The organism is Flavobacterium hydrocarbonoxydans (assembly GCF_009789235.1).
GTDB lineage: Bacteria > Bacteroidota > Bacteroidia > Flavobacteriales > Flavobacteriaceae > Flavobacterium > Flavobacterium hydrocarbonoxydans.
Genome location: NZ_WSTB01000008.1, coordinates 1 through 57,671, shown reverse-complemented (window position 1 = coordinate 57,671; position 57,671 = coordinate 1). Strand labels below are relative to the sequence as shown.

At 34.2% G+C, this 57,671-nt stretch carries 54 protein-coding genes and 2 tRNA genes (1 of these 56 running past the window's edge); 32 read left to right on the top strand and 24 right to left on the bottom strand.

All coding sequences use genetic code 11. From position 1 onward, the window contains the following. The 3 genes from GON26_RS14630 to tsaB form a co-directional block, all read left to right on the top strand. Nucleotides 1–162 carry the 3' end of a TolC family protein gene (locus GON26_RS14630; protein ID WP_160375526.1) on the top strand. 1,224 nt of this gene lie to the left of the window's left edge, so the window shows 162 of its 1,386 coding nt (coding positions 1,225–1,386); its start codon lies beyond the left edge, outside the window; its stop codon occupies nt 160–162. A gap of 6 nt (nt 163–168) precedes the next feature. Continuing rightward, the gene (locus GON26_RS14625; RefSeq protein WP_160375525.1) at nt 169–1,461 is read left to right on the top strand and encodes an efflux RND transporter periplasmic adaptor subunit; all 1,293 of its coding nucleotides are present in this window, start codon (nt 169–171) and stop codon (nt 1,459–1,461) included. A 168-nt stretch (nt 1,462–1,629) separates the two neighbouring features. Continuing rightward, entirely contained in the window at nt 1,630–2,298 is a 669-nt protein-coding gene (gene tsaB / locus GON26_RS14620; protein WP_160375524.1) for a tRNA (adenosine(37)-N6)-threonylcarbamoyltransferase complex dimerization subunit type 1 TsaB, read from the top strand. A gap of 1 nt (nt 2,299) precedes the next feature. Here tsaB and GON26_RS14615 read toward each other — a convergent pair whose 3' ends face one another. The 3 genes from GON26_RS14615 to GON26_RS14605 all read right to left on the bottom strand — a co-directional run bounded on the left by GON26_RS14615 (nt 2,300) and on the right by GON26_RS14605 (nt 4,746). After that, a complete protein-coding gene (locus GON26_RS14615) occupies nt 2,300–3,124 on the bottom strand; it encodes a mechanosensitive ion channel family protein (RefSeq protein WP_160375523.1) in 825 nt (274 codons plus the stop codon). Between the two features lie 93 nt (nt 3,125–3,217). Next, nucleotides 3,218–3,691, bottom strand: a complete 474-nt coding sequence (locus tag GON26_RS14610) for a YtxH domain-containing protein (RefSeq protein ID WP_230407942.1) — start codon at nt 3,689–3,691, stop codon at nt 3,218–3,220. A gap of 155 nt (nt 3,692–3,846) precedes the next feature. Continuing rightward, entirely contained in the window at nt 3,847–4,746 is a 900-nt protein-coding gene (locus tag GON26_RS14605; RefSeq protein WP_160375522.1) for a NifU family protein, read from the bottom strand. Nucleotides 4,747–4,890: 144 nt separating this feature from the next. Between GON26_RS14605 and GON26_RS14600 the strand changes: the two genes are divergently transcribed. After that, entirely contained in the window at nt 4,891–5,880 is a 990-nt protein-coding gene (locus GON26_RS14600; RefSeq protein ID WP_160375521.1) for a PorP/SprF family type IX secretion system membrane protein, read from the top strand. Nucleotides 5,881–5,896: 16 nt separating this feature from the next. Then, the gene (locus GON26_RS14595) at nt 5,897–6,409 is read left to right on the top strand and encodes a gamma carbonic anhydrase family protein (RefSeq protein ID WP_160375520.1); all 513 of its coding nucleotides are present in this window, start codon (nt 5,897–5,899) and stop codon (nt 6,407–6,409) included. A gap of 94 nt (nt 6,410–6,503) precedes the next feature. Here GON26_RS14595 and GON26_RS14590 read toward each other — a convergent pair whose 3' ends face one another. The 6 genes from GON26_RS14590 to GON26_RS14565 all read right to left on the bottom strand — a co-directional run bounded on the left by GON26_RS14590 (nt 6,504) and on the right by GON26_RS14565 (nt 11,378). Beyond that, nucleotides 6,504–7,220, bottom strand: a complete 717-nt coding sequence (locus tag GON26_RS14590) for a LytR/AlgR family response regulator transcription factor (RefSeq protein WP_160375519.1) — start codon at nt 7,218–7,220, stop codon at nt 6,504–6,506. Nucleotides 7,221–7,341: 121 nt separating this feature from the next. Then, nucleotides 7,342–8,049: a dioxygenase family protein gene (locus tag GON26_RS14585; protein ID WP_160375518.1), complete on the bottom strand. Its 708-nt coding sequence runs from the start codon at nt 8,047–8,049 to the stop codon at nt 7,342–7,344. A gap of 24 nt (nt 8,050–8,073) precedes the next feature. Next, complete coding sequence (locus tag GON26_RS14580; protein ID WP_160375517.1) at nt 8,074–9,189, bottom strand: sensor histidine kinase; 1,116 nt, start codon at nt 9,187–9,189, stop codon at nt 8,074–8,076. Next, the gene (locus GON26_RS14575; protein WP_160375516.1) at nt 9,190–9,522 is read right to left on the bottom strand and encodes a DUF4907 domain-containing protein; all 333 of its coding nucleotides are present in this window, start codon (nt 9,520–9,522) and stop codon (nt 9,190–9,192) included. After that, on the bottom strand, nt 9,512–10,519 hold the full coding sequence (locus GON26_RS14570; protein WP_160375515.1) for a Kelch repeat-containing protein: 1,008 nt from the start codon (nt 10,517–10,519) through the stop codon (nt 9,512–9,514). The genes GON26_RS14575 and GON26_RS14570 overlap by 11 nt, the downstream gene beginning before the upstream one ends. A gap of 16 nt (nt 10,520–10,535) precedes the next feature. Continuing rightward, on the bottom strand, nt 10,536–11,378 hold the full coding sequence (locus GON26_RS14565; RefSeq protein WP_160375514.1) for a DUF6268 family outer membrane beta-barrel protein: 843 nt from the start codon (nt 11,376–11,378) through the stop codon (nt 10,536–10,538). Between the two features lie 230 nt (nt 11,379–11,608). On the opposite strand from GON26_RS14565, the gene GON26_RS14560 reads away from it, so the two are divergent. Together GON26_RS14560 and GON26_RS14555 are read left to right on the top strand one after the other, a co-directional pair. Further along, nucleotides 11,609–12,931, top strand: coding sequence for a DUF4270 family protein (locus tag GON26_RS14560; RefSeq protein WP_160375513.1), 1,323 nt, complete (start codon nt 11,609–11,611; stop codon nt 12,929–12,931). Beyond that, nucleotides 12,932–14,167, top strand: coding sequence for a PorV/PorQ family protein (locus GON26_RS14555; protein ID WP_160375512.1), 1,236 nt, complete (start codon nt 12,932–12,934; stop codon nt 14,165–14,167). 4 nt (nt 14,168–14,171) lie between these two features. Here GON26_RS14555 and murI read toward each other — a convergent pair whose 3' ends face one another. Next, complete coding sequence (gene murI / locus GON26_RS14550) at nt 14,172–14,948, bottom strand: glutamate racemase (RefSeq protein WP_160375511.1); 777 nt, start codon at nt 14,946–14,948, stop codon at nt 14,172–14,174. 135 nt (nt 14,949–15,083) lie between these two features. Here murI and GON26_RS21900 point away from each other — a divergent pair, with 135 nt between their 5' ends. Together GON26_RS21900 and GON26_RS14545 are read left to right on the top strand one after the other, a co-directional pair. Continuing rightward, complete coding sequence (locus tag GON26_RS21900; protein ID WP_394350406.1) at nt 15,084–15,413, top strand: DUF6660 family protein; 330 nt, start codon at nt 15,084–15,086, stop codon at nt 15,411–15,413. Nucleotides 15,414–15,489: 76 nt separating this feature from the next. Further along, on the top strand, nt 15,490–17,670 hold the full coding sequence (locus tag GON26_RS14545) for a TonB-dependent receptor (RefSeq protein ID WP_160375510.1): 2,181 nt from the start codon (nt 15,490–15,492) through the stop codon (nt 17,668–17,670). A 66-nt stretch (nt 17,671–17,736) separates the two neighbouring features. Here the strand turns inward: GON26_RS14545 and GON26_RS14540 are convergent, their stop codons facing one another. The 7 genes from GON26_RS14540 to GON26_RS14510 form a co-directional block, all read right to left on the bottom strand. Continuing rightward, entirely contained in the window at nt 17,737–18,240 is a 504-nt protein-coding gene (locus GON26_RS14540) for an OmpH family outer membrane protein (RefSeq protein WP_202110882.1), read from the bottom strand. Nucleotides 18,241–18,256: 16 nt separating this feature from the next. Then, entirely contained in the window at nt 18,257–19,288 is a 1,032-nt protein-coding gene (locus GON26_RS14535) for an OmpH family outer membrane protein (RefSeq protein ID WP_160375508.1), read from the bottom strand. 42 nt (nt 19,289–19,330) lie between these two features. After that, on the bottom strand, nt 19,331–22,042 hold the full coding sequence (locus GON26_RS14530) for a BamA/OMP85 family outer membrane protein (protein ID WP_160375507.1): 2,712 nt from the start codon (nt 22,040–22,042) through the stop codon (nt 19,331–19,333). Next, nucleotides 21,975–22,715: an isoprenyl transferase gene (locus GON26_RS14525; RefSeq protein WP_160375506.1), complete on the bottom strand. Its 741-nt coding sequence runs from the start codon at nt 22,713–22,715 to the stop codon at nt 21,975–21,977. The genes GON26_RS14530 and GON26_RS14525 overlap by 68 nt, the downstream gene beginning before the upstream one ends. A gap of 4 nt (nt 22,716–22,719) precedes the next feature. After that, nucleotides 22,720–23,403 carry a type IX secretion system protein PorG gene (gene porG, locus GON26_RS14520; protein ID WP_160375505.1) on the bottom strand — a complete coding sequence of 228 codons (684 nt, stop codon included), beginning with the start codon at nt 23,401–23,403 and terminating at the stop codon, nt 22,720–22,722. 174 nt (nt 23,404–23,577) lie between these two features. Beyond that, a complete protein-coding gene (locus GON26_RS14515; RefSeq protein WP_160375504.1) occupies nt 23,578–24,465 on the bottom strand; it encodes an NAD kinase in 888 nt (295 codons plus the stop codon). A 77-nt stretch (nt 24,466–24,542) separates the two neighbouring features. Beyond that, nucleotides 24,543–25,202, bottom strand: a complete 660-nt coding sequence (locus GON26_RS14510; protein WP_160375503.1) for a CBS domain-containing protein — start codon at nt 25,200–25,202, stop codon at nt 24,543–24,545. 116 nt (nt 25,203–25,318) lie between these two features. Here GON26_RS14510 and GON26_RS14505 point away from each other — a divergent pair, with 116 nt between their 5' ends. From GON26_RS14505 to GON26_RS14465, 9 genes are all read left to right on the top strand, one after another. Further along, complete coding sequence (locus tag GON26_RS14505) at nt 25,319–26,032, top strand: pyridoxine 5'-phosphate synthase (protein ID WP_160375502.1); 714 nt, start codon at nt 25,319–25,321, stop codon at nt 26,030–26,032. 112 nt (nt 26,033–26,144) lie between these two features. Next, nucleotides 26,145–26,909, top strand: a complete 765-nt coding sequence (locus GON26_RS14500) for an alpha/beta fold hydrolase (protein WP_160375501.1) — start codon at nt 26,145–26,147, stop codon at nt 26,907–26,909. Between the two features lie 206 nt (nt 26,910–27,115). Further along, on the top strand, nt 27,116–27,457 hold the full coding sequence (locus GON26_RS14495; RefSeq protein WP_160375500.1) for a phage holin family protein: 342 nt from the start codon (nt 27,116–27,118) through the stop codon (nt 27,455–27,457). 120 nt (nt 27,458–27,577) lie between these two features. Further along, on the top strand, nt 27,578–28,903 hold the full coding sequence (locus GON26_RS14490; RefSeq protein ID WP_160375499.1) for a trigger factor: 1,326 nt from the start codon (nt 27,578–27,580) through the stop codon (nt 28,901–28,903). A 321-nt stretch (nt 28,904–29,224) separates the two neighbouring features. Beyond that, nucleotides 29,225–29,899: an ATP-dependent Clp endopeptidase proteolytic subunit ClpP gene (clpP, locus tag GON26_RS14485; RefSeq protein ID WP_160375498.1), complete on the top strand. Its 675-nt coding sequence runs from the start codon at nt 29,225–29,227 to the stop codon at nt 29,897–29,899. Between the two features lie 163 nt (nt 29,900–30,062). Further along, complete coding sequence (gene clpX, locus GON26_RS14480) at nt 30,063–31,295, top strand: ATP-dependent Clp protease ATP-binding subunit ClpX (RefSeq protein WP_160375497.1); 1,233 nt, start codon at nt 30,063–30,065, stop codon at nt 31,293–31,295. A 150-nt stretch (nt 31,296–31,445) separates the two neighbouring features. Then, nucleotides 31,446–32,867, top strand: a complete 1,422-nt coding sequence (locus GON26_RS14475; RefSeq protein WP_160375496.1) for a hypothetical protein — start codon at nt 31,446–31,448, stop codon at nt 32,865–32,867. 2 nt (nt 32,868–32,869) lie between these two features. Next, on the top strand, nt 32,870–33,346 hold the full coding sequence (locus GON26_RS14470) for a hypothetical protein (RefSeq protein WP_160375495.1): 477 nt from the start codon (nt 32,870–32,872) through the stop codon (nt 33,344–33,346). A 44-nt stretch (nt 33,347–33,390) separates the two neighbouring features. After that, the gene (locus GON26_RS14465) at nt 33,391–33,771 is read left to right on the top strand and encodes a hypothetical protein (protein WP_160375494.1); all 381 of its coding nucleotides are present in this window, start codon (nt 33,391–33,393) and stop codon (nt 33,769–33,771) included. Nucleotides 33,772–33,934: 163 nt separating this feature from the next. On the opposite strand, the gene GON26_RS14460 is transcribed toward GON26_RS14465, so the two are convergent. Continuing rightward, entirely contained in the window at nt 33,935–34,900 is a 966-nt protein-coding gene (locus GON26_RS14460; protein ID WP_160375493.1) for a GlxA family transcriptional regulator, read from the bottom strand. Nucleotides 34,901–35,041: 141 nt separating this feature from the next. On the opposite strand from GON26_RS14460, the gene GON26_RS14455 reads away from it, so the two are divergent. From GON26_RS14455 to GON26_RS14420, 8 genes are all read left to right on the top strand, one after another. Beyond that, complete coding sequence (locus GON26_RS14455) at nt 35,042–35,452, top strand: VOC family protein (RefSeq protein WP_160375492.1); 411 nt, start codon at nt 35,042–35,044, stop codon at nt 35,450–35,452. 24 nt (nt 35,453–35,476) lie between these two features. Continuing rightward, the gene (locus GON26_RS14450; RefSeq protein WP_160375491.1) at nt 35,477–35,881 is read left to right on the top strand and encodes an SRPBCC domain-containing protein; all 405 of its coding nucleotides are present in this window, start codon (nt 35,477–35,479) and stop codon (nt 35,879–35,881) included. A gap of 12 nt (nt 35,882–35,893) precedes the next feature. Next, the gene (locus GON26_RS14445; protein WP_160375490.1) at nt 35,894–36,301 is read left to right on the top strand and encodes a DUF1801 domain-containing protein; all 408 of its coding nucleotides are present in this window, start codon (nt 35,894–35,896) and stop codon (nt 36,299–36,301) included. Between the two features lie 43 nt (nt 36,302–36,344). Beyond that, a complete protein-coding gene (locus tag GON26_RS14440) occupies nt 36,345–36,749 on the top strand; it encodes an SRPBCC family protein (RefSeq protein WP_160375489.1) in 405 nt (134 codons plus the stop codon). Between the two features lie 90 nt (nt 36,750–36,839). Then, complete coding sequence (locus GON26_RS14435; protein WP_160375488.1) at nt 36,840–37,280, top strand: SRPBCC domain-containing protein; 441 nt, start codon at nt 36,840–36,842, stop codon at nt 37,278–37,280. A gap of 42 nt (nt 37,281–37,322) precedes the next feature. Beyond that, the gene (locus GON26_RS14430; protein WP_160375487.1) at nt 37,323–37,754 is read left to right on the top strand and encodes a VOC family protein; all 432 of its coding nucleotides are present in this window, start codon (nt 37,323–37,325) and stop codon (nt 37,752–37,754) included. Between the two features lie 285 nt (nt 37,755–38,039). After that, complete coding sequence (serB, locus tag GON26_RS14425) at nt 38,040–39,269, top strand: phosphoserine phosphatase SerB (RefSeq protein WP_160375486.1); 1,230 nt, start codon at nt 38,040–38,042, stop codon at nt 39,267–39,269. Between the two features lie 364 nt (nt 39,270–39,633). Continuing rightward, complete coding sequence (locus GON26_RS14420) at nt 39,634–40,962, top strand: alpha-L-fucosidase (RefSeq protein WP_160375485.1); 1,329 nt, start codon at nt 39,634–39,636, stop codon at nt 40,960–40,962. Nucleotides 40,963–41,195: 233 nt separating this feature from the next. Here the strand turns inward: GON26_RS14420 and GON26_RS14415 are convergent, their stop codons facing one another. After that, a complete protein-coding gene (locus GON26_RS14415; protein ID WP_160375484.1) occupies nt 41,196–42,710 on the bottom strand; it encodes a GH3 auxin-responsive promoter family protein in 1,515 nt (504 codons plus the stop codon). A 227-nt stretch (nt 42,711–42,937) separates the two neighbouring features. Between GON26_RS14415 and GON26_RS14410 the strand changes: the two genes are divergently transcribed. Continuing rightward, nucleotides 42,938–43,732, top strand: a complete 795-nt coding sequence (locus GON26_RS14410) for a DUF2797 domain-containing protein (RefSeq protein ID WP_160375483.1) — start codon at nt 42,938–42,940, stop codon at nt 43,730–43,732. 240 nt (nt 43,733–43,972) lie between these two features. Next, entirely contained in the window at nt 43,973–45,052 is a 1,080-nt protein-coding gene (locus tag GON26_RS14405) for a glycosyltransferase family 9 protein (protein WP_160375482.1), read from the top strand. A gap of 157 nt (nt 45,053–45,209) precedes the next feature. Here the strand turns inward: GON26_RS14405 and GON26_RS14400 are convergent, their stop codons facing one another. Continuing rightward, on the bottom strand, nt 45,210–47,807 hold the full coding sequence (locus GON26_RS14400) for an AsmA-like C-terminal region-containing protein (RefSeq protein WP_160375481.1): 2,598 nt from the start codon (nt 47,805–47,807) through the stop codon (nt 45,210–45,212). Between the two features lie 177 nt (nt 47,808–47,984). Next, nucleotides 47,985–49,742 carry a signal peptide peptidase SppA gene (gene sppA, locus GON26_RS14395; RefSeq protein WP_160375480.1) on the bottom strand — a complete coding sequence of 586 codons (1,758 nt, stop codon included), beginning with the start codon at nt 49,740–49,742 and terminating at the stop codon, nt 47,985–47,987. A gap of 134 nt (nt 49,743–49,876) precedes the next feature. On the opposite strand from sppA, the gene folK reads away from it, so the two are divergent. After that, nucleotides 49,877–51,013, top strand: coding sequence for a 2-amino-4-hydroxy-6-hydroxymethyldihydropteridine diphosphokinase (gene folK, locus GON26_RS14390; protein WP_160375479.1), 1,137 nt, complete (start codon nt 49,877–49,879; stop codon nt 51,011–51,013). Between the two features lie 81 nt (nt 51,014–51,094). On the opposite strand, the gene GON26_RS14385 is transcribed toward folK, so the two are convergent. From GON26_RS14385 to GON26_RS14375, 3 genes are all read right to left on the bottom strand, one after another. After that, nucleotides 51,095–53,152, bottom strand: coding sequence for an Ig-like domain-containing protein (locus GON26_RS14385; protein ID WP_230407941.1), 2,058 nt, complete (start codon nt 53,150–53,152; stop codon nt 51,095–51,097). Nucleotides 53,153–53,287: 135 nt separating this feature from the next. Then, nucleotides 53,288–53,824 (bottom strand): RNA methyltransferase, encoded by a 537-nt coding sequence (locus tag GON26_RS14380; protein ID WP_160375477.1) that lies wholly within the window; start codon nt 53,822–53,824, stop codon nt 53,288–53,290. Nucleotides 53,825–53,897: 73 nt separating this feature from the next. Further along, entirely contained in the window at nt 53,898–54,326 is a 429-nt protein-coding gene (locus GON26_RS14375; RefSeq protein WP_160375476.1) for a DUF1573 domain-containing protein, read from the bottom strand. Nucleotides 54,327–54,483: 157 nt separating this feature from the next. Here GON26_RS14375 and mutS point away from each other — a divergent pair, with 157 nt between their 5' ends. The 3 genes from mutS to GON26_RS14360 all read left to right on the top strand — a co-directional run bounded on the left by mutS (nt 54,484) and on the right by GON26_RS14360 (nt 57,480). Next, nucleotides 54,484–57,090, top strand: coding sequence for a DNA mismatch repair protein MutS (mutS, locus tag GON26_RS14370; protein ID WP_160375475.1), 2,607 nt, complete (start codon nt 54,484–54,486; stop codon nt 57,088–57,090). A gap of 149 nt (nt 57,091–57,239) precedes the next feature. Then, nucleotides 57,240–57,312 (top strand) — tRNA-Gly (locus tag GON26_RS14365). An 82-nt stretch (nt 57,313–57,394) separates the two neighbouring features. Further along, nucleotides 57,395–57,480 (top strand) — tRNA-Leu (locus GON26_RS14360). The last annotated feature ends 191 nt before the right edge of the window (nt 57,481–57,671 follow it).

Sequence of the window (57,671 nt, the reverse complement as noted above, 5' to 3'; positions counted from 1 at the left end):
TATGATGTAGGATTGATGAATTCGTTTGATTTTACCCAGGCACAAACCTTGTTGACAACAGCTCAATCGGATATTATAAGAGCTAAATACGATTATATTTTTAAAATTAAAATACTTGAATTCTACTTCGGAATTCCAATTATACCAACTATTACAAAATAATTTACTATGTCAAAAAAAACAATTTATTTCTTAGTCGGCGGTGCAGTAGTGCTTATTGCAGCTTTAATTGGTTTGTCTAAAGCCGGGGTGATAGGAAATAAGGATGAAGGAAAAGAAGTAGAAATTTCGAAAGTTTTGGCATCCACTATTGTCGAAACGGTTTCGGCAACGGGTAAAATTCAGCCTGAAATTGAAGTGAAAATTTCGCCGGAGGTTTCAGGAGAAATTATTTTATTGAATGTAAAAGAAGGACAGGTTGTAAAAAAAGGAGACTTATTGGTAAAAATAAATCCGGATTTATATACTTCAAGTTACAATCGTTCGATATCAAATTTATCAGGAACTAAAGCAGGTTTAACGCAATCAGAAGCAAGTTTTAAAGAAGCAAAAGCTAATTATGACCGAAATAAAACCTTGTTTGAAAAAGGCGTAATTTCTAAATCAGACTGGGATAAAGCCATCGCCTCTTTTGAAGTGGCAAAAGCAACCAAACAAAACGCTTATTTTACTGTTCAAAGTGCTTCGGCTTCTGTAAATGAAGCAAAAGACAATTTAGGCCGTACTACAATTTACGCTCCTGCAGATGGAACTATTTCGGTGCTGAATGTTGAATTAGGTGAACGTGTTTTAGGAACACAGCAAATGGCCGGAACGGAACTTTTGAGAGTAGCCAACCTAAACAATATGGAAGTTGAAGTTGATGTTAACGAAAATGACATTGTAAAAATAAAAATTGGTGATGAAGCCAATGTTGAAGTAGATGCGTATCTGAAAAAACAATTTAAAGGAATTGTAACCAGTATTTCGAATTCGGCAAGCAGTACACTGACTTCGGATCAGGTGACTAATTTTAAAGTGAAAGTTAGAATCTTAAAAGAATCGTATCAGGATTTATTAGAAGGAAAACCTAGTACGTATTCTCCTTTCAGACCAGGAATGACCGCTACAGTTGATATTATTACAAAAACGAAAGCAAATGTTCTGGCAGTGCCAATTAGTGCCGTGGTAGTAAAATCGGATACTGCAGCAGTGAAGGAATTTAAAGTAGAAGATCCTAACGAAGAACAAAAAGATAAACCAAAGAGCGATAAAAAATTCGAATGTGTTTTTGTAAAAGTGGGTGATAAGGCAAAAATCCGTGTGATTAAAACCGGAATTCAGGACGATACGAATATCGAGGTAATGACAGGTTTAAAAGCAGGCGATGTCGTGATTACAGGGCCTTATAGTACTGTTTCGAAAGACTTAAATTCTGGAGATAAAGTAAAAATTAAAAAAGAGGAAACTCCTAAGAAGTAATTTAATTCTAACTTCAGAGGAAGAAAAAAATAAGTTAAATTAAAAGAAACACAAAGTTCGCAAAGCTTTGTGTTTTTTTGCATAAAAACTTTGCGTTACTTTGCGGTTAAAATGCTAAAGTGATTTTTAACCGAAGTACTTTAATCAATAAATTTAAAAATAAACACATTGTCTTTCATTCTTAATATCGAAACTGCTACTAAAAATTGTTCTGTAGCTATAGCTAAAAACGGCGAAACAATTCTTTGTAAAGAAATTGCAGAAGAAGGCTATTCGCATGCCGAAAAATTACACGTTTTTATAGAAGAAGTCCTCAAGCAAGCAGGCGTTTCTTTTCAGGAATTAGCTGCTGTGGCGGTTAGTCAGGGACCAGGTTCTTATACGGGATTGAGAATTGGAGTTTCGGCAGCAAAAGGTTTGTGTTTTGCATTGAACATTCCGTTGATTGCTGTTGATACTTTGCAGACTTTGGCTTCAAAAGCAAAGATTGCAGAAGGAAAAATTATTCCTATGCTTGATGCCCGCAGAATGGAAGTGTATAGTGCCGTTTTTAATTCAGATCTTGAAAAAGAAAGAGCAATAGAAGCCGAAATCATTACCGAAGATTCCTTTAAAGATTACACAGAAACGCTTTATTTCGTAGGCGATTGCGCTGAAAAATGCAAATCAGTTTTGACAAAAGAGAATTTTGTTTTTCTGGAAGACATCAAATATCCTTCAGCAAATGAGATGAGTGCAATCAGTTATGATAAGTATCAAAAAAGCGACACTGTAGATGTCGCTTATTTTGAACCGTATTATTTAAAAGATTTTTTGATGACTACTTCAAAAAAGTAATTTATAAATTTTTACTTGCTCCAATTGTAAAAGGCTGAACGTCTATTCCTGCCTGGTCTAAAGCAGTTTTACAATTTTCTAATGTTTCAGTAAAAACAGCACCGAAATTTTCGTTTTTGGCCCAGGGTCTAACGGCAAATTCAATAGCACTTGAAGTCAGGTTTTTTACAAAGACTTCCGGAGCCGGATTTTTAAGTACTTTGGGGTTTTTGTTTAAAACATCTAATAAAATATCTTTTGCTTTTTTAATATCAGAATCATAGGAAATGGCAAAAGTCAGATCTGCTCTTCTTTCGCCCTGCATAGAATAATTGATGATATTTCCGTTTGATAAAGCTCCATTGGGTACAAAAACGGTTTGGTTATTAGCTGTAAGTAATTTGGTAACAAAAATCTGAATTTCGCTTACTGTAGCAATAACGCCTTGTGCTTCGATAGTATCCCCAACTTTAAAAGGTTTGAATAAAATAATCAGCATTCCGCCGGCAAAGTTTGACAATGAACCTTGCAATGACAAACCTACAGCAAGTCCCATTGCTCCTAAGATGGCTACGAATGACGAGGTTTCTATTCCGAGTTTCGAGATAAAAGTTACAAACAATAAAATTCGCAACGCCCAAAGCAATATGTCGGCGAGAAATTTAGTCAGAGTAGGGTCTAAATTTCTTTTAATCATTATTTTTCTAATGATTCTGTTGATTAACCGGATGGCATATAATCCAACGAAAAGAATTAATAACGCAGAAATTAGCTTTGGAGAATAATCAATTAAAACATTGATAAATTTATCAGCATAATTGGTAATTTGATCGGGTTGAATGTCCATTTTTTAAGAATAAAAAAACCTTCTCAGGAGAAGGTTTAGGTTTGTTTTTGCAAATATAAAAACAATTCTTTTTACAAAAAAGAGAATATTTTTTTATTCTTTATCCGGAGCGTTATTCGCAACTTCATCTGCAGCTTCTTCTGTTTTTTCGGCGGCATCAACAACTGTTTCTGAAACAACGGTTTTGGCTTCATCTGCAGCTTCTTCGGTTTTTTCGGCAGCGTCAACAACAGTTTCCGTCACAACAGTTTTGGCTTCGCTGGCAGTTTCAGTTGTTTTTTCTTTTACAGAATCTATCACATTACTTATAGAGTCAGAAGCTTTTTCTACATACTCGCTTACGATATCTTTTGCCTGGCTGGCATATTCTGCAGCACTGTCAAGTAATGGTTCCGAAGCTTCTTTGGCTTTAGCAATGGTTTCTTCAGCAAAAGTTTCAGCTTTTTCTATATAAGGTGCAGCTGCTTCTTTGGCTTGTTCAAAAGTGCTTTCAGCCTGATTGGCCACATCTGTAGCAGTTTCTTTGGCTGAGCCAAATAAATTTTTAAAAAAAGATGATAATCCCATGGTTTTAGTATTGATTAGTTTATACTACAATATTAACTATTTTTTTACACAATAACAGGATTATGTTGTCAATAAAATACTGAAAATTAATGAGATATGATTTTATAAAAAAAGCGCCTTAAAAAGACGCTTTTTGATAATATTTAGAATGTTTTTTAAGCATTTAAAGCTTCAACCGTTATCTTTTCGTCGTTAAGCATGCTTTTTAACATATTCTCGATACCGCTTTTCAGAGTAAATGTAGAGGAAGGACAACCGCTGCAGGCTCCTTGCAAAATTACCTTTACCACTTTATTATCTTCATTATAGGAGTCAAAAGCAATATTTCCTCCGTCTGCCGCAACAGCAGGTTTTACGTATTCTTCTAAGATATTGATAATTTGCTGAGATGTTACATCCAGTTTATCAAAAGCTTCGTCTTTGGTAATATCGTTTTTAGTGGATACTTCTATTAAATTTTCATCCAGAACAGTTCCACCATTTTCTATAAATTGTTTGATAAAAGTTCTTAATTCAAGGGTGATTTCTGACCAGTCATTGATGTCATATTTGGTAACCGAAATATAGTTTTCATCAATAAAAACCTCTTTTACATAAGGAAATTTGAATAATTCCTGTGCCAAAGGCGAAGAAGCTGTCTGATCGATGTTTTTATATTCAACAGCATTTCTGGTCAGCATTCTGCTTACTACAAATTTTAACGCTGAAGGGTTTGGAGTAGTTTCGCCATAAACAGTAATAGGCTGTTTTTTGGTTTGGGTTTCCTCTACTTTAATAATAACGCCTCCTTTAGCTACAAAAGCTTCAATTTGTTCTGCAACAGCGTCTTTTACATCATCCCATTCTACAATACTGTATCTTTCTACAGCAATAAAATTGCCTGAAATATAAACGGTTTTTACAAACGGAAGATAAAATAGCTGCTGTGCTAAAGGGGAAGCCTGAGCCTCATCTATGTTTTTGAATTCAAAATTTTGATTTTGAGTAATGAAATCATCAAATTCGAACTTTATTATAGTAGGATTTTGAGTTTCTTTTATGGTGATTTTTGTCATGATTTAGAAATTTTTACAAATTTAGTAAAGTTATTTTCTACTAATGGCTATATTTGGTTTTTTAATAAAATTATTAAGATTCTTTTTGTAGTATGTAAGTGTAAATGGAAGAATCAAAAAAAAAATGTCAAATAAAATCTCTTTATGAAATTTAAAATCAAGTTTTTAATAACTTTTTTAATAGCGTCGTTTTATTCCTATTCTCAAGAAGGAATTCCAGTATATTCTGATTATTTATCTGATAATTATTATTTAATTCATCCTTCGATGGCTGGAGCTGCTAATTGTGCCAAAGTTAGACTAACAGCCAGAAAACAATGGTTCGGTCAGGAAGATGCACCCGCTTTGCAAACATTGAGTGTGAATGGCAGATTAGGAGAAAGATCCGGAGCCGGAATTATTTTTTTTAATGACGAAAATGGCTACCACTCTCAGAAAGGTGTAAAAGTTACTTATGCACATCATATCATGTTTTCAAGAGATGAAGTCGATTTGAATCAGCTTTCGTTTGGAATTAGCGCCGGAATGATTCAGAATCAGTTAGATGAAACCAGTTTTGGCGGTTCTTTTGATCCACTGGTTTATGGATCTATCCAAAAAGACTCTTATTTCAATGTCGATTTTGGAGCTTCGTATAACTATTTGAATTTCTACGCACACGCGACCGTTCAGGGTTTGATAGAAACCAGAAGAGAATTATACAGTGATTATGAAAGCGATAATGTTCGAAAGTATTTACTAAGTGCCGGATACGTTTTTGGAAACAAAGAAAATATTACATGGGAGCCATCTGTGCTTTTTCAATTATTTGATCAAACCAAACAAAAATCAATTGATGCCAACTTAAAAGCCTATAAAAACATGGATTTTGGAAGTCTGTGGGCCGGATTATCCTACAGAAGAAGTTTTGATGGCGCACAATACAGTACAACCAGCGGAGTGGCTTCGCAAAAACTACAATATTTTACACCTTTAGTAGGCGTAAATTACAAAAACTTTATGTTTGCCTACACGTATTCGCATGTAGCCGGAGATGTAAAATTTGATACAGGTGGTTTTCACCAAATTACTTTAGGAATCAATTTGTTCTGTAAAAAAGAGCGTTACGATTGTAATTGCCCGGCTATTAATTAATTTTAAAATCCAAATTATGCTAATTAAAGCGGTAAACGGAAAAGCTCCAGTGATTCCAGAAGATTGTTATGTAGCCGAAAACGCTACAATTGTAGGCGATGTAAGCTTTGGAACCTCTTGCAGCGTTTGGTTTAATGCGGTAATTCGCGGTGATGTCAATTTTATTAAAATTGGCAATAAAGTAAACATTCAGGATGGAGCTGTTATACATTGTACGTATCAAAAACATCCCACAATTATTGGTAATAATGTTTCTATAGGCCATAACGCCATAGTACACGGTTGTACCATTCAGGATAATGTATTAATAGGAATGGGGGCAATTGTGATGGATAATTGCGTAGTGGAAAGTAACTCTATTGTCGCAGCTGGAGCTGTAGTAACTCAAAATACTGTAATTACTTCAGGCAGTATTTATGCAGGTGTACCGGCTAAGAAAGTAAAAGATATCGATCAATCCGATTTTGCCGGAGAAATCGAACGTATTTCTAATAATTATGTGATGTATTCAGGATGGTTTAAGGAATAACACTTAAAAAAAATCCAAAAATGAAATTCCAAATTCCAATACGCATAGAGCCTTTGGAATTTGGAATTTTTATTTTTTTTGGAATTTTAAAAAACTACAAATTGATTCTTTCGAAAAAAGCATTTTTATAACTTTCGCTAATCGGAATTCTTTTATCACTTATTAAAACCTTGTTCTTTTGTATCGATTTAACGTGTTTGATGTTGATGATATACGAACGGTGAATACGCGAAAATCCTTTGCTGGAAAGTAAATTTTCTAATTTTATCAGACTAATTAAAGTCAGCGTGTATTTATGGTCGGTGGTGTAAATTTTTACATAATCCTTGAGCCCTTCTATAAATAAAATATCCGAAAAGTTTAATTTTACATTTTCGTATTCGGCCCTGACAAACATAAAATCCTGATCGATTTCAGGAGTTGCAATGGCAACGTCAGCAGTTGGAGTAACCGCTGCAGGATTGTGAATCTGTTGTGCTCTTACAACCGATTTTAAAAAACGATGAAACGGAATTGGTTTTACCAAATAATCAACGGCTCCTAAATTAAATCCTTCAACAGCATAATCAGAATAGGCAGTTGTAAAAATAATTAAAGGCTTTTTTTCGATGGTATTCAAAAATTCAATACCTGAAAAATGAGGCATCTGAATGTCTAAAAAAATTAAATCTACATTGGTCTGATTGATAAAAGAAACGGCATCAATCGCATTATTAAACGTGTTTACGAGTTCCAGCGAATCGATTTTACTTACAAAATCTTTCAATAGTTCAACAGCTAAAGGTTCATCATCTATAATTACACATTTCATCTGTCTCTAATTAAATTTAACTTTATTTGAATTTGTGGTCAAAAGTAGTTTTAAACCAGTTTATGAGTTTTAATATTATCATAATTAAGGTTTAATATTATCATAAAAATAAAAACTAATTTTAAGCATCAACAATTATTGTTTTGGTAAGCGTATATCCATCGGTGAGATTGCCTGAAAGTGTTGCGATTTCTTTGAATAAACTATCCGAGAAAACGTTATCAGCTGTATTTGCAGTATCTGCCTGGCCATGAGCCGCATAATTGGTACTCGCATAGACTTCACTTGAAATATTTTCTGGAAAAGCAATTTGAGTAACTAATAAGGAGCTGCCACTACTTGTTAAAATTTCAACATGAATATGAGGAGCTCTTCCTTGATACCAACCAGGGTAAATTGATACAAAGGAAGCGACTCCATTAGCATTGGTGGTTTGTCTTCCTCTTAAAAAATGGACTGCTGTATAATCTGTTTGCTGCATTTGAGTGCCGCCGTATTCAGAATAATTGCCATCTTTATCACAATGCCAGACATCCACTAAAGCTCCTGCTAATGGCTGACAATTGTTATTTTTATTTTCGATAGTAAGATTAATCAAAAGTGCAATTCCTACGCGATCTGATTTTATATTTTCTAAAACCAGCTGACTGGGTGTTTTGATAGGAAACGGACCTTTTGTTTCAGATGGAGAAACACTGCAGGTTCCATCTGAAGACTCATCAGTAGTGTCATTAGTATCATTTTTAGAACAAGATTCCAATACTTTGGTAACGGTTGCCAATGATGCGATGCCTAAGATGCTGTTACGGATAAATTTTTTTCTGTCCATCTAATGCTTTTTTAAGAATGTGTTTTAATCGATTCGGGTTTGAATTTTATCCAATTTTAAGTTTAAATGTACACGGTAATAATTATGATCCTGATTGATGGTAAGTTCGTGTGCATTTGGGTACAGCAAATTCAGACGACTTTGTATATTGACTAAGCCAATTCCTGAGTTTTCAGGATCTTTTACATAATTTTCAATGCTGTTTTCTATCCAGAAATCCAAATCATTTTCCTGAATTACAATTTTCATTTTGATGTGTGCCGCTCCTTTATAATCGGTTCCATATTTAAAAGCATTTTCTACAAACGAAATTAGTAATAAGGGCTCGATGAATTTGTTTTTAGTATCACCATGTACATTGATAACAATGTCTTCGATGTTATTAAGACGTAATTTTTGCAGCTCAACATAATTCTGAATATAATTGATTTCTTTTTCTAAATCGACCGTTTTATTATCGGTTTCGTATAACATGTAGCGCATCAATTCAGACAAAGTCACAATAGCGTCAGGTACTAAATCTGATTTTTTATGTGCTAAAGAATAAATACTGTTTAAAGAATTAAATAAAAAATGAGGATTGGTTTGTTTTCTCAAATAAATCAATTCTGTATTAGTTCTGTGTGTTTCGGCTATTAATTTGTTTTGCTGATTGTTGTAAAACTCCGTTAAGGTTCGTATCACAGCACTGATAGTAAGAATCAAAATATAAAAAAGCGACGGGCCAATTTTTAGAAAAAAAGGCTGCCTTGTTGCCATTATAGCATTTATTCTTTCTCCTTTGACGAATATTTTTGCGTCAGGCGGCATCATTCGTGGCGGCAAAATATTACGGGCATTTAAATGTCTGAATTCAGGAATAAAATAATTAATCCTGATTATCATGAAGATAATAATAACAGATAATGCAAAAGCAAGATAGAGCCCATATTTTTTTTGTAGCAGAAGAGCCGGTACCAAATAAAAATAGTTAAGATAAAACAAAACAATTCCCGTTGCCCATTGCACATAAAAATCAGTATTGATTCTGAAGGGACTTTCGTAAAACTGAATCAATGATGTCAGGATAAAGAATGTCCAGATGATACTATGAAATAGAATTTTGTTTGTACTTGTATTTTTAATGGTATCTATATTCATTTAGATTTTTATTTTTAATAAAATTAAATCATTTTTCGATACCCTTGGCGATATGTTTTGATTGAGTTTTGTTGCGACCAATTGCGCTACTTTTAAAGCATCTTCTTCAGAACTAAAACTTTTTACTTCGCTTATGACCGGAATAATAGTTTGTTTGATAATAATTTTATTTCCCGTGCTGATAGTATAACCCCAGCCTGTAGAAGTTTGAAAAGCTGCGGTCTGAAAAGAATCCTTTTTTTGACAGCCAGCAAAAGCTATTAAAAACAGCAATAGAAACAAATTCTTCTGGATAGTACTCCAGAAGAATTTATTTTTAGTATTAATTGTCATCGTCATTTTGTTCTTCTAATGGTTTAAATTCCCAGGCGTCATCAAAATAAGTTGTACCTGCTCTTCCTAACATGACAAATCCTCGGTTGTTTATAGAAAAACCTATAGCATCGGTACGGGCTGCGCCTTCTAATGCCGTTCTTTCTTCCCAAAGATCCGTTGTTGGGGTGTATTCCCAAACTGTTTTCGAAGATTCTCCCGCTATTACATATCCTAAACCATTCATTGCAAAAGCAGCAGCATTAGATCGCACAATCATATAATCATCATTAAAAGAATCATCATCTTCAGTATCCTGATCAATATCGCGTTTTCTGGTCCAGATATCGGTCGAAGGGTCAAATTCCCAAAAATCAGGCTGATAAACTCCGTTATTGATACCCGTTGCCAGATACGCTTTGTCGTTTATAGTAAAGACAACAGCATTACGTCTTTTGTTGCCGCTAAATCCGTTTACCAATGTCCAGGTGTCTGCAACATCATTGTACTGATAAAAATCTTTCAGATAATTTCCGTCATAACCGGTTCCGAAATAAGCTTTTCCACCTACCTGAAAACCTACCGCAGCATAACGAGCCGTTCCCGCAAATTCGGTTTTGGGAGTCCAGCTGTTGGCCGTTGGATCATATTGATAGAAATCTTTCAGTTTATTAGTTCCATCGTAACCAAGGCCTACATATCCTTTTCCGTTTAACTCAAAACTTGAGGCAGAACTTCTTCCAATACCTGTAAAATCTGCTTTTTGTTCCCAGTAATCTCCATTCGAATTGTAGGCCCACAAGTCAGTTAGGTATTCATCTCCGGTATAACCGGTAGCGATGTAGGCATAATCGCCAATAACAAAACTGGTTGCACTAGATCTTGCAGGTCCATCAAAAGCTGATTTTTTTATCCAGTTTCCTATCAAATCATCGTCTGAGTCATCGTTGCTGCAGCCTGTAAAAAACAAAGCAGAGAAGAGTGTTGCGAATAATATTCCTTTTTTTAAATTATTCATAATGTATTCAATTTATTTAATGTTTGTATTTGATGCCAATGCTAAACAGGTAACCATTATCGATATTAAAATCATAAGTTTTATGATTGTTCTGATCTGTAAGGATGTATTTTTTATCAAAATCATATCCGGCTTTAAAAACCATAAACCAGTTTTCATCCATGTTCCGTTGATACTCCAGCGCAGTTGTGATTTGCGAAAGGCTGGCTTTTGTACCTGAGCCGGACAAACTGTTCTGAACATCCAAATAGTAAAAATTACCATTAAAATGATTCGTTAGACTAAACGTGTTCCGGATGTTATTCGAATAAGATATTTTTGAATATGGAAATCCTATCAGTAATGAACTTTCGTTATTTATTTTATGATAAAAAGAAGCAACAGGCAAGAGTTTTGGTAAACCAAAAGCAGTTGTTCGTGCTGCTCCAATTGTAAAATTGGTATTCAAACCCAGTTGTTGTACGACATTCAAACTTCCTAAAACCGATACCACTGAAAAATCAAAATCCTGTTCAAAATTTGCTGTAGGCGTAACTTCTAAATTGAATTGAGTCGTGTTTGAAAATTGATGAGAAAATTCTAATTTATTTTGAAACTGATTAAACCGATTCAAATTTTGTAAGGACTCAAAATTTAGCAAACTGTATTTTACGTTCAGATTGGTATAGTTTAGTGTGTTACTGAATTTATTTTTGGCGTTTATTTTTTTACTAAAAGAAAGACCAATACTGGTTTCGTTTAATGTGATTTTTTCTGTGGGTTGGGTTTTAAAGTTCAAATCCAGCGCAAAGTTATTTTGGGCTTTTACACTATAAACTGAAATCATAAAAAGAAACCATCCTAAAACTGTTATTTTCATTATTTATTTATTGGTTCAAAAGTAGATGCCTAATGATTCAAAAAAAAAGAAGATATATGTATCAGGGTTTTTGATAGACAAATGGGCTTATAACACGGTTGAGTTGTTTTTTTGTATCTCTTAAGCTGGTGTAGATAATTTCAGGGCATCTATAGCGTAAATGACCCCAACTGTATATGTTGTAGTGCTGTCAAGAATATGGCATTTTATATTTGTTGAAAAAATGAGTTATGCACAAGTTTATATTGATGTTGGTTTTTGTTGCGGCAATGGTTTCATGTGGTACCGACAGAGACGAAGGAGAGTTTGTTGTCGGGTCTGATTATTTGGCCATAAACAACAAGGTTTTATTAGTAGATACCCTGACGGTTGAAATGGCTACTATAAATTTTGACTCATTAGTTACCTCTAGCCAGAGCCGGATTTTAATAGGGAACTATGATGATCCTATTTTTGGAAAGGTAAAATCGGATAGTTATTTTCAAATGGCTTCAGATTCTTATTCATTGAATGCGGGAAGTTCTGATACTGATGCCCCAAATTATGTTTTTGATTCTATTTCGATGATATTAAAATATGACAATTATTTTTATGGGGATACGACTAAAGTTCAGACATTTAGTATTCATCGGTTAACACAAAAAGTAAAACCTAAAACTGATGATGTTAGTTTCTATAATAATTCGGTTTTGAGTTATGACTCAGAGTCCTTAGGTACTTTTTCATACAAACCCAGACCTCTTGAAAAAGATTCGATTAATATACAAATGAATACAGCTTTTGGTCAGGCTTTATTCCAGAAACTTAAAACCAGAGAAGTTACTAATTCTGTCGAATTTATTGAATATTTGAAAGGTTTTGTGATAGTTCCTGAAACCTCAAACTCCTCAAGTGTAATAGGGTTCAGCTTAGAAAGTAAGATGAGAATGTATTATTCGAAACTGCTTTCAGATACCGAAACTTCCATAATTAAGGATTTTACGATTACGGATAATTCTAAGCAATTCAATTCTATTTCATTGGATAAAACCGGGACAATTATACAAAATCTGCCCAACTCAAACAGCAAGCTTTCCAGTAATCTGCTCAATCACCAGGGATTTATTCAGTCAGGAACAGGAGTTGCCTGCCGGATTGATTTCCCGAGTATCAGGCAGCTTAAAACCATTTCAGAAAAAGGGGCAATTGTCGATGCGGAACTTATTTTAAAACCGATTAACAATTCGTATTCAAAATCCTATCCTTTAGTCGATTCATTGCGTGTTTTGATTGGAGATAATTTAAATAGAATTAGCGGTGCTTTAGTAGATTCAGACAATGTTGAGTTGTATGCGGTTTTAAATAAAAAAAGCGATGAGTTTAATGAGAACATTGGCTATTCTGTTTGGGTTGGTGGCTTTTTGCAAAAGGAAATGCTGAAACAAACCGATGCTAAATCTTCTCTGATATTAACATTACCCAGTATTTCTAAAGCTACTGACAGGATTGTTCTGGGCGATCAAAAACATACCGACAATAAAATACAATTGAAAATTTATTACATCTCTTATTAAATGAAAAATAAAACAGCATTTTTAAGTTTCCTCGTTTTAGTTTCGTTCTCTTCATTCTCACAAAGCATTTCCAGTTCTCCTTATTCCTTATATGGTTTAGGAAGTTTGTACGATGCTGATTTTGGAAACCTTTCTTCTATAGGAGGTTCAGGAATCGCTTTGCCATCGGATAGTTTTATTAATAATTTAAATCCGGCATCATTAGGACAGATGTACCAAAATCATTTCATATTTGAAGTTGGAGGAAAAGCGATTGCGACCACTTATCAAACGAACTCAAAAAGCGAAAAACGGAATAATTTTCAATTTTCGCATCTTGCTTTTGCGTTTCCGGTAACTAAAAAATCGGCTTTTAGTGTTGCATTACGACCTTACTCAAGTGCCACATTTAAGATTTCAGATTTAAAATTACCTATCGAAAATAGCACCGAAAGTTATATTCTGGACGCGACAGGTTCCGGAGGGCTCAATAATTTTGATATATCGTATGGTTATCAACTCAGCAAAAAGTTATCAGTAGGAGCTTCTGCTTCATTACTTTTTGGAAATCTAACAGACGACCGTATTTATACCATCGGAAACTCCTATACGGCCATTAATAAAACAACAGATTACAACGGTGTAAGGGCGACTTTAGGAGCGCAATTTAAAGTCGATTCGACTTTTACAATTGCCACAACCTTCAAAGTTCCTTCGCAGGTAAAAGCCTCCAAAGTACAAACGGTTGAAAATGTTAATAACTCCGGAACGTCGGTTGTAGAAACTAATGCGGCCTCGGATGTTGAGGATTATTATATGCCTTTAGAAATTGGGGTAGGGATAAGCAAACGTTTCAAAAACAACCTGAATTTGACTTTAGATTATGAAAAAAGTCTTTGGAACGAAACCAATCAATCAGATTTATACGGGAATTTCGTCAATCAGGACCGGTTTGCTTTGGGATTTACTTTTAAAACAAAAAAAAATACCAGGAAATACACAGATAGAATTCAATATGGCGCCGGAATAAATTATGATACGGGATATCTCGAAGTTGACGGAAAAAAAGTCACTAATGCTGCGGTATCTTTTGGTGTTACACTTCCTCTCGAAAATACCTTTTCAGCAATTCATCTTTCGTATTCCTACGGTCAAAAAGGGAAAATCAGCGATAATTTAATCAAAGAAAATTACCATAAAATATCGCTTAATTTAGCTTTAGACGGAATTTGGTTCGTCAAGCGAAAAATAGAATAAAGCTTTAAAAATCCTTTTCGGTTACTGCGTATTTATGATCCAAAATAGCGCTAAGAACCGCTGGATTTGCATTTGTATAAAAAACGGGTTCTTCTATGGCAGTGTCTGAAAAACCTACTTTTTCACGCAATAACGTTTGGGTTTGCCTGGCTACTGCTTCCCCAGAATCGATAATATGAATGTGTTCAGGAAGTATTTTTTTTATCTGCGGAATCAAATACGGATAATGACTGCAACCTAAAACCAAATAATCAATATTGGCATCAATCATGGGCTGTAAATAGGTTTCAAGAAGCTGTGTCATTTCTGGCGAATTCAGATTTCCGTCTTCTATTAGTTGTACCAAACCGTGACCAACTTGCTCTATGATGGTGGTGTCCTGAAACATCTCAGCAGTTTTGTTAAACAACTCGCTGTTCAGTGTTCCTTTGGTAGCTAAAATTCCAATGGTTTGCGTTTTTGAGTTTATTGCAGCAGGCTTTATAGCTGGTTCAATCCCTACAAACGGAATGTCATACGCAGCGCGCAATTCGCGAATAGCATTTGTAGTAGCAGTATTGCAGGCAACAACAATCAATTTGCAATTCATGCTAATTAAAAAATCGACATTTTTTTTGCTCAGCGATACTATTTCCTCTTTGGTTCTCTGACCATAAGGAGCATTTTTGCTATCGGCTAAATAAATGGTTTTTTCGTTGGGAAGTAGCTCGTGGATGGCATTCCAGATGGAAGTACCTCCAATTCCGGAATCAAAAACGCCAATAGGATTGTTGTTTGTCATAAAACAAAGTTACATATTTTTAAGAATCTAAACTTGCTGTTATTCTTGATTTTTAGGTTAAATATTTTTTAAATTTAAAGAAAAATCTTTAATTTTTGAACAAACGATTCCTAAATATTTTAGTACATTTGTGGCATGAAGTTTATTTGTTTTTTATTTTCAATCTATCTGGTTATGTTGTCGTTGCTGCCGTGCAATGATATAGATGATTGTACTTCTTTTGCAAAAACCGAACTTCATAAAAACCATTCAAAAGATAAAAAATCTGATTTTCAAAACGATCAATGCGCCCCTTTTTGTTCTTGTGCGTGTTGTGGAATTCATGGTTTTCAATTTAAAAAACAGCTTTTTTTTGAATTGAAAAATACTCCTTTTTATGGTGATGAAAAAACCGAAAACTATTATGTTTTCAATAACTACAAAGATATTTATCTAGGTATTTGGCAACCGCCAAAATTAAGTTAATCAAAGTATTGATCCATTACTCAGGCATTTTTTTGCTTCGAGTATATTTTAGTATTTCATTAATTTAATTTATCAAATGACAAAATATATATTTATTTTGGCCCTGTTAGCGAGTGCGTTTTCATTTGGCCAAAACACTTTAAAAGTTATCGTAACAGATAGCAAATCACAAGAATATTTAATAGGAGCTTCTGTTCAGGTAGAAAATTCAAACAGTTCCGGAATTACAGATAATAATGGGTTTTTAGAATTAAATGCAATTCCGGATGGGGAGCAAAACATTATTTTTAGTTTCATCGGTTACGAAAATCATACTGTAAAAATACTTTTTCCCAGAACAAACGATGAGGTTTTAAAAATTGAATTGATTCCAAGTGAAGAAGAAGAATTAGATGAGGTGATTGTACAATCCACCAGAACGAGCAGAACCATAAAAAATACGCCAACGCGTATCGAATCTATTGATGCTGAAGAGTTAGACGAAAAAGGCAACATGAAGCCAGCGAATGTAAGTATGGTTTTGCACGAAAGTACGGGATTACAAGTGCAGCAAACATCAGCCACGAGCGGAAATGCCAGTATTCGTGTGCAAGGACTTGATGGGCGTTATACCCAATTGTTAAAAGATGGTTATGCTAATTTTGGTAATTTTGCCAGCGGCTTAAGTATTCTCGAAATTCCTCCTTTGGATTTGCAGCAAGTCGAAGTTATCAAAGGTCCTGCTTCAACACTTTATGGAGGTGGTGCGATTGCAGGTGTCATTAATTTCATATCTAAAACGCCAAAAGAAAAAGGAGAGTATAATTTTATGTTTAACCAATCTAATATAGGACAGACTAATATTGGAGGTTATGCTTCGCAGCGAAAAGGCAAATTTGGATATGCCATTTTAGGTTTGGTTAATTTTCAAAAAGCGTATGATGTTGATGAAGATGATTTTTCTGAAGTACCAAAGTCGCATAATTTTACCATTAATCCGCGTATTTTTTATTATCCGTCTGAAAGTTTGAGCTTGATGTTGGGAAATAGTTTTACCAAAACCAATATGGAAGGCGGGGATATGAATGTGATTGATGGAAATACAACGGCATATCATACTTATTTTGAAAAGAATGAAACCGTGCGTAATACCACAACTTTCGAATTAGACAAGAAATTTGAAAACTTAAATAGTTTCAAATTAAAACAAAGTTTGAGTCTTTTTGATCGAACGATCACGATTCCTGATTATGAATTTTCAGGTTTGAATACATCCAGTTTTACAGATGCTTCCTATGTTTTTAATAAAGAAAAGCATACGGTTATTGCTGGTCTGAATTTGGTTTATGATAATTTTGAACAACGTAACTCAGGAACCTTAGATGCAAAATCATTTACCACCGGAGCTTATCTCCAGCATACCTGGGATGTATCGGAATTTGTGAAATTTGAAAATGGTTTGCGTATCGATAATGTGTCGTATTCAAATGTTGTTTTTTCAAAAAATCAAACTTTTTTTCTGCCAAGAATTTCTGCTTTATTCAAAATTAATTCAAACTGGAGTAGTAGGATAGGAGCTGGTTTAGGCTATAAAATTCCAACGGTTTTTACAGAGCAGACCGAAACGATACAATATCAAAATGTCCAGCCATTAGAAAATGTAGAAGCTGAAAAAAGTATTGGAGGAACAGCCGATGTAAATTACAAACATGAAATTTTTAATGATTTAGTACTATCATTCAATCAGATGTTTTTTATAACACAGATTAATAAACCTTTAGTGCTGCAAAATGATGGAGCAGATCTGGCTTTTATGAATGCTTCGGATCCTGTGCTGAGTCAGGGTTTCGAGACGAATCTGAAATTTGTCTTCAAGGAAGATTTTAAGCTTTTTATGGGATATACCTTTACAGATGCAAAAGCAAAATATCTAAATGGCAATCAGTTTTTGCCATTATTGCCTAAAAACAAAGTGAATTTGGCCTTGATTTACGAGAAAGAGCATAATTTCAAGATGGGTTTGGAAGGTTATTTTACAGATGAGCAATTTTTATACAACGGGACTTCAACGCCTGCTTTTTGGGAGTTTGGTTTTATGGTTGAAAAAACGCTGTGGAAAAACTTTGCTTTCTTCATTAACTTTGAAAACTTTACTGATACCAGACAAAGTAATTATAAAAGGGTTGTAAATGATCCGCATAATAATCCAACTTTTGATGACATCTGGACACATACAGAAGGATTTACTTTCAACGGAGGAGTAAAGATTAAATTTTAAATAACACTACAAAAAAAGGCTCAAAATGTAAATTTTGAGCCTTTTTTAATGATAGAAATCTGTTGATTAGAATCCTAAATCTTTTTTTACGTCAGCAGTTAAGTTTGGACCATCAGCTAATAATAGAGAAGAATCATCAACTACATACTGGAAACCTTTAGCTTTTCCAATTTTTTGGATTGAAGCTCTTACTTTTTCCATTAAAGGCTTAACGATGTCAGTTTCTTTTTGTTGCAATTCTTTTTGAGCATTCTCTCTGTAATCCCCAATTCTTTTTTGCATGTCCTGAACTTCTTTAGAACGCTCTGTATTTACAGCTTCAGTAGCAGTAGCAGCTTCTTGCTCATACTTTTTGATTTTTGTTTGATACTCATCAATCATTTTTTTGTATTCTGCATCATATGTACCGCTTAATTTTTGTAATTGATTTTGTGCATCTAACATTGCAGGCATTTTCGACATGATCTCGCTTACTGTAACATGGGCAATCTTAGCCTGAGCATTCATTGTGTTGTTTGCAGCTAATAAAAGTGCTGCAGCAACTAGTAAAGTTTTGATTTGTTTCATCATCATTTTAAAATATTAATTAATTATTGGTCGTATTCGTTTTTTGTGTTTCGGCATCTTTTGCTTCTTTAGCTTTTTTGGCCGCTTCTCTTTCTTCTAGAATTTTCTTTTTTCTTTCTTCTAATTCTTTTTTACGCTGCTCATAAAGCTTTTGTCTTTCCTCGGCTTTATTAACTCCAGATTCAGTAGTTGCCGCTTTTTCTGTTGTCGTTGCCTTTTCTGTTGGACCACCTGAGTCAGGCGTTATATTGTCAGTCTTTACAGCTTCTGTTTTTGCAGGTTCAGAAACCGTGCCATTTTTTTTAGCTGCTTTTTCTGCCGCTGCAGCATTCCTTTTGTCTTCGTATTCTTTTCTTTTAGCTTCCTGTTCTAATTTTCTGTCCGCTACCAGTTTTTCTCTCGCAGCTCTTTTGGCATCTAATGCTTTTTGTCTGTCTGCTAAATCAGGATTTTCATCGATAGCATTTTCTAAATTTTCTTTAGCTTCCTGCTCCTTAAGCTGTTTTTTTGATAGTTGCTCTCTCTTCTCGGTTCTGTTTAAAACACGTAAAACCTGATCGCTTATATCAAATCGTTTTGCAGAGAAAAGCATCGTCAGATCGGATGATTTATCAAAAATAAAATCATAATTTTTGGCTTCTGCAATATCCTGAACAGCTGTAAAAACCTGATCCTGAATTGGCTTTGCCAGAGCAGCTTTTTGGTACATTAAATTTCCATTTGCACCAAACTGTTTTTGCTGATAATCCAGCATTTCTGTTTCCTGAAATTTTATCTCTGTTTCTCTTTCATCAATAAGCTCTTTTGTCAGTAAAGCTTTTTCGGCTTTAAGGCTTTCTTTGAGTTTATCAATAGCTATTTTTTTGGTTTCTATTTCCTGTCTCCATTTAGTTGCTTTAAGCTCTAACTGAGATTTAGCTTCTTTGTAATCAGAAACATTTTCTAAAATATATTCCATATCGATGTAGCCTATTCTGGTCGATCTTGTCTGAGCCTGACTTGTATTTGCTACAATCAAGGCTAAAAATATAAATAAAAATGGTTTCTTCATAACATTATTTTATTTGAAAATTTTTAACCAAATATATTATAATTAGAACTGTTGTCCAATAATAAAGTGTGTTTCCCATCCATTTGCTTTGGTAGAAACAGATCCTGGAAGTGCATCGAAACCGTAACCAAAATCTATACCCAATAAACCAAAAGCAGGCATAAAGACACGTAAACCAGCTCCTGCTGAACGGCTTAAGTTAAACGGATTATACGCTTTAAATCCTTCGTATGATGAACCGGCCTCCATAAATGTTAGTGCATAAATAGATGCTGATGGTTTCAATGTTATAGGATAACGTAACTCCATTGAAAACTTATTATAAATTGTTGCTCCATTAACTGTTGTTAAGGAGTTGTTCGGATAACCTCTTAACTGAATGGTTTCTCTACCATCCATAGAGTAGTTAGCCATACCGTCACCACCTAAATAGAAACGTTCAAATGGTACAACACCACGATCCTGATTGTATGCTCCTAAGAAACCAAACTCGGTTAATGTTCTTAAAACTAATTTACCATATACTTTAGTGTACCAATCAGCTTTAAATTTAATTTTATAATACTCTAACCAGTTGTATTTTTTCTGATCCACTTTGGCTGGGTCAGCAGCTGCTTCCTGGTAGGTGCTTACCGGAGCTCCGTTAGCATCTAAATAAGTACCTTTAGGTACTACAATATTTCCGTTGGCATCAAGTTGATCTTCAGTAGTTTTGTATTTGTATTCTTCCTGATCTCCTAATGTCGCATAATCAATCCCGTTGAATAATGAATAAGGCGGAGTTACTTTTGCCGAAAGGCTAAACTCGGAACCGTACGTTGGGAATATTGGGTTGAGACCTTTATTACTACGTGTTAATCCTATTGTATAAGCGATATTTCGGGAAGTACCATCACCAAAATTGAACAAACCAACATTGTAATTATTCAAATCATAATGTTGGTAACTTACAGATTGTGAAAGTACAAAATAATCATCAGGTACGGTTAAACGTTTTGCTAATCCTACTTGCAGGGTCAAAATATTAAAGCTTTTGCTTTTATCTACACCGCCAGAGTAATAGTCATTCATGTATTGTTTACTGTACGAAATAGAAGAGCTAAATTGTACTGGTTTTTTTCCACCAAACCAAGGCTCAGAGAAAGAGATACTATACGTCTGGAAGTAGGTACTTCCTTGTAAACGCAAAGATACTTTTTGCCCATCTCCCATTGGAAGTGGTTTGTATGCTTCTTTGTCAAATAATTTTCTGGCTGAGAAATTATTAAATGACAAACCTAGAGTACCAATGAATCCACCGCCACCGTAACCACCTTGTAGTTCGACCTGACTAGATCCTTTTTCTACTAATTGGTATTCGATATCAACTGTTCCCGCACCTGCGTCAACATTTTTAAATTCAGGTTTAATCGATTCAGGATCAAAGAAACCAAGTTGTCCAATCTCACGAATGGTTCTCACTAATTGTTCTTTGCTGTATTTTTCTCCTGGTTTTGTTCTTAATTCACGATAAATTACGTGGTCATTGGTTTTATCATTACCTACTACTGATATTTTGTTGAAATAAGCAATTGGACCTTCGGTAATTCTAATCTCAAAATCAATTGTATCATTAGCCGTTTTTACCTCCACTGAGTTAATTCTTGAGAACAGGTAACCGTTATTCTGGTACAGGTTCGTAATGTCTTCTCCATCAGGTTTGGTGTTGTCTGCAATTCTTTTTTGAAGTAAAACTCCATTATAGACTTCGCCTTTTTTGATACCCAAATAACGTTGTAAAGATTGATCAGAATACACCGTATTTCCTAAGAATTTAATGTTACCAAAATAGTATTTATTTCCTTCTTCAAGTTTTATTTTTATATCGAGTTTGTTGTTTTCTTTGTTGTAAACAACAGAATCTGAGATGATTCTCGCATCACGATATCCTTTTTCTTTATAGGTGTCAATTACTTTTTCTAAATCTGCTTTGTATTTTTCAGGAATGAATTTCGAAGCTTTAAATACACGAATAAAGTTTTTTTCTTTCGTGTCTTTCATAGCTGTTCTCAGTTTAGTGTCAGTAAGCTGTTTATTGCCTTCAAAATCAATACTGTTTATTTTTACTTTATCGCCTTTGTCAATTCTTACCAGCATGTTTACCTGATTACCGGATGTGGTGTCAGGAGTGGTGGTAATGACTACTTTGGTGTTGTAAAAACCTTCTTTTTTGTATTTATTTTCAATATAGTTTTTGGTAGTAGTAACTAAGTTTTCGTTTACAATTTTACTCTTGGTCAAATTGTTATCTTTAATTAATCCTTCTATTTTACTTTTCTTAACACCAACGATTTTCACCTCGTTTAGTTTAGGAAGTTCAATGATGTTTAAGTCAAGAAAAATGCTGTCATTTTCAACTTTATTTACATAAAAAGCAATTTCATCAAAAAGACCTAATTTGCCTAATTTTTTGATTGCCCCAGATATTTCTTCACCAGGTACAGTAATTTCCTGTCCTTTTTGAAGACCAGAAAAGGTTACTACGGTTTGTTCATTGAAGCTTATTTTACCAACAACAGAAACTTTGGCAAGAATGTATTTTTTTCCTTGGTCAAAAGGAACTCTTTCTTGTGCTTTTATTTGAGAAAAACTACCCAAAAGACATAGGGTAAGGACTATTTGTATTCTTTTTTGTAACACTAAAAAATTATTTAATTTGTTCACTGGTTTTTCCAAATCTACGTTCTCTTTTTTGATAACTAATAATAGCCTCATATAAATCTTGTTCTTTAAAATCTGGCCACAAGACGTTAGTAAAATATAATTCTGCATAGGCAATCTGCCACAACAAAAAGTTACTTATTCTATGTTCTCCACTTGTTCGTATTAATAAATCTACGTCGGGTAAATTTTGCGTGTAAAGATGCTCATTTATAATTGAATCGTCAAGAGTGTCTAATGAAATTATATTATTTTTAACTTTATTACTGATGATTTTAATGGCATTTACCAATTCTTCTCGTGATCCGTAACTTAAAGCTAATGTTAAGGTAAGTCTGGTATTGTTTTTTGTTTTTTCAATTACATCAAGCAGCTCTTTTTGTGCATTTTTTGGCAATTTATCAAGATTTCCAATTGCGTTAAGCTTGATGTTGTTTTTTTGAAGTGTAACCAGTTCTTTTTTTAATGAATTGATAAGTAATTTCATCAGGGTTTCGACTTCTAATTTTGGTCGATTCCAGTTTTCAGTCGAAAAGGCATATAGGGTTAAGTACTCAATACCCAGTTTGGCACAGGTTTCTATGGTTGTTTTTACAGATTTTGTTCCGTTTTCATGTCCAAAAGCACGCAAAAAACCTTGTTGTTTTGCCCAACGCCCATTGCCATCCATGATAATAGCAAGGTGTTTAGGAAGGTTAGTCTGGTCTATAGTATCTAGTAAATTCATTTTATTATTCTGCGCAATAGCAAGGTTTTTGTCCAAAGGTATAGGTTAAAGTAATACCCGAGAACACATACCAGTCATTATTATTTAAATTTCCAAAACGATTGTCTGCCATAAAATCATTGTCAGGATTACTCCCGTCCAGATTGTCTGTAAAACTGTAACGTACGCCAACTTCAGCTGCTAAGACAAAGCTTCGGCTGATATTAGATTTTATACCTAATATAAAAGGTATAGCTAATGATGACGATTTTTCATCTTTTAAAGTTTCACCTCCTGAAACAAACAAATCATTGTAGCTAAAATAACTTAATCCTGAATATACATAAGGAGTTACTTTAAGGTGTTCTTCATGCAAATTAAAATCGAAAAAATTGAATTCAAGTCCGGCAGATAATTCTTTTACATCATTATCAAAACGGTAGCCTCTTTTTTTTCTGCTTGGTTCCTTAGAATCTAAGTCGTTGGCAGAGATTTTTGATTGTGTATAAGAAAAACGGTAGGAGTGTCTTGGACTCTTATTCCATTTATACAAAATACCAAAAGCCAGTTTTTCCGGAGCGATGTAAGTTGTTTTTCCTACGTCGCCTACATAGTTACTTCCGCCAAGAAAAACACCAATCTCATTAATCTGAGCCTGAAGTGTAATAATGGGGAAAAAACATAACAATAAATTAAAAATTTTCTTCATTTAATTCAAAATTGCGTGCAAATATAATAATTATCAATACGAATCAAAGTTCCTTTAGTTAAATGTGCTTTTTTTTCAATTTATAATATGATTTTGAGCCATTTAGTGATGATTCGATATAGGCAGAACGAGAAAATATAGCATTATCGTATATGAAGGGAATCAGAAAAAGCTTTAATTTCTTTTATCTTCTCCCCAAAGCAATTTATTTCGGAGGGTTTTTAAGAAAGTCTCGCCCGGAATCTCTACCATTTTTATTTTAAAATGAGTCTTTTTGATTGTGATAACCGATTCATTTTTAACAGAGGCTATTCTGGAATCTAACGAAACTAAATATTGATCTTCTCTTCCGGAAACTTTAAGTTTTATTTCGGTGTCATCCGGAATCACAAGTGGTCTGGCGTTTAAGTTATGCGGTGCAATGGGTGTGATTACTAAACTTTCTACATTTGGGGTTAAAATGGGTCCACCGCAACTTAGAGAGTATCCAGTAGATCCTGTAGGAGTTGCGATAATTAAACCATCTGCCCAATACGAATTTAAGTATTCATTATTCAAATAGGTTTCCACTGTAATCATCGAGGTAGTATCTTTTCGGCTGACAGTAACCTCATTCATGGCGAAATTCAAATCATCTTCAAAGGCATCGTTTTTCGGGTCACAAACTAGACTTAATAATGTCCTTTCAGAGATAGTGTATTTTTTTTCAATAACAAACTGTAAGAAACTATCAATACTTTCTTTTGGGACCGTAGCCAGAAAACCTAATCTACCGGCGTTAATGCCTAGAATAGGTACCCCGGAATTACGAACCAAAGTGGCAGCTCTTAATATAGTTCCGTCTCCGCCAATACTAATCAGCATTTCGAAACTATTATCTAAAGAAGTGCTTGGCGAAAAGGTTTTGTACTCTTTTTTTATGAGTTCTTTCTCATAAAGCATTTTCAGAAAGTTTTCCTCGATTACCATTTCGACATTATTGGAATTGAAAAACACAAAAATGTCTTTGATGATAGGTTCTGTACTATTTTGATAATACTGTCCGTAAATGGCTACTTTCATTTTTTTTAATTAGATAATCAGATAATGTGACAATTAGAGAATTATCTAATTTTCGTGTTGACACATTTTCTAATTAATTATATGTTAAGGTATTTGTCTAAATAATCAGAACGTTCTTTTAAGCTGTTGATGTATGTGTCTTCCTGATGTTCCGAAATAATTTCGTAATCGTATCTTCTGAAGGTCTGAATAATTTCATTAATGGCTCCTAAACCAATTTTTATGGTAATCTGAACATTTTCTAAGTCGGCTTCAGAAACAAAACAGCCTAAAACTTTACCATTATTGCTTTCTACAATCTGGCAAACTTCGCTCATAGAATAATTCAGAAGTCCTTTTTGAACAATAATAATTCCGCCAGGTTCTTTTAGAAATGGAGTTTCCTGAAAAAACTTCATGATATCTTCGATTTCATAATAACCAATATAGGTATTACTTTCGTCAAGAACCGGAATCGTATTAGTATGATTTTTGGCAAAAACTTCCAGAACGTCCAGCCAAATCATAGTATTTCTGGCAAAAAAGCGTTCCAAAGTATATTTATAATCAATGGCTTTTTTGTCGGTGTCGAAAGTTTCAACATCATCAGCGGCGATACTTCCAATAAAAACACCGTTCTCCAAAACCGGAAAATGTGAATAATTTACATCCACAAAAAAGTCCTGAACCGAGGCTATTGTTTCCTGGCTATCAATCGCTCTAAAGTCGTTTGTGATATAATTGGTAATTTCTGTCATAAATCTGTTGAAAATATTTCATGCAAAATAATCAAAAAATAGCAAAAAACGCTACGTTTTACTTTGTATTTTTGTCGTAACAAATATAATGTTACCAGAATTAATTATCTATTTATATGACAAAGTTAAGTGTAAATATCAATAAAATTGCAACCCTTAGAAATGCCCGTGGCGGAAATGTTCCGGATTTACTTAAAGTAGCCACCGATATTCAGAATTTTGGAGGACAGGGAATCACCATTCACCCACGTCCGGATGAGCGCCATATTCGTTATCAGGATGCAAGAGATTTAAAAGCGATTGTGCACACCGAATATAATATTGAAGGAAACCCGCAGCATAATTTTATCGATTTGGTTTTAGAATGTAAACCAACTCAGGTTACCTTGGTTCCAGATGCAATTGGTGCTATTACGTCATCAGCCGGTTGGGATACTATTAAAAACCAGGATTATTTAAAAGAAGTTATTCAGGAATTTCAGCGTAACGGAATCAGAACTTCGATTTTTGTTGACCCAGTTCTGGAAATGATCGAAGGAGCAAAAGAAACAGGAACTGATAGAATCGAGTTATACACTGAAGCTTTTGCACACGAATATGCTTTGGGCAACAAAAACGGAATTGATCCTTACGTAGCTGCTGCGAAATTAGCAAACGAATTAGGTTTAGGAATCAATGCAGGTCACGATTTGAGTTTGGATAATATTCAGTTTTTCAAACTAAACATTCCAGGTTTATTAGAAGTTTCAATCGGGCACGCTTTGATTGCAGAAGCACTTTATCTGGGGCTGGATAATGTGGTAAATATGTATTTGAATAAATTGAAGTAATATTTTGTAAAGAGTTATTTCGCAAAGATTCTCAAAGAAAATTTTGTGTTTCTCTGCGGAAAACCTTTGTGAATCTTTGTGGAATAATTTTTTCAATAAAAAACAATATAAAATGTTATACTCAAAAATAGAAGGAGAAGGAAAGCCATTTATCATCATGCACGGTTTTCTCGGAATGTCTGATAACTGGAAAACACTGGCGGGGCAATATGTCGAAGCAGGTTTTCAGGTTCATATTTTAGATTTAAGGAATCACGGCCGTAGTTTTCATTCGGATGAATGGAGTTATGAAGCGATGGTGCAGGATGTATTCGAATATTGTCAGGAAAATAATTTGACAAAAATTGATATTCTTGGGCATTCTATGGGCGGAAAAGTAGCGATGCTTTTTGCAACGACACACCCGGATTTGGTTGATAAATTGATTGTAGCTGATATTGGTCCGAGGTTTTATAAACAACACCATCAGGATATTTTAGGCGGATTGAATGCAGTTGATTTTTCGGTAAAACCGAGTCGTGCCGATGTTGAAGCAATCGTTTCGCAATATGTTCCCGATTTTGGAACGCGTCAGTTTTTGTTGAAAAATTTATATTGGCAGGAACCAGGACAATTGGCTTTTAGATTCAATTTAGAAGTTTTCAATAATAATTTGGATGCTATTGGAAAACCTTTGGCGGATGGATTGGTTTTCGAGAAAGAAACCTTATTCATTCGTGGCGGCGCTTCCAATTATATTATAGATTCTGATTTTGATGCTATTCGAAAATTTTTTCCAAAAGCAGTATTCGAAACCATTCCGGATGCAGGACATTGGCTTCATGCCGAAAATCCTAAAATGTTTTTCGAATTGACGGCGACTTTTTTGAAAGAGTAATTATTGCTAAAGAAAGTTCAAAAATTTTTCTACTCACTCCCGATAGCTATCGGGATAAAAGGATTCTCACAGATTAAAAATTTGAAAGTTAGGATTAAAAAAAAAAATCTTTTTAATCCTTTTAATCTGTGGCAAAAAAATAAAATTGAATTATTGGCAAGCCTAAAAAATGCTTACTTTTATTAAAATTTTAAAAACAGAAACAAATGAAATTATTACTAAGAATTCTTGCTACAGCACTTTTGGTTTTATTGATAGGTCATTTTATGACAGGAATCCATGTGGTTAGTTTTACGACAGCCGTAATTGTCGCGGTAGTTTTAGGATTGCTGAATGTTTTCATCAAACCCATTTTGGTCATACTCACTTTTCCGGTTACTATTATAACATTAGGATTGTTTTTATTAGTTATAAACGCTGTAATTGTACTGCTTTGTACCAAAATAGTCGGCGGATTTCATGTCGATACTTTCTGGACCGCTTTATTGTTTAGTATTATTTTATCTATTTTACAATCAATTGCGAATAAAATCATCGGAGAAGACTAGATTTTAGATATAAAAAGAAGGTTTTAAACCACTTCAAATACAATACATTAAAAACTTGGTTGGGTTGCAAAAATTTTATAATTTTGCAACCCAATTTTATTATGTAAATTAAAGAAGAAGATGGATATTAAAAGAGTAGCAACAGATGCTGTGAATGAAACTATCGTAATGACAGTTGTTCACATGGATTATAAAGGTCAGGTAGCAAAAAGAATCAACGAAAAAATGCCTTTGGCTACCGTAAAAGGTTTTAGAAAAGGACAAGTTCCTAAAGATCTTGTTGAAAAACAATACGGAAAAGCTATCAAGCAGGAAGAAGTTAAGAAAGTAGTTGATTTGGCTTTAGAGCGTTTCGTTCAATCTGAAAGACTAAATCTTTTAGGAACTCCTCTTGCTAAAGAAAACGAAAACTTTGATTGGGATGCTGAAGAACTAACTTTCGAATACGAAATTGGTTTGGTTCCTAACTTCGAAATCAATTTAGAAGCAGAAAACAACATCGTAAAATACATCGTTACGGCTGATGATAAATTAATCGACGGTCAGGTAGAGCGTATCCAAAAACAATTCGGAAAAGCAAATCCAGTTGAAAAAGTTACTGCTGATGCTGATGTTACCGGAACTTTCATAAATGTAGAAAACGGAATCGAAAACAAAACAACTTTTTCATTGTCAGTTTTCAAAGATAAAAAAACAGCTGATTCATTCATCGGAAAAGAAGTTGGAGATGTCGTTACAGTAAACACAAAAGGTTTATTCGAAGACGATCACCAATTGATGGATTACTTAAAAGTAGGTCACGATAATGTTCACGATTTAGCAGTTGATGTAGCTTTTACAATCGAAGCAATCAATGTTTCTGAGCCAGCAGAATTAAACCAGGAGTTATTCGATAAACTTTTTGGAGAAGGAAAAGTAGCTTCACTTGAAGATTTGAAAGCTAAAATTAAAGAAGATGCTGAAGCACAATTTGCACAGCAGGCAGATCAAAAATTATTGTTAGACGTTCAGGATTTCTTAATCGAAAACACAAAATTTGATTTACCAGCAGAATTCCTTAAAAAATGGTTGCAAACAGTTGGAGAGAAAAAACTTTCTGCTGAAGAAGCTGAAGTAGAATACGCAAGATCTGAAAAAGGTTTACGTTTTCAATTGATCGAAGGAAAAGCAATGGCGCAAAGCAATATCCAAATTACTTTTGAAGATTTGAAAGCTTTCACAACAAACGCTATCAGACAACAAATGGCTCAATTTGGTCAGACAAACCCAACAGACGAAGAAGTACAAGGAATCGTGGCTAGAGTTTTATCTAACCAGGAAGAAGTAAAAAGACTTTCTGAGCAGGTTGTGGCTGAAAAGTTATTGGAAGTGTTTAAAGAAAAAGCAAATCCTACAACTAAAGAAGTAACTTACGAAGAATTTATCGCTGCGTCTTACGGAGAATAATTTCTAAACTAAATTATAGGGAGCGTCAGGAAGTTTTTTTCTGACGCTCTTTTGTTTTAATTTATTTTTGATTACTTTTCAGGAGCTAATCCAGCTATCCGTTACAAGTTTTTTCATGCCTGCCTTTTTTTGTAAGGTAAAAAAAGAGCTTCCGCTGGTCGCTTTTTTTTACCAACAAAAAATAGTTGTCATTTCAAAAAGCTTTTCACTGCTATCTGGGCTAGAAATAAGACATATTGACATTCTTTAGAAAAAGGTATGACCTTTGTGGGAAATAAAAATATAACACCAAAAATTAATTAAAACTTAGACACATAAAATATGAACTACGGTAAAGAATTCAAAAAATTTGCTACAAAGCACCAAGGAGTAAACGCAATGTACTATGATAAAATCGTTGCTGCAATGAATCCTACTAATATGACTCCATATATTATCGAAGAGCGCCAGTTGAATGTTTCTCAACTAGATGTTTTCTCAAGATTAATGATGGACAGAATTATCTTTTTAGGAACAGGTATCGACGATCAAATCGCGAATATCGTTCAGGCTCAGTTATTATTTTTAGAAAGTGCTGATGCTTCAAAAGATATTCAGATTTATCTAAATTCTCCTGGAGGAAGTGTTTACGCAGGATTAGGAATTTACGATACGATGCAATACATCAAACCAGACGTAGCAACAATCTGTACAGGAATGGCAGCTTCTATGGGAGCGGTTTTATTATGTGCAGGAGCAGCAGGAAAACGTTCGGCTTTGCCACATTCAAGAGTAATGATTCACCAGCCATCAGGAGGAGCACAAGGAGTTGCAACTGATATGGAAATCAACTTACGTGAAATGTTGAAACTGAAAGATGAATTGTACAACATTATTTCGCACCATTCAGGACAAACTTTCGACAGAGTACACAAAGACAGTGAGCGCGATTACTGGATGAAAGCTGACGAAGCTAAAGAATACGGAATGATTGATGAGGTGTTGAGAAGAGGATAATTTTTTAAGTTTCTAAGTTGCTGAGTCACTAAGTTTCTAAGTGATTTTTGTAATTTGAAATTAATAAAAAAATAAAAAGATAAGATGTAAGGCGCTAAGTTTCTAAGTTTTAAATAAAAAGCTTAGAAACTTAGTATCTTTGCACCTTAGCAACTAAAAAAGAATGGCAAAAGTAGTATTAGAATGTTCGTTTTGTGGAAGAAAAAAGCCAGAAACTAATTTATTAATTGCAGGTATCAATGCACATATTTGTGATAAGTGTATTGAACAGGCACACGGAATTGTATTAGAAGAATTAAAATCAAGCGGAAGCGCAAAACTGGTTGGGGACTTAATTCTTAAGAAACCAAAAGAAATCAGAGCTTTCCTGGATCAATATGTTATTGGTCAGGATCAGACCAAGAAAGTAATGTCGGTAGCGGTTTACAATCACTACAAACGTTTAATGCAACAGCAATTAGACGACGAAGTAGAGATTGAAAAAAGTAACATCATCATGGTGGGTCAAACCGGAACAGGAAAAACATTGGTAGCCAAAACTATCGCAAAAATGTTAGACGTTCCTTTGGCTATCGTAGATGCGACAGTATTAACAGAAGCGGGTTATGTAGGAGAAGATGTCGAAAGTATTTTGACACGTCTTTTACAAGCTGCAGATTATGATGTAGCCAAAGCTGAAAGAGGAATCGTATTTATCGACGAAATTGATAAAATCGCCCGTAAGAGTGATAATCCATCGATAACTCGTGACGTTTCTGGTGAAGGTGTACAACAGGCTTTACTGAAATTATTAGAAGGAACCGTTGTTAATGTACCACCAAAAGGAGGACGTAAACATCCGGACCAGAAATTTGTTGAGGTGAATACTCAAAACATCCTGTTTATTGCAGGAGGCGCTTTTGATGGCGTAGAACGTATCATTTCGAAACGTTTGAATCGTCAGGCGGTGGGATATTCTACTTCAAAAAATGTTGACAATATCGATAAAGACAATTTATTGCAATACATTATTCCAAAAGACATTAAAGATTTCGGATTGATTCCTGAGATTATTGGTCGTTTGCCGGTTTTGACACACATGGATCCTCTGGATAGAGAAACCTTGCGTGCCATTTTGACTCAGCCTAAAAATGCTTTGGTAAAACAATATCAAAAATTATTCTTAATGGATGATGTTGAATTTACAATCAGCGATGAAGCATTAGATTTTATTGTAGAAAAAGCTTTAGAGTACAAATTAGGTGCTCGTGGATTACGCTCGTTATGCGAAGCAATCCTGACAGATGCCATGTACGAACTGCCAAGCTCAGACGATAAAGTCCTGATAATCGATAAAGATTACGCAGAACATACTTTGAATAAAAACTTATTAAAGCGTATGGAGATTGCTTCGTAGAGTTTTAAAATAAAATTATTTTTCTAAAACCTGTTCGTTTATTCGAACAGGTTTTTTTTATGAATTTTCGTTGTTATAAAAATAATGTAGTAGGTTTTTTCTTTTTTTTTAATTTATATTTGTCAATTAATCAGAAAAAACCAAAAATATATGAAAATTGAATTTAGAAAATTACAAAACCTTTTTTTTCTCATCTTTTGTGTTGTTCTAATGACTAATTGTGGTACAGAAGATGCTATAAACCAACAGCAAATTAACGAAACAACTAAGATTAATGAGGCTAAAATTTGGTTTATTAAATACCAGTCAGAAAACAAATTTTATTATAAATTTGAGAATCAGAGTTATGATTGGGATAATGCAAGTGTTGAAATTCTAGAAAACGAATCATCAGCAATTGTAGTTCCAGTAGTTGATAAAAATAAAATGGAAAATTATAGAGGTAATAAAGTTCTGTATTTATATCCCTTAGAAGACAAGAAAAACTTTGAAACAACACTTTATGAATTACTGCCAACTGCAGAATCTTTGAGTGAGCAAAATTCTACAAAAGATTTAACTAATTTTGATGGATATATAATTGCCTGGAATTTAGAAAGAGGATTTATTGAAAGTACAAAGTTCGAAAAATCAGCGAGTATAGCCACTGTGTCCAGAGAGGAAATTCAGTCAAAAAAAGTAATTGATAATTCTTCTAAGATGGTTCCCGATCCTCCAGCAGCAAGTTATTGTTTAGGAGATGTAATTCTTTGTAATGATTATAAAAATAATGGCGGTGGTTATGATGGTAATGGTTATGTTTATTATGTAAACAGCGGCGTCGGTTATAGTTCCGGAGGTTACGCAGGCAGTTATTTCAATTCTTCACATGGTAGTGGAGGTGGAGGCAGCGGTATCACAGCACCAACACCGGCACAAATTATTGATGCACTTACGGGGAAAGCAAAGTGTATTTTTGAAAAATTAAAAAATTCTAGTTCGGGATTTGAAAGTGCAATTAAAAAATTTGATGGAGAATTTACTGTAAGTCACTTAAAGTTGACTATTAATAACAGTCTAGATGCAAATGTTTATGGAATTACGAAACCTCCTGTTAATTATGTCACAGAAGTTCAGTTTGATAATACTAAATTAGGAACTTTATCCGATTTAGGAGCCGCTACAGTATTTGCTCATGAAATTATTCATGCCGAGATATTCAGAAAAATGTTATCTGCAGCTCAAAGAGGAACTTTAAATTCTAAAACACCTCAGGAACAAATAGCATTAGTAAATTCATTAAAAGATAATTTTCCAGGATTGTATGATTATTATGAAAAAAGATGGAAACCAACTTGGAATCACGAGATGATGGCAAGTCATTACAGAAGTACTATTGCGGATATTATTCAACAGTTCGATAATAAGCGTTTGCCTAGATCTACATATGAAGCTGTTGCATGGCTCGGTCTAGGAAAATTAGATACTAATATTACTACAATAGCTTGGGATAATTTATCTGCAGAACAAAAAACAGCAACTACAAAATTAATTAACGAGCACTTTTATAAAGGGCCATCTAATTGTAATTAGTTATGAGAAATAATTTATGTTTTATAATTTTAATGGTGTTCACCACAATAAATGCTCAAAAGGTAGAAAAGGATTTTAATAATTTTTATAGTGGAAACAATAAACATAAACCCATAAAGTATGTGTTGTTTGAAATAGAAAAAGATAATGAGTCTGAAAAAAAGAATAATGGCGGTAAAATTTACTTTTATGTAAAAAGTGAGCGTTTTGTTTTTGATATGAAAAAACATAAAAAAGACACTTGCTCTATTGATATTCTAAAAACAATAAAACTTGAAAACTCAAGAAACTTACAAAATGATGAGTATGAATATTTTAGAAAAAAGGTAGATGAATTTGAAAAAAAGACTAAACAAAAGATTCCAAAAGCATTACCAATTTCTCAAGAACATCTTTATTTTAAGGTGTACGTTATAGAAAAGATAAGTAGTGGAAAAATTGTGAAATATGAGGTAGATTGGGAATATTCTAATTTTTAAAAATAGAAATTTTTCATAATAATGCCTTCAAACTGTATATAATTATGAAAATCTTTATCTGCACTTTACTATTGATAGTTGTAAATTCTATAACTGCTCAAACAAAATCAAAAGACACACTTTATTTTAGATTAGATAGTTATTTATATCAGTCCAAATTTGATCCAAAACAATATATCATAAAAGACAATTATGATATAGAGGATGGTGCTATTCACATTTCAGAGTTGAAAATTGTAAATATTCCTAAACCTAAAAAAACTCTTTGCTTTAAAAAATATGCTAAATCATCAAAAATGTATATGCAAAATAACAAAAAACTTAATGAATTTGACGTTATGGATTTATTTGCAAATTATACTATAGTTCTAATTAATAAAAAAAATGAATATGTTCATGTGACCGCAGAACTCGTAATAGAATAAAAGTATCATGAAACAATTAAAAAAAATATTCATAATAATTCCTTTTTCCATTTTCTCATGTGCTAGTGCACAATATGTAGAAAATTATGAGACTGCAAGTTGAAATTGCTTCGTAAGTATGAAATATATTTAACAAAAAGTCTCAGTGAAAACTGGGACTTTTTTATTGCACCCTAAATTTCTCCCGATACTCTATAGGTTTCATCCCCACCATTTTATAAAATACTTTTCTAAATGCTTTTGGATCGTTATAACCTGTTTTTTCGATAATTTCTGAGATAGAAAGCTGGGTTTGTTCCAGGTACTTCTTTGAACTTTCTACCCGTATATTTTGTAAATATTCAATAGGCGGAATTCCCGTAACCTGTTTGAATCTTCGTGTCATGTTTCTGGCACTGGTTGGGATGTCACGGGTAATTTCTTCCAGTTTTTCGATGGTGCTGTACTGACTTTCAATTTTTTGCTGCAGCATGGCAACCAAAGTGTCGTTGTGCAAATGATTCGGTCTGAAAGTACTGAAATAACTTTGTTTGTAACGATTTAAATCGATCGAGAAAATCTTCGCAATCTGAACGGCGATTTCGTTTCCGCAATATTTCTGAACCAGAAGAATCAGTAAATGAAAAGATGAGGTCGAGCCGCCACTGGTATATAAACTGCCATCGGCCGTTAAAGTTTCTTCGGGTTTTAATTTGACTAAAGGAAAAGCTTTTGTAAAAGCACTACAGGCATCAACATGGGTGGTGGCTAATTTTTCGTTTAATAAACCCGACGCGGCAAATAGAAAAGCGCCTGTACAGAAACTCGCTAATTCTGCTCCGAACTGATGCTGTTTTTGCAGCCACGGAATAAATTTTCTATTCTTCGCAATCATTTCGCTCATGTTATCTGTAGTAAAAGCAGGAATCAGAATCAATTCTAATTTTTCATCAGAATCTTCGATGGAATTTACTATGTATCCAAATAAACGCTCCTGAATAATCTGTTCAGCGCTTTGAAAAATCATAATTTCAAAATGTTTTTCAGTTGTTTTAGAAAGTTTATTGGCAGTTTCAAAAACTTCTAAAATCGCAGCTATACTTAATAGTTTATAGTCATGAGGTACAATTAATCCTATCTTCTTAGTCATCTTTTTCTCTTTTTACAAAAAATTGCTTCTTTACAAAAATAACCATTTTGTCCTAAATGACCCTAAAGTTGACTTTTATTATAACTTAAAGACTGTTATAAAATTTTAAATTTGTTTTGATAAATTGTAATTTTATATAAAATGAGTACAAAAATTTTCTTGAATCTTGCTGTAAAAGATTTAAATAAGTCGATATCATTTTTTAAGCAGTTAGGTTTTTCGTTCGATTCAAAATTCACAAATGAAAAAGGAACTTGTCTGATAATTGGTGAAAATATATTTGCAATGCTTTTGTTGGAAGAATTTTTTAAAACATTTACTCCCAAACAAATTTGCGATGCAACGACAAGTACAGAAATGATTGCCGCTATTTCTGTTGAAAGCAGAGACAAAGTTGACGAAATTGTTACGGCTGCTATTAAAGCTGGTGGTAAAGTAAATAATGAAACTAAAGATTATGGATGGATGTATCAAAGAGATTTTTTTGATTTAGACGGGCATCACTGGGAGATTTTCTTTATGGATGAAAGTCAGATTCCAGAAATGAATTAATTTTTCTTAAAATTAATGTAAAAGATGATAACTGTACAAACGATAGTGAATGCTCCCATCGATAAGGTCTGGGAGTTCTGGACGATACCAAAACACATTCAGGGCTGGAATAATCCTACTGATGAGTGGCATACGCCGTATGTTGAAAACGATGTGCAGGATGAAGGTAAATTCAGATATACAATGGCGACAAAAGATGAAAGCATCAGTTTTGATTATGAAGGATTTTATACTAAAGTCGAAAAATTTCATGTTTTAAGATACAAACTTGTCGATAACAGAATAGGAAGTGTTCAGTTTGAAAGTCAAAATAATCAAGTCAAAATTATAGAAATATTCGAGCCCAATACAGAAAATCCTGTAAATGAACAAAGGCAATTTTGTCAGGGTGTTATTGATAATTTTAAAAAATATGCCGAGGCAAATTAAACGATAAAACTCATGACTAAAAGCAGCGAAGTAACTCTTTTTCTGGATAACTTAAACCATCCGTTTCGAGAAGAAATAGAGCAATTAAGGGACTACATTTTAGCATCGAATAAAAATTTGACCGAAAACATCAAATGGAATGCGCCAAATTATTGCTTTGAGAACGAAGACCGAATAACGATGAGAATTCAGCCAATGAAAACCCAGCTACAACTGATTTTTCATAGAGGATCAAAAAAGCAGGAACAGCTAAAAGACAAATTAATTGCAAATAAAAGTAAATTGTTGATCTGGAAAGAAAATGACAGAGCAATCATTACTTTTAATAGCAGTCAGGCTATTGAAAATGCGGAAAATGAATTGAACAGCATTATAAACGATTGGATTGCTGCGGCCAAAAATTCTGCGAAAGCAAAATAATACAAATCAAAAAAATAATTATAAACCAATAAATATATTAAAAATGATCACAGTACAAGCAACAATACAAGCAGCAATAGATAAAGTCTGGAATTTCTGGACATCGCCAGAACACATTACAAAATGGAATAACGCATCACCAGATTGGCACACGCCTTATGCAGAAAATGATTTGAAAACGGGAGGGAAATTCAAATCGACTATGGCAGCAAAAGACGGCAGTATGAGTTTTGATTTTGAAGGAGAATATACTTTGGTTGAACCCAATAAAGTTATTCAATATGTAATGGCTGATGGAAGAAAAGTAGAAATTAGTTTTAATGAAACGCTAAACGGAGTAGAAGTTATCGAAAGTTTTGATCCGGAAAACGAAAACCCAGAAGAGATGCAGCGCGATGGCTGGCAGGCTATTTTGAATAATTTTAAAAGTTATGTTGAGGAGAATTAAAGGGTTAGAAACTTTTGCTTAAAAATAAATTTGGCCTTTTTTGAGTAAAACTTGAATGTTCAGTAAAAATTAACTTTAAATGGTATTACTATGGAAACATTAGAATTTAAAATAAGAATCAAGGCTTCGGCAGAAAAAGTTTGGTCAATTTTATGGGATGATGAAACGTACAAAAAATGGACAGGTGCTTTTTGCGAGGGTTCCTATGCCGTGAGTGATTGGAACGAAGGCGATAAAATACATTTTATGTCTCCAAACGGAGAGGGTATGAATAGTGTTATCGAGAAGAAAATTCCAAACGAATATATGGCTTTTAAACATTTGGGTGAAATAAAAGATTTCAAAGAATTGCCAATCGACGAGGAAATCAAAAAATGGAGCGGCGCCATGGAAACCTATCGACTGACTCCGGATGATGAATTTACCGATTTGGTAGCGCAGGTGGATGTAGTCGAAAAATACATCGAATATTTCAAAGAAGCTTTCCCGAAAGGGATGGAAACAGTTAAAGAACTTTCGGAGGGAAAGTAAACTTTGAAAATTTCAATAAAAAACAATAAACATTAAAAAATCATGGCAACAGTAAATCCTTATTTAATTTTTAATGGAAATTGCGAAGAAGCATTTCTGTTTTACAAATCTGTTTTTGGTGGAGAATTTCCATACATCGGAAAATTCAAAGACATGCCCGCAGATGAAAATACGCCTAAGCTTTCTGAAGAAGATGCTAATCGCGTGATGCACGTATCATTACCCATTGGAGAAACCATTTTAATGGGAAGCGACTGCAACGAACAATCGGGAGAGGTTAAGTTTGGTGATAATTTCTCCATTTCAATCAATGTAGAAAGTACCGAAGAAGCAGACCGGATTTTCAACGGACTTTCGGATGGAGGAAGCCCTTTTATGCCTATGAGTAAGACCTTTTGGGGAGCATATTTCGGAATGCTTGTAGATAAATTCGGAATAGGCTGGATGGTCAATTTTGATGAGACACAGAAGTAATTTTTTTTAGCCACAGATTATTAAGATTAACACAGATTAAGTTTTAATTTATAAAATACTAATGATTCTAAATTTGTACAAACTATAAAATCATTTTAATTCTTTTAATCTGTGGCAAAAAAAGCATGGTAAAACCTCTTTGTCATAATTACGTATTAGAGTTGTTAAAATAACTCACAAAAGCGCATTAATTTGCGCTTTTTCTTTTCAAAAAAACAAACAATATTCTTTTTTATAAACAATAGATTACCGATTTTTGTCGCTTCTTAAATCAATAAAGACAAAATGGTATCAGAAGATAAAGAGATTATTTTATTAAAAGTTTCAGGTCACGACAAAATAGGAGTTACTGCTGGTTTGACAGCGGTATTAGCCAATTACAATGCTATTATTTTAGACATTGGTCAGGCCGATATTCATGACACACTTTCTCTTGGAATTTTATTCGAAATCGAAGCAGGTTCTTCTTCTGCGCCTGTTTTAAAAGATCTTTTGTTTAAAGCTTATGAGCTGGAAATCAAGGTGAAATTCATTCCGATTTCGATTGAGGATTATGAGAAATGGGTAAAAACGCAATCAAAGCAACGCTACATTATCAATATTTTAGGCGAAAAATTAACTGCTAAGCAATTGTCTGCCGTGACCAAAATCATGTCTGACCAACATCTTAATATTGATTCAATTATACGATTAACAGGAAGAACTTCTGTGGTCGAAAAAGAAGACTATCCGCGGTCATGTATTCAATTATCAGTAACGGGCGAGATCGAAAATAAAATTCTGATGACGGCAAGTTTTATGGAAATTTCCAGAACATTAGATGTTGATATTTCTTTCCAGGAAGATAATATTTACAGACGTAACAGACGTTTAGTTTGTTTTGATATGGATTCAACCCTAATTCAAACCGAAGTAATCGATGAATTAGCAGAGCTAAATGGAGTAGGCGAGCAAGTACGAGCGATTACAGAATCGGCAATGAATGGCGAGATAGATTTCAACGAAAGTTTCAAAAAACGTATGGCTTTGCTGGAAGGTTTAAGCGAAGACGTTTTGCAAAAAGTAGCCGAAAATTTACCCATCACAAAAGGAGCACATCGTTTAATGAAAGCTCTCAAATACTACGGTTACAAAACGGCTATTCTATCTGGAGGATTTACTTATTTTGGGGAATATCTGCAAAAAGAACTCGGTATCGATTACGTTCACGCCAATCAATTAGAAATCATCGACGGTAAATTAACCGGTAAATATTTAGGCGATATTGTGGACGGACTTAAAAAAGCCGAATACCTGCAGGCCATTGCCGAAAAAGAAGGTATTCACATTAACCAAACCATTGCTGTGGGTGATGGAGCCAACGATTTGCCAATGATTAACCTGGCGGGTCTTGGGATCGCTTTTCACGCTAAACCAAAAGTAAAAGAAAGCGCCTCAACTTCTATTTCGAGTTTAGGTCTTGATGGGGTGTTGTACCTTTTAGGATACCATGATCGATACATTGATATGATGTAATTCAGAAAGTTATAAAAGATTTTAAAAAATTAATTCATTTTCTATAAGAGGCTGCCTTTTCGGACAGCCTCTTTTGCTTATTCATTGTTTTTAATACTGGATTTACCTTGTCGCATAATAATTACGAAAGCTTGCAGCAAGTACTTTTAGAGCTTTATGCTTATGTAACTATCATTTGAGTTTAAAATTTATATGTTTTTTCTTAAAAAAATGATAAGAAAGAATTAGTTAAAGATAATATTGAGTTAATATAGAATCATTTTTTCTTGTATTTTAGTTTTGTTTAACAGAAATATATTTACATATAAAAAAGTTAAATAGTTTAAAACAAGTAATGAATATAGGTACTGTAAAAATTTAATAAATGAAAAGAAAGACACTAGTATTGGCAGTATGGTTAGGAGTAAGTTTAAGCGGTATTTCCCAAAGCAAAATTGATCCTAAAACAATCAAGGAAAAAATGCAATGGTTTGCAGATGCTAAGTTGGGAATTTTTATTCATACAGGTATTTACTCGGTAAAAGGTATTGGGGAATCATGGAGTTTTCATAACAAAGAAATCAGTCATTCTGATTATATGAAACAATTAAATGGTTTTACGCTTAAAAAATATAATCCGGCTTATTGGGCAGATTTGATAAAAGAAAGTGGTGCTCAATATGCGGTTATAACGACCAAACATCATGACGGAGTTGCTATGTACGATACTAAAATGAATGATCTTAGTATTGTAAAAAAAACTCCGGCAAAAAGAGATATGATTAAACCTTTTTTTGAAGAGCTGCGCAAAAGAAATATAAAGACAGGAGCTTATTATTCATTAATCGATTGGTCTGATACTGATTACCCAGGATTTTTAAAAGATAGTTCACGTTATGCTATAAAGGATGATTATTTGCGTTGGAATAAGTTTAGAGATTTTTTTCAGGGACAAATAAAAGAAATAAGTACACAGTACAACCCTGATTTATGGTGGTTTGACGGAGATTGGGAACATAGTGCGGAAGAATGGGAATCTGAGAAAGTGAGACAAATAATATTGTCCAGAAATCCATTGTCTATCATAAATGGACGTCTTCAGGGGTATGGTGATTATGCTACACCAGAACAAAATTTTCCAGTAACCCGACCAACATTTGATTGGTGGGAATTGTGTATGACTATAAATGATAGTTGGGGCTATCAGCCTAAAGACACTAAGTGGAAAACGCCTTATGAGATTATAACGATATATGTTGATGCGGTATCAAATGGAGGAAATTTGCTTTTGGATATTGGACCTAAAGAAGATGGAACCATTCCAGAAGAACAAGTGAATGTACTTAAAGAATTGGGAGCCTGGAATAAAAAAAACGGAGAGGCAATATTTAACACAACAGGAGGAATTCCACAGGGACATTTTTATGGACCAACGACGTTGTCTAAAGATGCTAAAACGCTTTACTTATTTGTACACGGAAAATCAACTGGGCCTTTGATGATAAAAGGTTTGGATTCTAAAATTGAAAATATTACGGTAGTTGGTAATGGATCAAAGCTGAAACATAAAGTTGTGGGTAAAATATCGTGGAGTCCCGTTCCCGGATTAGTGTATATTGACCTTCAGGAATCGGCAATGGATAAATATGTAACGGTATTAAAATTAGAATTGGATAAACCAATAAAATTATATTCAGGTCAAGGCGGATTGTAAGAATCAGCATAATTGGCTGGCGGAAGATACTAACAATAATATAGAATTGATTTGAAAATAAAATACCAGCCCAAAAGGATTTTCATTTCTATTCCTCATGCGGTTTAGTATTCATAATTACATTTTAGGTCTTGGCAAGGCACGAAGCAATCGTATGTTTCCAACAAACAAACCCGACAGGTTTTAAAAACCTGTCGGGTTTAATATTTGTGCTAATCTGTGAAATTTGTGTTTTAACTCTGCATCCCCTTCAGCTGTTCTAAATAATCCCTTTGGTTCGAAAGTCTCGGAATCTTATGCTGCCCACCCAGTTTATCACGTTCTTTCAGCCAATCATAAAATAAGTTTTCTCTACCAACATTTACCACCAAAGGATTTAGCGTCATATTGTTGTAGCGTTTGGCCTCGTAATCAGAGTTTAGGGTTTGCAGCGTTTCGTCCAGCACTTTCTGGAACAGTCCCACATCGGCTGGTTTTTTCTTGAATTCGATCATCCATTCATGTGCGCCTTTTTCTTTGTCCTGCATAAAAATAGGAGCAACCGTATAATCAATCACTTCGCTTTGGGTAATCTGGCAGGCTTTTGCAATAGCCTGATCCGTATTTTCGACCATTAATTCCTCGCCAAAAACATTAATATGATGTTTGGTTCTTCCGGTAACTCGTATTCTGTAAGGATTCAAAGAAGTAAAACGTACAGTATCACCAATGAGGTAACGCCACAAACCAGAATTGGTTGTGATAACAATAGCATAGTTTTTATTCAGTTCCACATCGGCCAGGCGAACTACTTTTTGATCAGGAGTTCCAAAAATGTCCATCGGAATAAATTCATAAAAAATTCCGTAATCCAGCATCAGTAATAAATCGCTGGAATTATTCAGATCCTGAATGGCAAAAAAACCTTCAGAAGCATTATAAATTTCATAGTACTTAAAATCTTTGCTTGGCAATATGTTTTTGTACTGTTCTTTATAAGGCGAAAAACTCACACCGCCGTGAAAGTAAACTTCCAGATTGGGCCAAAGTTCTAATAAATTTCCTTTTCCGGTATCTTCTAAAACACGATTCATCAAAACCAACATCCATGACGGAACCCCTGCAAAACTGGTCACATTTTCGTGTTTGGTTTCGGCGATAATAGCGGCAATTTTCGACTCCCATTCGGTCATCAGGGACGTTTTATTACTTGGTGTACTGCTGAATTCAGCCCAAATCGGCATATTTTCAATCAAAATAGCCGACAAATCTCCAAAGAAAGTATTGTTATTTTCGTAAATCTGAGAACTTCCGCCCAAGCGAAGACTTTTACCCAAAAACAATTCCGAATCTTCGTTATTATTCAGATACAAACAAAGCAAATCTTTGCTGCCTTTGTAGTGGCAGTCTTCCAGTGCTTCGTTGCTTACCGGGATAAATTTACTTTTTGCATTGGTAGTCCCGCTCGATTTGGCAAACCATTTTATAGGCGTTTCCCAAATTACATTTTGTTCACCCTGGCGTGTGCGTTCTATCAAAGGCTGTAATTCTTCGTAAGTCGAAATAGGAACTCTTTCTGCAAAAGTAGCGTAGGATTTAATAGATGAAAATTCATATTGTTTCCCAAAAAGAGTATTTTCAGAAGCGGTCACTAAATTATGCAGTAACTCTTCCTGAACTTCATTAGGGTATTTCAGAAAAAGTTCTATTTGGTGAATTCTTTGTTTAAGAACCCAGGAAGCGAATGAATTTATAATGGATAGAGGCATGGATGATTTTAGATTTTAGATTTTAGATTTCTGATTAATGCGATTTGCAAAAGCCAGACATTTAAAATTTGAATATCGATATACAAATACTAACTTTGTCACTGTATCAAAAATAGTGTTTTTTTGTAAAAAACAATTTTATTTACAGCAAAGATTCTTACGTATTAATATGAATTTTTAAATTAAAAAAGAATCGAAAACCTAAACTCAACAATACTAAAATAGCAATGCAATACCAAGGCGTACTTACAAAAATGCAAACCGAAATCGGAAATCCAATTCAATATTATCTGGTTTTCGAAGACAGTTTTCTCAACATGAATCAGTTATTGAACAAAGAAATTGAAATCAATTTTGTAGGTTATCAATGTTTGAATTGCAACAAAAAGAAGAAAATTTTTCGTCAGGGTTTTTGCTACGATTGTTTTTATTCAAGCCCGGCAGTGGGCGACTGGATCATGAGACCAGAATTAAGTACTGCACATTTAGGAATTGCCGACAGAGATCTTGCTTATGAGGAGAAAGTTCAATTGCAGCCTCACGTAGTGTATTTGGCTTTGTCAAGCGAAATAAAAGTAGGGGTAACGCGCAAAACGCAGGTGCCAACACGCTGGATAGATCAGGGAGCCACACAAGCTATTGCTATTGTTGAGGTTCCGAATCGTTATTTGGCAGGAATTACAGAGGTTGCCTTAAAAGACCACTATGCTGATAAAACCAATTGGCGAAAAATGCTTCAGAATACAGCAGAGTCTTTTGATTTGATTGCTGAAAAGGCAAAAGTAGAAAGTCTGATTCCGGCTGAAGCAAAAGATTATTTTTATGCTCAAAAAGATGATTTATATCAATTGCATTATCCGGTACTGAGTTATCCTGCGAAAGTAGCCAGTTTAAATTTAGATAAAACACCTTCATTCCATGGAAAATTAATCGGGATAAAAGGGCAATATTTAATTTTTGAAAACGGAACAGTTTTTAATATTCGGGGTTCCGAAGGTTATATTGTAACAATTTCGGTTTAATTTTTTTTAACTTATATAAATAAGAAATATTTTCTAATTTACAAGGTATTTTTGTGTTTAAAGCGTTGTATTTCAGAATTATGACATGGGAATTTTATTAAATTTCATTACAATTTTATAATAATTACTTATTGATAAATTTTTATTTTAGAATCATAAAGAACCTAGATTTGAAAGTATTTGAATTCAGGTAATTTTCTAGATTAAAAATCAATTTAACTAAAGTAAATTATTTATAAAATGAGTATTTTAAACCGAATAAACGTTTTCAGACGCCGTTTGATGCGCATTTTAACTAAGAATATTGGGAAATCAAGTTCAAAGGGAAATATTGTTTTGGTGGATAAAAATGCAATCAGTCGAGTTTTGATTTGCAGGCCCAACGGCCGTTTAGGAAACTTATTACTGATTTCACCGCTTGTACAGGAAGTTTCAGAGATTTTTCCAAATAGCAAAATCGATTTGTTTGTTAAGGGAACTTTAGCACCCATTATTTTTGAGAATTACGATCACATTCATAAAGTTATACCGCTGCCCAAAAAACCTTTTGAAAATCTAATTGAATATTGTAAAGTCTGGATTTCTATCAAAAATGAACCTTATGATGTTGCTATAAATGTTGACCAGAATTCTTCATCTGGTCGATTAGCGGTTAAGTTTTCAAAAGCAAAATATAAATTTTACGGGGATTTAGAGGATCAATTTCTACCAGTAAAAAATGATTACGATCATATTGCCAAATATCCGGTTTATAATTTCCGAAACTATCTTACCAAGTGGGGGCTTCATAAAAGCAATAAAATAATTGCTCCTTTAGATCTTAAATTAGATAGTAATGAAATTGCAGAGGGCAAAAAAATATTAAAAACACTCACCAATAATGCGAAAAGAACGATATGCTTGTTTACCTATGCTACCGGTGAAAAATGTTTTTCTAAAGTTTGGTGGAATGACTTTTATTCAAAATTAAAATCCGAATATAAAGACTATAATATCATTGAAATTTTGCCTATTGAAAATGTCTCACAAATTGATTTTCAGGCACCTACATTTTATAGCAAAGACATTCGGGAAATGGGAGCCTTAATTGCTAATACCGATTTGTTCATTGGTGCCGATAGCGGAATTATGCACTTGGCGAGCTCTGTACAAACGCCTACAATTGGATTGTTTTCGGTTTCAAGTTTAAAAAAATATGAACCGTATGATAATTGCAGTATAGGTATTGATGTCAAAAAATTCCCCGCCAACGATTATTTTAAAGTAATTAACTCTTTGCTAAACAACGGAAGGTTAAAACTGTATTCAAAAGCTGTTTAAAATGAGTTTTGCGATTTATCATTAAGTTCGCAAAGGAGGTCTTTAAAAATAAACCTAAGTATTTATAAGTCCAGGGCAATGCTTTTCTTTTGAGGTTTCAGGAAAGTGCTGGCTGTTAATAAAAAAGGCCAGTCTTAATCGACTGGCCTTTCTGTTTTTATTTTTTCTTTTTAAATAAACCATTTAGGAGTTCACCTGCTTTTTTGGTGGTTTCCTGAGTGGTCGTTTCTTTAGTTGTCGCCGCAGCTTTTGTAGTGTCTTTAGATTTGGTGTTTTTATTAATCAAATCTGTTAAGGCTGAGGTTCCTTGTTTAGTCAGTTTTTCCTTTTGCTGATTAACTAATTGCGTAGTGAGGCTATTTACGGCTGCTTTAGTATCGGTAGTGATTTTTGGATTCGAAAAATTGCCTGAAATCAAGGCGTTTATCGGAATGTTTTCCAATTTAGCAGCATCAGCCGGAGACATTTTTGCAATGAAAGCATTTGCTTCTGAACCCAAATATTTGGCAGGAACATCCAGTTTTACGTTATAATTCATCGTTTGGTCAAAACCATGCGTCCCTCCAATTGTTGCTTTAATATCCTGGTATTTGATATCAAATGGTTTTACATTTACTTTTCCGTTTTCAAAAGTCAAAGCTGCTTTGATGTCATTCAGATTCAGTTTGTTAACATCAATAAATTTAATATTTGATCCTAATGACTTTAGTAAAGTCGAGTTGTTTGCATTAATAGTAGTTGATAAGAACTGTCCAAATAAATCTCCTGTAATCGATTTTAGATCCGGAGTCAGTTCTTTTGCATCTAAATTTCCGTTTAATTTAATAGTCGAATTTAGTTTTCCATTAACAATTCCAGCCAAAGGAGCAATTTTTTTCATCATTTCCAATTGCGTAAAAGTTTGTGCAATATCCACTTGGTTAAAGCCTAAATTCATAGCAAATGTAGGTACTTTTTCTTTAGTAGAAACCGTTCCGTTTACACCAATTGTTCCTCCAAAAATAGACGTTTTGAAGTTTTCAAGAGTCGCTTTTTCATCTTTTATAATTAATTTTCCAGAAACAGCTGTTAGTTTTAAATTATCATATAAAACAGTATTGGCTTTAGCGTTTAATGTACAATTCAGGAATGCTGGAATTTTCATTGCTTCACTCGGTTTAGCCTCTTTTGTTGTTGTGGCGGGCTCGCCAGAAGTCATAAAGTCATCTACAGCCAGCTGGTTCGAGCTCATATTAAAGTTTCCTCGCAACTCTTGTTTTTTAAACATAAAACCGTAGAAATTTTCTAAAATACCATTTATAGCTAAATCACTTTTTCCGGTGGTAGCATTAAATTGTTTTAGGTTGATTTTTCCCGGATCAAACTCCACCAATGCCGTACTGATGTTCATTGATTTATTGTTTTCGTCCGTATATTTAAATCCGGACAAACTCATTGTTCCGGCATTTTTAATATTTTCATATTGGCTTTTTTCTACCGAAGCCATATCAAATTGAGTGGTAACATCCGCTTTTAAAATACCGGCTAATGGTTTATCCATTTTGATAGGATAGGCTTTCGAAAGATTAGCCAGATTGATTGTTCCTTTCAAAGCGGCATTTACAAACGGATTTTCAGTAATGTTTTTAACATTCGCTTTTGCGCTGAAAACATCCTGGTCGATTTTGAAAGACAGTTTGTCCAAATTCACGTAAGTATCATTCAGTATTCCGGTTTCATTGATGATTTTGGTATCAATTACAATATTCTCAACCGATTTAGGTAAGTTAGGATACTGAAAAGATGCGTTGTGAGAAGCAATTGCAATATTAAATTTAGGAACTGTTGTATCAGTTAGTTGTCCTTTTGCAAAACCTTCAACAGTAAAATCTCCGGTAGTTTTTACACCATCTAAACCAGCTGCATAAGCCGATGGAATCAATCCTAAGAAGTTGGTGAAAGAAGAAGTAGGGGTTTTAAATTTCAAATCATAAACCTGACCTGCTTCAACCATTTGGATAAAACCGTCAAATTCTAAAGGTAATTGATTGATTAAAGCTTTGTTCTCTTTAAAAGTATATTTGCTTTGGTCTAAATCGATTCCAAGAACAGCGTCTAAAGTCAGGGATACATTTTTCATGTAATTGATTTTATCCATGTCCAAAGATACTTTCGCAGTAGATTTTGTAGTTAAATCTAATTTTGAATTCGTGAAATCTCCTGTTCCTTCGTGATTCAAGCTGTCGATTACCATTTTTATTTTTGAACCCTGATCAGTATATCTGAAAGTAAAATTCTCGATTTTATACTCTTGGATTTTTAAAGAAAGCGGTTTGCTGTTCTCGTCTTCCTTCTCTGTTTTTTCTTGGTCTTTTAATGCGATATCAAAATTCCCAACACCATCTTTATTAAAAATAATATTGATCAAACCATTTTCAGAAGTAATTCCCTGAATATTTAAAGGTTCTTCTTTTCCTTTAAATAGTTCTTTGATACTCATTTTTAAATTCAGTTCGCCTAATGAAACCAAGGTGTCTCCCTCAAAAGGGGCTTTATTAATGATGGCTAATTTTTCGATAGAAACCGTTGCATTCGGAAAGTTTTTAAACAAACTTAAATCGGCATCTGCAAAACTAACTTTTGCATCTACACTTTCGTTAATGGCTTCCACAATTTTGGCTTTTATCTGATCTTTGAAGAAATATGGAATGGCAAATAATGCGGCAATAAGCACCACAAGTATGATTCCGCTGATTTTTAAAACTTTTTTCAACATAATTTATATAGGGATTTGGGGTTTTAAATGGATTATTACTGCTTACAAAAATAACTTTTTTTGCTTGAGTTCCTAGTTAAATTTTTACAAAAAAGTAAGAAATGTATTAAATTTAGTTTAAATAAAAAACCCGTTTGAATAGATACTCAAACGGATTTTTAATGATTTTATGATATTTTACTGAATTTTTATTCCAAATGGCATCATGGCCTGAACGCCTTTTTTGTTTTGATATCGTTTAATTTGTTCAATCATCAGATAATTTTCTTCTCCAATTTCTTCTTTTATAAAAGCCTCTTTAGATTTTGCAAAAGGAAAACCGGATAATAAATCGCTAAAATTTTTCTCGTACTCAGGAAAATTTTGTGTGCTGTAGGTTTTGATTTTTGCAATTTTAGCAGCTTCTGCAATAGCATCATTCAAACCTCCGATTTTATCTACCAAACCAATTTTTAAAGCTTGAGAACCAGTCCATACTCTTCCTTGTGCAATAGCATCAACTTGAGCAAAAGTCATTTTTCGGCCTTCGGCAACATGTGTTACAAAAGTCTTGTAAATATACTCAACTCCTTCTAAAGTAAAGGCTTTAAACTTTTCGTCAACAGGCACAAACGGACTATAACTCGCTGCGTTTTCGTGTGTTTCTACCTGCTCGGTATTAATTCCTAATTTGTTAGCAAGCGGTGTAAAGTTGGGCAAAACACCAAAAACACCAATAGAACCCGTTATGGTATTACTTTCTGCAAAAATTTTGTTGGCATTACAAGCAATGTAATAGCCGCCAGAAGCTGCATAATTACCCATAGAAACCACTACTGGTTTTACTTTTTTGGTCACTTCAATTTCCCTCCAGATAAGGTCAGATGTCAGAGCACTTCCTCCTGGGCTGTCAATTCTAAGAACGATGGCTTTTACGTCATCATTTTTACGAGCTTCCTGCAATGAGCGACGCATAGAACCCTCGCCAATTACGGTAACATCTCCTTCGCCACCTGCAATTTCGCCCTGAGCGTATATAATTGCTATTTGATCGTTTGCTGTATTCGTTAAAGCTGTAGTGGTAAAATTTTGCGTATAATCCTGAATCGAAATTTTATTGTAATCATCGTCTCCAGTTACTTTTAAAGCTTTTTTGATAGCATTGTGATACACATCTTCATAGGCTACAATATCAACTAATTTTTGCGCTTTGGCCATTTCAGGAGTTCGGGCTAATAATCCGTTGGCGATTTCATTAAGTTTTGGCAGCGGAATATTTCGGCTTTTTGAAATATCACTAGAAACGGTAGCCCAAAGCGAATTGAGAAGAGCGGTCATTTGCTCTCTGTTGGCATCACTCATTTTGTTTTCTAAAAATGGCTCAACAGCACTTTTGTATTTTCCGTGACGGATTACTTCCATGTGAATGCCTGATTTGTCCTGAAAATCTTTAAAAAACATAATTTCAGACGAAAGTCCTTTGAAATCAAGGTCTCCAGCAGGATTCAGATAAACGGTATTGGCAACCGAATTTAAATAATATTCTTTTTGCGAATAACTATTGGCATAAGCCCAAACAAATTTGCCTGATTTTTTGAAGCTTTCAAGGGCATTTCTCAAATCTTTATACTGCGCCAATCCTAGAGATGATTCGTCATTTAAGATGGATATTCCTTTTATGTTATCGTCTTTTTTTGCTGCTTCGATTGCATTGATAACATCGGTTAAACCAATTTCTCCTCCACTTGAAAATTTGGTTACCCATGGATCTTTAAATTTTCCGGCGTAGTCATTTTGAATGTTTTTCAAATTCAATTCGATAACCGAATCAGATTCAACGGAAACGGTATCGTCACCGCCAAAAATAGCTCCGATGAGGATAACGCCAAAAAAGAACAACATAATAAATACAAAAATACCAATAACTGTGGCAATTACATTTCCTAGAAACTTCATAAATATATTTTTTTAATAAGTAGTCAAAACGTGTAAAACGTTACAATTCTGCATTCAGATTTTCCATCGAAAACAGACTCGTTTCACAAATATATTGTTTATTCTAAAATAGTTTTAGTTAATTTGCATTAATTATGAAATCACAGCATCAGGTCGTTTTATCAATAGGCAGTAACCAGGGAAATCGGTTAGCAAACATCGAAAGTTGTATCGATTTGATCCATCAGGAAGTGGGAACTGTAATTCAGGTTTCTAAATTGTATGAAACGCCAGCCTGGGGTTTTGAAAGCGATGCTTTTTATAATTGTGCTTTGGTTTTACACAGTTATTCATCGGCACAAAAAATACTCAATCAGGTTTTGAAAGTCGAAAAACAACTGGGAAGAATTCGTTCGGATCAGCAAGGATACCAGTCCCGAATTATAGATATTGATCTGATTGTTTTTGATGATGAAATTATCGAATCGGAGAAACTGCAAATTCCGCACCCCTTAATGCAAAACCGAAATTTTGTATTGTTGCCAATGCAGGATTTACAATTAGACTGGAAACATCCCATTTTTCAAAAAAACATATCCGAATTAATTGCTATTTCGCCAGATGACAGCGTTTGTACCGTGGTTCAAAACCTTAAGAATCCATTGCAGGAAATTCCGTTAGAAACCTTCAATTATATTGCTTTTGAAGGAAATATTGGTGCCGGAAAAACAACTTTGGCACACAAAATTGCCGAAGATTTTAATGCAAAAACTGTTTTAGAACGTTTTGCCGATAATCCTTTTTTACCCAAATTTTATAAAGATCAGAATCGTTTTGCTTTTCCTTTAGAAATGTCTTTTTTGGCCGATCGTTATCAGCAATTATCAGATGATTTGGCGCAATTTGATTTGTTTAAAGATTTTGTCGTAGCCGATTATCATATTTTTAAGTCGTTGATTTTTGCAAAAATTACGCTGGCCGAAGATGAATATCGTTTGTACCGAAACTTATTCGATATTATTTATAAAGAAATGCCAAAGCCTGATTTATACATTTACTTGTACCAAAATACAGAAAGATTGCTTCAGAATATTAAAAAACGCGGACGGAATTACGAACAAAATATTTCGGCTGAGTATTTGGATAAAATCAACAATGGCTATTTAGAATATATAAAATCCCAAACCGATTTGAATGTATTGATCATCGATGTTTCGGATCGCGATTTTGTAAAAAAACACGAAGATTATCTTTTTATCTTGAATGAAATTCAGAAGTCAATTAGAAAATGAGTCAATTAGAAAATTTTATCAGAAAAAGTCTCAATGAATAATTATCTAATTATCAAATTGACACATTATCTCATTACAAAACTATCTTTTCAAAGAGAAATGCCCTTTCATAATCGGTAAATCATTATTAACTTTTATGCTATACCAATAGTCTGAAGCGGGTAGGGGCAATTTATTAAAAGTTCCGTCCCAACTCATTCTGGAAGCATTAAGTTGTGTCAAGAATTTCCCATAGCGATCAAAAATTGTGACTTGTGCCTGCGGGAAAAACTCCATCCCGATTACTTCCCAGGAATCGTTATAATTATCATTGTTAGGCGTGAAAAATGAAGGAAAAACCAAAACAACAAAATCTTGTGTTGCGCCTAGACAACCATTTTTTTCTCTTATATAAGCCGTTTGTAATCCGCCTGGGACATTATAAAAAACATTAGAATCCTGGAAAAAGCTACCATCAACAGAATATTCAAAATAATCATTAGGATTACTTAAGTTGATTGTTACACTTCTTTCATCGACCTCAATTTTTTTAATGACAGGAATTTCATGCTGAATGACTTTTATCGTTTTTGTACTTGAACAGCTTTCCGGTGCAGGACTGGTAACAGTCACAGTAAAGGTTCCGGGAGTGCTAACCTCAATAGTTTGTGTGGTTTCGTTTGTGGACCACAAATAGGTTACGCCAGTTATTCCGGCATCTAAAATTTTAGTGCCCAGCTGGCATAAAATAACCTCTTCATTGGTAACTACTGGAGGTGTGTAGATGATTACATCTACCGGAACTCGTGTGGTGTTGATACAAATATCGTTGTAGGCTTCTGCGTAGTAAGTAGTGTTTTGAGTAATACTTGGTGTGTTAAAAACCTTACCATTAAAAACACTTGATCCTCCAGTTGGAGTTGTAAACCAATTAATGTTTCCAATATTCGAATCAGCTTCAAGAGTGACACTTCCTGCACCACATCTCGAAACTGTGGCTGATGTAACTGTTGGAGTGTTTGGCGTATAATTTACAGTAGCAACAACTGGTCTTCTGTTTATCTCGCAGCCAGCATCTACATAAAAGGTTGTAGTTGTGTTGATGGTTGGCGTTATAAAAGGCGTACTTCCAGTATGCAATAGAGCACCGCCAGTTGCCGAATCGTACCAGCTAATAGTTCCGGCTGAAGCTGTTGCGGTTAAAGTAACAGTTCCTGAATCACAAACTTTTCCTGTAGTTGTATTGGTAATGGTTGGGATTGTAATTTGGGTACTGGCTGCAATTTGTAACGGAAGTTCGCCTGGCATTCCGCCAAATTCAACAATATAACCTTTAGGCTGATAATCGCCACTCAAAGAACCAGTATCTGATAAATCGTTCCAGGAGCCCGTAATTCCAACATTTGATGTAATATGGGCATAATCTTCTTCTCCTAAATTGTTGGGTTCGCTGTTGTTCCAAAAAGTAAAACTCATGTTGGTGCCTGCTTCCGGGCCTGTAACCCATTTCCAGACGCCTTCTGTTTGGGCATCACTCCCGCCAATCCATCCTGCTCCGGTAGCTTGTTTTCCGGATAAATCAGCTTCTTCTTTTGTTAATAGTGTGGCTAAATAACCTTTAAGACCATAATAAGTAGATTCTTCGGCGGCTTTTTTTGCCTGTGTCCAGGTGATACCAATGCTTGGAACAAATAGATAATAATGTTGTGTAGAAGGAAGATAATTAGCCTGACCAATCGTAATCGAAAAAGTTCGGGTTCCTGAAGCGGTTGCTGAAGAATTAGAGAAAACAATATCTTTTATAGCGGCTTCTAAATCGGTATATGAAATATTTCCACCACTCAAATTTGTCAATTTTAATTTTCCGGTCAAAACATCCCAATTGCTTAAAACATTAGGATGAGCTGCTGGGTTTGAAAGTTCAAGTCTATCTGTGCCATTTGCGTAGCCTGATGAAATTTGAATGTACCCAGCTTCGGTTGCTGTTTCAAGAGGATCGTGGTCAATGTCAAAAGTTTCAACAATTTTTATATTTGTCTGCGGACAATAGGTTTGATTTCCGGTTGCGGAAATTTTGGGAGGATCTATAACCAAAGTTGCTTTAAAACTATTTTTTTTATTTGCTTTTAAAGTATCTTTTGAAAGTATAGTTAAATTCATTTTTAAACTTCTGTTTCTTTCATTTGCATAAAATTGACAGCAGCTTAAAACAAAAAATAAAAGTGATATTTTTATAGAAGTGATATTTTTCATTTTATAAAAGTATCAATTTTAAGATAATAAAAAAATAAATTTCTATTTAGGCCAATTCAGTTTCTGAAATAAATCCCAAACGACAATTCCGGCACTTACCGCAATGTTTAAGGAATGTTTGGTTCCCAGCTGCGGAATTTCGATACAGCCATCACAAATGGCAACGGCTTCCTGTGCAACGCCATACACTTCATTGCCAAAAATTAAAGCATATTTTTGATTTTCTTCAACAGTAAAATCCTGAAGAAAAATAGCACTTTCTACCTGTTCAATTGCCAGTGTGCGTACATTTTCTGTCTTTAAATTTTCGATCACTTCCAAAACATTTTCATGATGTTCCCAGGCAACCGTGTCGGTAGCACCCAATGCCGTTTTATGAATTTCTTTGTTGGGTGGAGTAGCAGTGATTCCACACAAAATAATTTTTTCGATCAAAAAAGCATCTGCAGTCCTAAAAACAGAACCAATATTATGCAAACTCCGAATATCATCCAGTACCAAAATTAGCGGTGTTTTTTCTGATTTTTTAAAATCTTCAATCGATTTTCGGTCTAGTTCACTATTTTCAAGTTTTCTCATTGGGTTGGATTCAATTCATAAAAAAAGCTTCCAAAGATAAGGAAGCTTTTTCAATTATTTTTTTGTTTTCAGATTAGCTTTTAACAGGATCTGGTAAAACAGTACCTTTAATAGTTAATGTTTTTGTTGGTTGACCTTCAGCATTTGAAGTTACAGTAACCGTTTTTGTAAATGCACCAACTCTGTCAGTAGCATATTTTACACCAATAATACCTTTAGCACCCGGAGCGATTGGCTCTTTTGGAGTTGTTGGTACAGTACAACCACAAGATCCTTGTGTGTTCGTAATAATTAATGGTTTTGTTCCGTTGTTTACAAAAACAAACTGACGGTTTCCGTCTGCATTGTGAGCAATAGTTCCGTAATCAATTGTTTCATTTTCGAAAACCATTCCTGCTCCTTGAACTTTAGCAGCTTTTGTAGTTGCTTTTTTTGCGCTTTGTGCATTTGAAGCCGTAACTCCAGCTACAGCCAGCATAACAAATAAAATTATTTTTTTCATCTTTTGGGATCTTTTTTTATTTATCACAAATCTATGTAAAAATCTTAAATCTCAACTTAAAATTTCCTTAAAATATTTTAATTTTTACAGCAGTTTATTATTCCTTTAAAAAAGTATAAATTCGCTGTTTCAATTTTACATTTTTAAAAACAATAATTTGGCAGCGAAAGATAAAGTGGTGAAAGAAACACCTTTGATGAAACAGTACAACGAAATCAAGAGAAAATATCCTGATGCGTGTTTGCTTTTCAGAGTTGGAGATTTTTATGAAACCTTTGGAGAAGACGCTATTAGAGCTTCAAAAATCCTTGGAATTACATTAACTAAAAGAGGTGCTGGTTCTGAAACAGAAACGGCTTTGGCGGGTTTTCCGCACCATTCTATCAATACGTATTTGCCAAAATTGGTAAAAGCCGGACTTCGTGTAGCAATTTGCGACCAGCTTGAAGATCCTAAAATGACCAAAACTATCGTGAAACGAGGCGTTACTGAGCTGGTAACTCCCGGAGTTTCATTAAACGATGAAGTTTTACAGTCTAAAACGAATAACTTTTTAGCTTCGGTTTATTTTGCCAATAAAAGTATCGGAGTTTCTTTTTTGGATGTCTCTACAGGGGAGTTTTTGACCGCTCAGGGAAATGCCGAATATATAGATAAGCTTTTGCAGAATTTTAACCCAAGTGAAGTTCTGGTTCCGAAAAACAATAAAAATGATTTTAAGGAAGCTTTTGGAGAAGATTTTCATAGTTTTTACTTAGAAGATTGGATTTACAAAGAAGATTACGCTTTAGAAACCTTGACCAAACATTTTCAGACTACTTCTTTAAAAGGTTTTGGTATCGAAGAATTAAAAGACGGTATCATTGCTTCGGGAGCAATTTTATATTATTTGTCCGAAACCCAACACAATCGCGTACAGCATATCACAGCAATTCAGCGTATCGCTGAAGATGCTTACGTTTGGATGGATCGTTTTACAATTAGAAACTTAGAATTATATCACAGTTATAACCCAAATGCGGTAACGCTTCTGGATGTTATAGATAGAACGCTTTCGCCAATGGGTGGACGTTTGTTAAAGCGTTGGCTGGCTTTGCCGCTAAAAGATGCGCATAAAATAAAAGGCCGTCACGATGTAGTTTCGTACCTGAAAACAAATCCGGAGGTTTTGCATAACATTCAATACCAAATCAAACAAATCTCAGATTTAGAGCGTTTGATTTCTAAAATTGCAACCGGAAAAGTGTCACCTCGTGAGATTGTGTATCTGAAAGAATCTCTGGATGCTATTATTCCGATAAAAACTTTGGCACTTGAAAGTCCGCAAGAAGCAGTAAAAGTGATTGGAGACAGTTTACACAGTTGCGATTTATTGCGGGAAAAAATAAAAACCACGCTTAATCAGGATGCACCGGTGGCGATTGCAAAAGGAAATGCGATTGCAAAAGGGGTTAATGAAGAATTAGACGAATTGCGCGCTATTTCTACTTCGGGCAAAGAATATTTAGAAGGAATCGAAAAAAGAGAGTCGGAGAGAACAGGAATTTCTTCTCTAAAAATCTCTTTCAACAATGTTTTCGGGTATTATATCGAAGTTCGAAACACCCACAAAGACAAAGTGCCTGCAGAATGGATTCGTAAACAAACTTTGGTAAACGCAGAGCGTTATATCACTGAAGAATTAAAAGAATACGAAACCAAAATCTTAGGCGCGGAAGAGAAAATTTATAAAATAGAATCGGAACTTTTCGAGCAGTTGGTTGCCTGGATTGCTACGTATATCAAACCGGTCCAAATGAATGCGTATTTGGTGGCACAATTGGATTGTTTGTGTTCGTTCACCCAATTGGCGGTTGAAAGCAAATATGTGTGTCCTGAAATAGATGATACTTTCGAACTTGAAATTAAAAATGGACGTCACCCTGTAATCGAAAAACAATTACCTGTAGGAACACCCTATATTGCCAATGATGTTTTTCTGGATAGAGAAACACAGCAAATTATTATGATTACGGGACCCAATATGTCGGGTAAGTCGGCAATTTTGAGACAAACGGCTTTGATTGTTTTGTTAGCTCAAATGGGAAGTTTTGTTCCGGCTGACAGTGTGAGAATGGGAATCGTAGATAAAATCTTTACCAGAGTTGGAGCTTCGGATAATATTTCGATGGGAGAATCTACTTTTATGGTCGAGATGAATGAAACGGCTTCGATTTTGAATAATATCTCCGACAGAAGTTTGGTTTTATTGGATGAAATTGGTCGTGGAACTAGTACGTATGATGGAATTTCGATTGCGTGGGCTATTGCCGAATTTTTACACGAGCATCCAGGAAGGGCAAAAACCTTATTTGCGACGCATTATCACGAATTGAACGAAATGACCGAATCGCTTCCGAGAATCCAAAATTATAACGTAGCGGTAAAAGAGTTAAAAGATACCGTTCTTTTTATCCGAAAATTGGTAAAAGGAGGAAGTGCGCATAGTTTTGGTATTCACGTGGCAAAAATGGCCGGAATGCCTCAGACGGTTATTTTGAAAGCGCAGAAACTTTTAAAGAAATTAGAAAAAAATCATTCAAGCGAAGCTTTAAATGGAATCAAATCTGCAAATGATGAAATGCAAATGAGCTTCTTTAACCTGGATGATCCTTTGTTGGAGGAAATAAAAGAAGAGATTTTAAGTCTGGATATTAATTCGATTACGCCGGTAGAAGCCCTGATGAAGCTGAATGAAATAAAAAGAATGTTGGTTCGAAAATAATTCAGTATTTAAAGTTTAGGTTATCAGAAGGTTATAAAATAAGTGTGATTTTTTTTCAAAAAAGGCTTGTTTAATTGAATAAATGTCCTAAATTTGCACTCGCATTACAGAACAAATCAGGTATTGCAGTTCTTACTAGAATATGAAACGCGAAAATAGCTCAGTTGGTAGAGCGCGACCTTGCCAAGGTCGAGGTCGCGGGTTCGAGCCCCGTTTTTCGCTCAAAGCCATATAATGCTTGAGTAGTTTGATTTAATTAACTTTTTTTAAAAATTAACTAAATAAAACATTTAAAAGTATAATTGCTCGGATGGTGAAATTGGTAGACACGCTGGACTTAAAATCCAGTGAACAGCAATGTTCGTGCGGGTTCAAGTCCCGCTCTGAGTACTAAAGCCTCTTCTTTTGAAGAGGCTTTTTTTATGAAATAAATTTGCGAAGTAAATTTATTTAGAAGAACTAAGAACTAAGAACTAAGAACTAAGAACTAAGAACTAAGAACTAAGAACTAAGAACTAAGAACTAAGAACTAAGAACTAAGAACTAAGAACTAAGAACTAAGAACTAAGAACTAAGAACTA

Coding starts and splice junctions, on each gene's coding strand:
- GON26_RS14570 (WP_160375515.1), bottom strand. CDS start 10,519: ATGAATAATTTAAAAAAAGGAATATTATTCGCAACACTCTTCTCTGCT.
- GON26_RS21900 (WP_394350406.1), top strand. CDS start 15,084: ATGAAGTTTATTTGTTTTTTATTTTCAATCTATCTGGTTATGTTGTCG.
- GON26_RS14430 (WP_160375487.1), top strand. CDS start 37,323: ATGGCAACAGTAAATCCTTATTTAATTTTTAATGGAAATTGCGAAGAA.
- clpX (WP_160375497.1), top strand. CDS start 30,063: ATGGCAAAAGTAGTATTAGAATGTTCGTTTTGTGGAAGAAAAAAGCCA.
- GON26_RS14455 (WP_160375492.1), top strand. CDS start 35,042: ATGAGTACAAAAATTTTCTTGAATCTTGCTGTAAAAGATTTAAATAAG.
- GON26_RS14510 (WP_160375503.1), bottom strand. CDS start 25,202: ATGACAGAAATTACCAATTATATCACAAACGACTTTAGAGCGATTGAT.
- GON26_RS14595 (WP_160375520.1), top strand. CDS start 5,897: ATGCTAATTAAAGCGGTAAACGGAAAAGCTCCAGTGATTCCAGAAGAT.
- GON26_RS14410 (WP_160375483.1), top strand. CDS start 42,938: ATGCAATACCAAGGCGTACTTACAAAAATGCAAACCGAAATCGGAAAT.
- porG (WP_160375505.1), bottom strand. CDS start 23,403: ATGAAGAAAATTTTTAATTTATTGTTATGTTTTTTCCCCATTATTACA.
- GON26_RS14475 (WP_160375496.1), top strand. CDS start 31,446: ATGAAAATTGAATTTAGAAAATTACAAAACCTTTTTTTTCTCATCTTT.
- GON26_RS14465 (WP_160375494.1), top strand. CDS start 33,391: ATGAAAATCTTTATCTGCACTTTACTATTGATAGTTGTAAATTCTATA.
- GON26_RS14460 (WP_160375493.1), bottom strand. CDS start 34,900: ATGACTAAGAAGATAGGATTAATTGTACCTCATGACTATAAACTATTA.
- GON26_RS14610 (WP_230407942.1), bottom strand. CDS start 3,691: ATGGGATTATCATCTTTTTTTAAAAATTTATTTGGCTCAGCCAAAGAA.
- murI (WP_160375511.1), bottom strand. CDS start 14,948: ATGACAAACAACAATCCTATTGGCGTTTTTGATTCCGGAATTGGAGGT.
- GON26_RS14535 (WP_160375508.1), bottom strand. CDS start 19,288: ATGAAGAAACCATTTTTATTTATATTTTTAGCCTTGATTGTAGCAAAT.
- GON26_RS14420 (WP_160375485.1), top strand. CDS start 39,634: ATGAAAAGAAAGACACTAGTATTGGCAGTATGGTTAGGAGTAAGTTTA.
- GON26_RS14615 (WP_160375523.1), bottom strand. CDS start 3,124: ATGGACATTCAACCCGATCAAATTACCAATTATGCTGATAAATTTATC.
- GON26_RS14490 (WP_160375499.1), top strand. CDS start 27,578: ATGGATATTAAAAGAGTAGCAACAGATGCTGTGAATGAAACTATCGTA.
- GON26_RS14470 (WP_160375495.1), top strand. CDS start 32,870: ATGAGAAATAATTTATGTTTTATAATTTTAATGGTGTTCACCACAATA.
- GON26_RS14385 (WP_230407941.1), bottom strand. CDS start 53,152: ATGAATTTAACTATACTTTCAAAAGATACTTTAAAAGCAAATAAAAAA.
- GON26_RS14545 (WP_160375510.1), top strand. CDS start 15,490: ATGACAAAATATATATTTATTTTGGCCCTGTTAGCGAGTGCGTTTTCA.
- GON26_RS14625 (WP_160375525.1), top strand. CDS start 169: ATGTCAAAAAAAACAATTTATTTCTTAGTCGGCGGTGCAGTAGTGCTT.
- GON26_RS14445 (WP_160375490.1), top strand. CDS start 35,894: ATGACTAAAAGCAGCGAAGTAACTCTTTTTCTGGATAACTTAAACCAT.
- GON26_RS14405 (WP_160375482.1), top strand. CDS start 43,973: ATGAGTATTTTAAACCGAATAAACGTTTTCAGACGCCGTTTGATGCGC.
- GON26_RS14525 (WP_160375506.1), bottom strand. CDS start 22,715: ATGAATTTACTAGATACTATAGACCAGACTAACCTTCCTAAACACCTT.
- GON26_RS14555 (WP_160375512.1), top strand. CDS start 12,932: ATGAAAAATAAAACAGCATTTTTAAGTTTCCTCGTTTTAGTTTCGTTC.
- GON26_RS14515 (WP_160375504.1), bottom strand. CDS start 24,465: ATGAAAGTAGCCATTTACGGACAGTATTATCAAAATAGTACAGAACCT.
- GON26_RS14530 (WP_160375507.1), bottom strand. CDS start 22,042: ATGAGGCTATTATTAGTTATCAAAAAAGAGAACGTAGATTTGGAAAAA.
- GON26_RS14440 (WP_160375489.1), top strand. CDS start 36,345: ATGATCACAGTACAAGCAACAATACAAGCAGCAATAGATAAAGTCTGG.
- GON26_RS14540 (WP_202110882.1), bottom strand. CDS start 18,240: ATGATGAAACAAATCAAAACTTTACTAGTTGCTGCAGCACTTTTATTA.
- GON26_RS14435 (WP_160375488.1), top strand. CDS start 36,840: ATGGAAACATTAGAATTTAAAATAAGAATCAAGGCTTCGGCAGAAAAA.
- GON26_RS14600 (WP_160375521.1), top strand. CDS start 4,891: ATGAAATTTAAAATCAAGTTTTTAATAACTTTTTTAATAGCGTCGTTT.
- GON26_RS14505 (WP_160375502.1), top strand. CDS start 25,319: ATGACAAAGTTAAGTGTAAATATCAATAAAATTGCAACCCTTAGAAAT.
- GON26_RS14400 (WP_160375481.1), bottom strand. CDS start 47,807: ATGTTGAAAAAAGTTTTAAAAATCAGCGGAATCATACTTGTGGTGCTT.
- GON26_RS14500 (WP_160375501.1), top strand. CDS start 26,145: ATGTTATACTCAAAAATAGAAGGAGAAGGAAAGCCATTTATCATCATG.
- GON26_RS14590 (WP_160375519.1), bottom strand. CDS start 7,220: ATGAAATGTGTAATTATAGATGATGAACCTTTAGCTGTTGAACTATTG.
- GON26_RS14575 (WP_160375516.1), bottom strand. CDS start 9,522: ATGACAATTAATACTAAAAATAAATTCTTCTGGAGTACTATCCAGAAG.
- GON26_RS14605 (WP_160375522.1), bottom strand. CDS start 4,746: ATGACAAAAATCACCATAAAAGAAACTCAAAATCCTACTATAATAAAG.
- sppA (WP_160375480.1), bottom strand. CDS start 49,742: ATGAAGTTTCTAGGAAATGTAATTGCCACAGTTATTGGTATTTTTGTA.
- GON26_RS14380 (WP_160375477.1), bottom strand. CDS start 53,824: ATGAGAAAACTTGAAAATAGTGAACTAGACCGAAAATCGATTGAAGAT.
- GON26_RS14495 (WP_160375500.1), top strand. CDS start 27,116: ATGAAATTATTACTAAGAATTCTTGCTACAGCACTTTTGGTTTTATTG.
- folK (WP_160375479.1), top strand. CDS start 49,877: ATGAAATCACAGCATCAGGTCGTTTTATCAATAGGCAGTAACCAGGGA.
- GON26_RS14450 (WP_160375491.1), top strand. CDS start 35,477: ATGATAACTGTACAAACGATAGTGAATGCTCCCATCGATAAGGTCTGG.
- GON26_RS14565 (WP_160375514.1), bottom strand. CDS start 11,378: ATGAAAATAACAGTTTTAGGATGGTTTCTTTTTATGATTTCAGTTTAT.
- serB (WP_160375486.1), top strand. CDS start 38,040: ATGGTATCAGAAGATAAAGAGATTATTTTATTAAAAGTTTCAGGTCAC.
- GON26_RS14585 (WP_160375518.1), bottom strand. CDS start 8,049: ATGGACAGAAAAAAATTTATCCGTAACAGCATCTTAGGCATCGCATCA.
- GON26_RS14560 (WP_160375513.1), top strand. CDS start 11,609: ATGCACAAGTTTATATTGATGTTGGTTTTTGTTGCGGCAATGGTTTCA.
- GON26_RS14415 (WP_160375484.1), bottom strand. CDS start 42,710: ATGCCTCTATCCATTATAAATTCATTCGCTTCCTGGGTTCTTAAACAA.
- GON26_RS14580 (WP_160375517.1), bottom strand. CDS start 9,189: ATGAATATAGATACCATTAAAAATACAAGTACAAACAAAATTCTATTT.
- GON26_RS14375 (WP_160375476.1), bottom strand. CDS start 54,326: ATGAAAAAAATAATTTTATTTGTTATGCTGGCTGTAGCTGGAGTTACG.
- clpP (WP_160375498.1), top strand. CDS start 29,225: ATGAACTACGGTAAAGAATTCAAAAAATTTGCTACAAAGCACCAAGGA.